We start from the raw sequence: 57671 nt of genomic DNA on the forward strand, positions 1-57671 counted from the left end.
TGCTCGGGGCTCGAGCGCTCGGGAACGTAGCGCGATCGCACCTGGACACGAACGCCGCGGGTACTCGAGTCGGAGGTCGACACGAGGCGCAGGGTACCCTGGAATGCGGCGACGCGCCGCCCTCCGCGAGGGAGGGACGGCGCGCCGGTCGGGGCGTCGCCTGACGGCGCCGCAGCGGTTCGTTACCGGATGCGTCGCGGCGGAGGCGGCTCGGCGTAGCGGTTCGGGAAGGGGTCGGCGTTGTCGCGGCGATGCAGCTCCTGCCAGGGGACGCCGCCGCGCTCGTGGAAGAACGCAAAGCCGACCACGCCGATGTTGCGACCCTGACCCTTGCGGTCGGCGTAGCTGTCCTCCATGGCGCTGAAGCGGAACGCGGCGACGGAGTCGTCGCCGGTGCGCCAGCCGTCGATGGTGATGGTGGCCCACGGATCGACGATGTAGCCGCGCTTGGCGAAGCTGGCGGTGTCGCCGTCGATCACGTCGAGCCCGTCGACCGAGGCCACCACCTCGTAGCGGTAGGCGCTGTTGTTCTGCACGCGCAGCTTGTAGCGCTGGCCGGGCTGGCCGGCGACGTAGCGCTTGTCGCCGACCTGCGCGGCCGACATCGCGTAGCCGTACTCGTCGACCACGGAGACCACGAACACCCCATCGGAGGTGGAGGACTGGGACACCTGGTCGAAGCCGTTGCCGAAGGTGCCCTGCGCCTGCCGGATGCCGTCGACGTCGTTGTACCAGAGCGACAGGAGCACGTCGGGCTGCGACGAGCCGCGCACGAACGGGGCGGTGGTGACCTGGCTGAAGTGCTGCTCGCCGTAGGAAGTACCGAGGCCTGGTCGCATCGAGGGCGTGCTGGCCACGGTCGAGTCTTCGTAGTCGTAGTCGTGGGGCTCGTAGGCGCCGTGACCTCCGTCGCCGCCGTAGGCCTCGGAGGCGGCCTGGTCGGCGGCGGGCGGTGCTTGCCGGGCCGAGTGCCGCCCGCCGAAGTCCCCTCGGGTGGCCATGGGCCCCGGCGCGCTCTCGGCTCCGTCGGCAGGCGAGGCGAACCCACCGCCGCCGGGCGAGGAATGAGGGGCGTTCTTGGCCATGCAGCCAGGGAGGGCGAGCACGGCGGGCAGGGCGAGGGAAGCAAACAGGGCGAGCGGTGAGGCGAAGCGCATGGCGGGTCTCCCGAAGTCGACGCCCGAACGCCGACCGGGGCGGGGGGCCTTACACCTGCGATCGACTCGCGTCGATCGCCTGCGCCATGTGCGCTGCACGCAGGAGGCCCGCGCCCACGAGGGCCGCTCACGCGTCGGACAGCAGCAGCGCGAGCGTGGAGTCGCCCACGTTGGTGACCACCAGATCGGCGATCCCATCCTCGTTGAGATCGCCGGCCGCCACGGCCCAGGGCTGGTCGCCCACGCCGAACACCTGCGCGGGGGCGAACAGCCCGCCCCCCGAGCCCAGGAGCACGGTCGCGGTGTCGGCCCCGGTGTTGGCCACGACGGCGTCGAGGTTGCCGTCGCCATCGAAGTCGAGCGAGAGCAGCGAGCGGGGGCTGGCGCCCATCGGGAACGGGATCTCCGCGCCGAAGTCACCGTTGCCGTCGCCGTAGCGCAGGCGCAGGTCGTTGCTGCCGAGGTTGGAGGTCAGCACGTCGAGCTCGCCGTCGCCGTTCCAATCGGCGACCACCAGCGCGCACGGCTGCGAGCCGGTGGGCACGGGGCTGTGGGGCCCGAGCATGGTGGGCCCGGTGCCGAGCAGCACGCCGAAGGAGTTGGCGCCCCGGTTGGCGATGACCGCGTCGATGTTGGCGTCGCCGGACAGCTCGCCGAGGAACACGCCGTTGGGCTGCACGCCCACCGCGAAGCTCACGGGGGCCTGGAAGCCGAAGCCGGTGCCCCGCAGGTACGAGATCGTGTCGGCCCCGCCGTCGCTGGTGAGCACGTCGGGCATGCCGTCGCCGTCGAAGTCGAAGATGAACAGGTCGTTGGGTGCAGCCCCGGTGGGGTAGCTGAGCAACGAGCCCAGACCTCCCGCGCCGTCGCCGAGCAACAGCCCGATGGAGTTGGCGTCCTCCTGGGCGATGACCACGTCGAGGGTCTCGTTGGCGTCGAAGCGATCCACGCGCAGCGACACCGGTCGGGCTCCGGTCGTGGTGCTCGTCTCGGGGCCCAGGTCGCCGGTGCCGTCGCCGAGGCGGACCACCACCGCGTTGGTGGCGGCGCTCGTCATCAGCAGGTCGAGGTGCCCGTCGTCGTCGAGGTCGGCCATGGTGGCGAACAGGGCCTCGGCGGGGGCGCCGAAGAAGCTCGGCTGGCCGTAGCAGAGCTCGCCGGGATCGGCCTGGCCGTTGCTGCAGCCGGGGGGCAGGCTCGCGGTCTCGTCGCTGCTGCCACTGCTGCTGCCCGTGGTCGTGGTGTCGTCCGCACCCAGATCGGGAGGCGGCCCCGAGTCCTCGGTGGTGGGTCCCACGCCGGTGGTGCTCGCATCGCCGGTGGTGCTCGCGGTCGTGGTCGACGTGGTGGTGGCGTCGGGGCCATCGTCCTCCGAGCCGCCGCCGGGGCAGGCCGCGAGCGCCAGGGTGGCCGCGACCAGTGCCTGCGTGGGGATCGAGCTACGGGCAGGTGATCTGTGCAGGTGTTGGCTCGAGCGCATCGGTCACCGTCCCGTCGCCGATCTGTCCTTGATCGTTGGCGCCCCAGCACAGCACTTGGCCGGCCGTGCTCAGGGCGCAGGTATGGGTGCTTCCGGTGGCGATCTGGGCCACGTCGAAGCCCACCTCGATGAGGCGCGGGGTGAGGGCGAAGCCGTCTTCGCCCATCTTGTCGGGCTCGAGCAGCAGCTCGCCGTTTTGGTTGCCACCCCAGCAGTAGAGCTCGCCCGCGGCCATCACCGCGCACGTCTGATCGGCTCCGGCCACGAGCTGCGCGACCACGCCCGCGCCGGGGGGGAACATCGCCGCGCTGGGGGTGAAGGCGTCGACGTTGGTGCCGTTGCCGAGCTGACCCATGTTGTTGCGCCCAAAGCACTGCACCTCGGAGCCCACCGTCACGCAGGTGTGCTGGGCTCCGGTGGCCAGCGTGCCGATCGGAGGCACGCCGACGACCTGCGGCACGCTGAGCGAGGGCGTCGTCACGGGGTCGGCTCCGATCTGGCCGTTGCCGTTGTCACCCCAGCAGTAGAGGTCTCCCATCAGGGTGCTCATGCACGTGTGGGCGTCGCCGAGCGCGACCACGAACGGTTCGAAGCCGCCGGGGACGATGGCGGGGCCGGGTGGCACCTCCATGCCGCTGAGCTGACCCGAGCCGTTGTCACCCCAGCAGGTGGGGGCCTGGCCCATGCCCCGACCCACGCAGGTGTGGCTGCCGCCCACGCCGGCCGCGGCCGCCGGCACGGCCCAGGTGGCCTGACCGGGGATCAGCACGACGGGGCTGGGATCGATCACGCTGGCCTTCTGGCTGGCGTTGTCTCCCCAGCACCACAGCGTATCGTCGCCGGTGAGGGCACAGGTGTGGTTGCGGGCGTAGAGGGCGGTGGCCGCCAGGGCTCCGCCGAAGCCGGGGATGTCGACCGGGGTCGGGGACATCGGAGGCTCGGCCGAGGCGAGCTGACCGAGATCGTTGGCTCCCCAGCACTGCACGTTGCCGTCGAGCTTGATCGCGCAGGTGTGGCGGTTGCCGACGGCGATCGCCTGCACGCAGCCGCACAGGCCGTCGTTGCACGACAGGCCCGCATCGCAGCCGTCGCCCGCGCAGCACGCCTGGCCCGCGCCGCCGCACGCATCACCGGTGGTCGGTTCGTCGTCGCTGCCGGTGGTGGGATCGACCATCGTGGTCGAGCCGCTGTCGAGGCTGGTCTCCGGATCGGGGTCGGTCATCGCCGTGGTGGTGGTGCCGTCGGTGTCGGTACCCGCCACCTCGACGCCCACGCATTGACCACCCAGCCCGTCGCCCGCGCCATCCTCGTAGCGGTAGCCGGTGTCGATGCACGCGAGGTCGGGGTAGCTGCAGTAGCCGACGGCCTCGCAGCGACCCATGGCCTGGGCATCGCACTGGGTGTCCTCCTGGCAGCCGAAGGGATCGAAGTTCAGGCACGCCGAACTCGACGCGGCGGCGATCGCGAGCACGGCCGCGAGGGTATGGCTGGTCACCGAGGATGATCGGCTCATGTTGCGTACACCAAGCGTAGGAACGGCAGCCTAACACACCCGGGCCCACGCGCTGAATCCGTGACACGGGGGCGCAGCCCTGGGCCTCGAGCTCCGGGGGAGCTCCGGGAGGACGTTGGGAGAACTGGGGAGCGGCCCGCGGGGAACGATCTCGCGCGTATGACACGGGTCCCCGTCGCGTGGGCGGTACGTACGGACGATTCGGCGGTCGATTCGGCCCGGAGGTGTCTATTCCTTGAAGCCGTGCTCACCCGCGAGCTACGATCCCCCAACGATGTCCGAGGCAGAAGTCGTTCCGGTCGCCCCCGACATGGTGGTGTCCGAGACCTTCGGAGGCTACGACCTGGTGCGCCGGCTGGGCTCGGGCGGCATGGCCGAGGTGCACCTGGCGCGGGCCAGCGGCATCCAGGGCTTTCAGAAGCTCGTCGTCCTCAAGCAGATCCTCCCGCATCTGTCGCGGGACAAGCACTTCGTGCGCATGTTCCTCGAGGAGGCGCGCGTCGCTGCGCTGCTCGATCACCCCAACGTGGTGCAGGTGTTCGACCTCGGCAAGGAGGAGGGCGAGTACTACTTCACGATGGAGTTCGTCTACGGCGAGAACCTGTCGGGGCTCATCAAGGGCCTGGCCAAGGTCACCCAGCCGCTGGCGATCGAGCATGCGGTCACCATCGGCATGGGGGTGGCGGCCGGCCTGCACTACGCCCACGAGCGCGTGGGCTTCGACGGGCGTCCGCTGGGCATCGTGCACCGCGACGTCTCGCCCACCAACGTGATGATCACCTACGAGGGCGGGGTGAAGGTGGCCGACTTCGGCATCGCCAAGGTCATCACGCGCACCGACGTGACCCGGGCCGGCACCCGCAAGGGCAAGGTGCCGTACATGTCGCCCGAGCAGTGCAAGGCCGAGAAGATCGACCGTCGCAGCGACGTGTTCTCGCTGGGCATCGTGCTGTGGGAGTGCGTGACCGGGCAGCGGTTGTTCGAGGGCGACAACGAGTTCGGGGTGATGAACCTGATCGTCCACGGGCAGATGAAGCCGCCCTCGGCGGTGCGGGCCGACACGCCAGCGGAGCTCGAGCGCATCATCATGAAGGCGCTCACGGTCGATCGCGACAAGCGCTACCAGACCGCGCGCGAGCTGCAGATGGACCTCGAGGCGTTTGCTCGCGAGACCAAGCTGCGCGCGACCCCCAGCGCCCTGGGCGAGCTGATGCACTACCTGTTTCGCCCGCAGCCGTTCCCCTGGGGGGCGCTGCGGGGCAGCAGCGGCAAGGGGCAGATGTCGCCCGCCACCATCGCCGAGATCAGCGCGATGGTGGGCTCGCAGGTGATGGTCCCGGGCACCGGGGTGGGGAGCTACGGCTTCGAGTCCACCAGCGGCGCGGGCAGCTACGCCAGCCGAGTCCACGGCACGAACGGCTCGGTCGGGCTCTCCGGCTCGGGCACGTCGTTGGGGACCAAGGCCAAGGCCGTGGACCCGCGCAGCCGCACGCTTCGCAACGTGGCGATCGGGCTGGGCTCCACCGCCGCGCTCGCGTTGGTGATGGTGATGGGCCTGTGGCTGGGCGGGCGCGGGGCGGCGGAGGAGACGGCCGAGGCCAAGAAGGCGGCGGCCGACGCCAACGACCGGCTCGAGCAGGCCGAGGCCGCCGCGGCCAAGGCAGCGTCCTTGGCGGGCGGCCCCGCGGCGGGCGAGCCGGCGCCGACCGAGCCGGCACCGACCGAGCCCGCAGCGGTCGAGCCGGCGGCAGCCGAGCCCACGGCGGGCGAGCCGGCACCGACCGAGCCCGCGCCGACCGACCCTGCGGCGGTCGAGCCCGCGGCGGTCGAGCCCGACCCCGAGGTTGCCGTCGCCGAGCCCGAGCCGGAGCCCGACGATCTGATGATCGTCGAGGACGATGACCCCGTGCCCACCAAGTCCGGCAAGTCGTCGACTGGCAAGTCGAGCGGCAAGTCGTCGACCGGCAAGTCGTCGACCGGCAAGTCGTCCACCAAGTCGAACAAGAAGAAGCCCGATCTCGAGGCGTTCATGCCGGGCTTCGGCGGCTGATCCCATGACATTCCTGGCCCTGTCGACCCTTCGCATGGCTTCCGTGGTGCTGGCCCTCGCGGCGCCCGGCCAGCTGTTGTCCAATCCCGAGGCGCAGGCCAAGTTCCAGGAAGCGCAGCAGGCGTTTCGGAACGAGGACTACGACGCGGCGGCGGCGGCCGTGGAGGCGGCGTTCATCATCGAGCCGCAGCCCATGCTGCTCTATCCGTGGGCGCAGGCCGAGCGCAGTCGTGGCAATTGTGCGGCGGCGGTCGAGCTCTACCAGCGCTTCCTCGACAGCGATCCGCCCGAGGCCGCGGCGACCCCGGCCCGCGAGAACATGGAGCGCTGCCAGGAGCAGCTCGCCGCCGAAGGGGGCGGCGAGGACGAGGAGATCATCGAGGACGACGAGGACGACGAGCTCGTCGAGGAGCCCGAGCCCGAGCCCGAGCCGGTCGCGGCTCCGGTGACCGACGACCAGCCCAAGGCCAAGGCCTGGTACAAGGACCCGCTGGGGGGAGTGCTCGTGGGCGTGGGCGTGGCTGGGGTGGGCGCTGGCGCGGCGCTCATGGGGCTTGCGTCGTCCAAGGCCGGCAAGGCCGTGGATCAAGACACGCACCAGGGGTACATCGACGAGCAGGACGGTGCCACCAAGCTCCGCAACGGGGGAGCGATCGCGCTGTCGATCGGCGGAGCGCTGGTGCTGGGCGGGGTGGTCCGCTACGTGCTGGTGGCGAAGAAGAACGAGCAGGGCAAGACGGCATGGCAGATGACGCCGCAGCTCGGGCCGCGATGGGCAGGGGTGACGGTGGGGCGGCGGTTCTGAAGCGGAGCCGGCATTGGATCATGATGATCGCGGAGCGGCTCGTCGCTTCGATTGGTGGCCCCGGCGGCGGAACGATGGTTGACCGCCCTTTTGCTGGTAGCCCCGGCAACGGAAGGACGGGTGGACCGCCTTCTCGAGGGGTTTGCTCGTCTTTATGCCTTGGCCGTATGGCACGACCTGGACGAAACGACGTACGTGGAGTTCCCAGACCTGAACAACGCCGGAGTCAACGATCCGCACGTGGATATGTACGACTTTCCTGAGACGCTGCGGTGTGATGGGATGGACTGCCCCGCAGGCGTTGGGAACGAGACCGACTGGGCCAGTGCGCTACGTGAGCTTGTAGATGATGCGGTAAGCCCGCAACCGATGCTGGCGACCGTGCTGCAGATGCTCTACGCGCTGTACGACTTCAACTGGGTCGTCTCGGGTCAGAATACCGACTTCGCCGACCGTCTCGACGAGCTCCTCGATCCTGCGCAGCAAGACTACTTCGACACGGCAGGCGAACCGGACCCGGGCGATCTCTACGACAAGTGGACCAACATCGCAGGGAACTACCTGCTCGACGACTGAACGATGCGCGCTCGATTTCCTCACACCACCCTGTTCCCGCTGCTCCTCTTGGGGTTGGGCTGCGGTCGTCGCACGATGGGACCCGCGGGCGGCTCCGGCGAGGGCGGCTCCGGCGTGAGCGCCGCGGCGACCGACACTGCCACATCGACAGCTTCCGAGAGCGAGGACACCGCTGGGAGCTCGGCGGGTGGAGCCATCCCACCTCCACCGGATTGCGGCGAGGGATTCACCGCGTGCCTGGTGGAGCTTCCCAAGACCTACGATGAGGACTATGCGTGGGAGTGCACCTGGCTCAACAGCAGCCCGACGCACTGTGGCGAGTGCGGACATCGCTGCGAGGGCCTGGATATCAACCATTGCACCGGAGGTCAGTGCGACCCAGGGCTTCAGCCATGCATCGAAGTCGATCCCTCCCTGGCCAACTGCACGGAGGCATGCGCGAGCGTCGGCGAGACCTGCCGCGATGACGCCACCTGCAGCGGCACCGTCGTGGGCTACATGGGGGGAGGAGGCTACGATCCCGTCGAGGTTCTCGATAAGTGTACTCGCCTCGCAGAAGCGAGTTTCAGCGCAGGCTTCGACCTTGCGTGCGACGATCCAATTCCCTGGGGCCACGAGGACATAGACGGTCGCACCCTGGTCGGGATCCTGTGCTGCTGCACGCAGGACTGACCGACGACGAGCACGATCACAATCGATGATCTGGTCATTTCCCTCGGGCAGCCGGCTTTCGGCATCGACGCCCAGAACAACACCAACAAAGGGTTCCCGCCCGGCGCGCTCGTCCTGCAGGGTGACTTCGACGTGGGCTCGGACCACTACGTGATCCGCGGTGTAAACACTGAGGCCGTCCATCTCAATGCCGATGGGAGCTCCTTCTCGGCGACGAACCTCGAGGTGATGGGTCCTGCGCCATGCGGCGAGGGCACATCGGAGGCAACCGGCGTACTGAGACTGGTCGCGGAGGTCGCGGCTGGCCCCACGCGCGAGCCCCCATCGATCACGATCAACGTGCCGAGCGAGGTCTCGTGCCCGAGCGATGTGGAGCTCGATGCAACCGCGACCGATCCAGACGGAGATCTGGACAGCGTGCGGTGGTTCGTCGACGACGTGTTGATCTCGGCCTCGACGACAGATCTCGAGTTCACGACTTCCCACGAGTTGCGCGCAGTGGCCCGCGATTCGCGGGGAGCAGCCACGACAGCAGTGAAGTCCGTGAATTGTCTTTGAGGGCCAGCCACCACGACCCAGGAACTTCGCAACCGTACGGCTACGCCTGAGTCTCAGCACTCGCCACGACGGGCGTAGCGCTGACCGGGACAGCTCCCGGACCCGCGAAACACCTGCCCGTCGCAGCCGCAGTAGGCCCGGAAGTCGCGCGTGCAGGCCCGGGTCGCGGGCTTGCACTCGCCGAGCTGGTCGTCGCCGCAGCCCTCGCCCTCGCACACTCCGCTCTGGCAATCGCTCCCGGTGCGGCACGGGGAGCCGTCGGCGACCGCTCCCGTCCCGGCCCCGTCGCTCGCGGCCGCGCACTCGCCCCTGGACGCGTAGCGCTGGCCGGGGCAGCCGCCCGAGGCACGGAAGGTCTGCCCGTCGCAGCCGCAGTAGGCTTGCGAGTCGCGGGTGCAGATCCGATCGGCAGGAGCACAAGTGCCGGGTTGGTCGGGACCGCATCCTTGGCCCTCGCACACACCACCGCCATCGTGGCAGTCGGCATCGCTCAGGCAGCCTTGCCGCACGGAGGGCGTGACACCGCCGTCGTCACCGGGCGCGGACCCGGGATCGACCATGCCATCGGGCGGGTGGCTGCCGTCGTCGGCGCCACCCGAGGGGCTGGGCTTGGGGCACGCGAACAGGACGGCCGTGGTGACGAGGATGAAGCCGAGGAGGGAACGATGCATGGAGGTCTTCCTTCGCGTGCAGGGGATGAGAGCGCAGCGGGCCTAGGCGTCGGTGAGGATCACGCTCACGCCCCCCGAGCCCACGTTGGCGGTGACGAGGTCGAGCAAGCCGTCCTCGTCGAGATCGACGGCGATGATGTCGTCGGGTGCCATGCCCACGGGGATCGCGAGCACGGGGCTGAGCATGCCGGCTCCGTTGCCCAGGTGGATGTGGATCATGTTGTCGCTGCCCACCGTGGCCACGTCGGTGTTTCCGTCCATGTCGAGATCGATGGAGACGAGGGCCACGGGGCCCCCTTCGACGGGGACGGGGATCTGGCCGCCGAAGCTGCCGAGGCCGTTGCCCAGGCGGATGGTGGCGGCGCCGCTGGGGTTGGCCACGATCGCGTCGGTGAGACCATCGCCGTTGAAGTCGCCCGAGCCCACCTCGGCGGGGCTCGTGCCCGCGCTCGAGCTGCTCGCGCCGCCGAACTGGCCGAAGCCGTTGCCGAGCAGCAGGCTCACCGTGCCTCCGGCGGCGTCGGAGGTCACCAGATCGGGAACGCCGTTGCCGGAGAAGTCGGCGGTGTGCAGGCCGGAAGGACCGGTGCCCACCGCGTAGGTGGCTGCGGGCAGGAACGCGCCCGCGTCGGTGCGCAGCACGTACACGACCGACGAGGTGCTCTCGGTCACGAGCACGTCGGGGTCGCCGTCGCCCTCGAGATCGACCACGACCAGATCGGTGGGAACGAGCATCACGCCGAGGCTGGTGGCGATGGGCGCTCCGAAGTCACCGGTCCCGGTGCCGGGCAGCATGGTCACGTCGACTGAGCCGCTGTTGGCGGTGACCACGTCGAGATCGCCGTCGCCGTCGAAGTCGCCCACCCCGATGCCGATGGGGCCGGTGCCGGTCGGGAACGGCGACTGGACCCCGAAGTCGCCCTCGCCGGCGCCGAGGCGAATGCTGACCGTGTTGGCGTCGCGGTTGGCCGCGACCAGATCGAGCGCGGGATCGCCATCGAAATTGGCCGCCGCGATCGCGATCGTGCCCGCGCCCATCGCAAACGGGGTGGCCGTGCCGAGGCACAGCTCTCCCGCCTCGGCCATGCCGTTGCCGCACACGCCGGGGCCACCGGTGGTGGTGGTGTCGTCGCCGGTGGTGGTGTCCGTGCCGCTCGGCTCCTGGCAGGTGCCGCCCTCGCAGACCAGCGCGCCATTGCAGGTGTCGTCGGGCAAGCAGGTGCACCCGGAGCTTCCGGGCGTGCAGCCGGTGGTGTCGGGCCCTTGCGTGGACGAGGTGGCGTCCTCCGAGTCGGGGCCCTGCGTGGTGCCGATGGTGGAGGTGGCGGTGGTGGTGGGCAGCAGCGTGGTGGTGCCGTCCTGCCCATTGTCGTCGCCGGGGCAGCCCGCGAGCAGCAGGCCGAGGCTGGCTGCGGATCCCGATCGCAGGGCCAGGCGGCGGCGCTCCGGCGGGGCCGCGCGTCGGGCACGGAGTGGGGCCAAATTCAGGGCAAGGCGCATGATGGCTACGTTAGGCCAGGGATCGCGCGGGGGGAAGCGGGGCGGGGGGAAGCAGGGCGGGTACCGCAGCAGCGGGCCGAGGTCGCGCGGGCCCGCACCTCGCGCGGCGGCGGTTGCTTGTTGGTGGCCCGCCGCGCTAGCGTGGGGAGCCCTCGTCGGCCGATCACCCATGTGTCGGATATTCGGCTTTCGCTCGGTCATCCAGAGCCAGGTCCACCGCAGCCTCGTGAGCGCAGACAATGCGCTCATGCAGCAGAGCGATCGTCACCCCGATGGCTGGGGGGTCGCCTACTACAACGCGGGGGCGCCCCACGTGATCAAGAGCGTGGCCACGGCGATGGACGACCACCTGTTCCAGCGGGTCTCGGGCATCGTGGCGTCGGAGACGGTGCTGGCCCATCTGCGCAAGGCCACCCAGGGCAGCCTGTCCATCATCAATACCCATCCGTTCCAGTACGGCCAGTGGGTGTTCGTGCACAACGGCAACCTCGCCAACTTCGGGGCGATCCGCGAGCAGCTCGTGGGCATGGTTCCGCCCGTGCTGCGGCGCTTCATCCTGGGCGACAGCGACTCCGAGGTGCTGTTCTACCTGCTGCTCGGTCACATGGCGCGGCGTCACGAGCTGCACCGCGTGGGCTATCCGCTCGACGACGTGATCGCGTCGGTGCGCGAGCTGATGACCCAGGTGGTCGCGCTCACGGGCGAGCCATGCCTGGACGATCGGGGGCCGTCCGATGCGACCTACCTGACCTTCGTGCTCACCAACGGCCGCACCATGGTGGCCCACCAGGGGGGCAAGCAGCTCTACTGGACCACCCACAAGACGCGCTGCCCCGACCGCGACCACTGCCCCAGCTTTGGTCCCGAGTGCGAGGCGTCCGCACGCCCGGGCGCATTCGTCAAGCACCTGGTGGTGGCCAGCGAGCCCCTGCACGGCGACAACGTGTGGACCCCCATGGCGCCGTTCGAGGTGGTGGGGGTGGACTGGTCGATGAAGCTGCAGCAGAGCCTCCAGGCGTGAGGATGGCCGGCACGGGAACCCGGTGAGGGGGCCGTGCGTCTCAAGGGCGGTGGTGATGGCCGCACCAAGCCGGGGACTGTGGGTGATGGTGCCGATGGGTCTGACCCTGGGGGCGCTGGCGTGGGCGCTCGGGGTAGGGAGCCCATCGGCGGCCGAGCCGGAGGCTCGAGCGCAGTCCCAGTCTCCGCGGGTGATCGAGCCTCGGGTCGATGTTGCGGGCGCGGGGGTCGAGGGGGCGCCGGTCGGGTCGGAGCCCGAGGGAGGGTCGGAGCCCGAGGACGGGTCGGCGCCCGAGCCCGATCCTCGCTTCGAGCCCGCCACCAAGCCGGCGCGCAAGGTGCTCAAGCTGCAGGCGTCGATCCGCGCCTCGCTCACCTACACCGCCTACGAGCACCAGACCAAGGTACGGCCGAGCGAGGGCATCTACGTGTGGGATTGCTCGGCGATGATGGGCTGGTTCCTGCGCAAGGTGGCCCCGGTTGCGCGCAAGTCGATGGACAAGGGGCGGCCGGTCGCGCGGGACTACTATCGCAAGATCGCTCGCTCCTCCACCAAGCGGCCCAAGGGAGGCTGGCAGCGGCTGCGGCACATCGAGGACGTGCGCCCGGGCGACGTGTTCGCATGGATCCGCCCGCCGGGCTTTCCCAGCCGCAACACCGGGCACACCGGGTTTGCGCTCGCACCGGCCGAGCCGGTGCCGGAGCTCCCCGGGGCCTACACGCTGCGGATCCTCGATGCCACGTCGCTTCCACACCAGGACGACACGCGCACATACGACGGCGGTGGGGGGATCGGCGAGGGCACGATCCTCTTCATGGTCGACGAGAACGGCCGCGGAATCGCGTACGGCTGGCACGGGCGCCGCAGCCGGGGCGTGATCATGACCGACATCGTGTTCGGTCGGCTGAGCCGCTGAGCGACCTCGAAACGGCGCCGAGGACTGGCGCTCGCCAGCCGCCGGGTCGCCGCGGTACCGTGGCAGTGTGATGCGGCCCGAGATCGCCCCTCGCTCGCTGGTGTTCGGCTCGCTGGTGTTCGGCTCGCTGGTGTTCGGCTTGGCGTGCGGCCCCGTGGTCGTCCTCGAGGAGGGCAGCGAGAGCGACGACGAGAGCGCGGGAGAGACCGGCGCGTCGTCCAGCACCACGACGGGCACCACGACGAGCACCACGACGAGCACCACCAGCGCCTCGACGACGACCCCCGCGACCACGACCGTCGCGACCACGACGCCACCCGATCCCACCGGTGATCGCGAGCCGGGCTACTGCGGCCAGGTCTGCCTCGCCGTGGAGGATTGCGTCCCCGGGGGATCGACCCCGCCGACTACGCCTGCATCGATGGCTTTTGTGAGTACGTCGGCGAGATCCCGCCGTGCGACCCGGCGACGTGCGACGACCTCATGATCGGCCAGTGCACGTTCGTCGATGGCTTCAGCGTCTGCGCCACCCCGTGCGTGGACGACATGGCATGCATCGTGGGCTTCACCGAGTGCGCCGGGGTCGACGACCTGGGCAACTCGATCTGCTCCGCGCTCCCCTGCTACGGCGCGGTCGAGGGCCAGCCCTGCGAGATCGCCGGCTTCGGCCAGATCGGCGTGTGCACCGATGGCGAGTGCGTGTGTACCGACGACTCCCAGTGCACGGCCATGGGCTTCGGCTGCGACCATTGAGGCGTGGCTCGGCTCCGCACGCGTGGGAAGTGGTAGCATGCCCGGGCGTGCGGACCGCGGTCATTGCCACTGCTGGCAGCGTCGTCGTCGTCGCCGCCCTGGTCGTCGGCGCCGATCGGCTCGGACCACCACCCGGTGATGCCGCGCATGTCGTCGCCGCCGTCGAGGTGCTGGCGCCCACCGCCGCGAGCTCGCCTCCCAAGGAAGAGGAGGCGCCCGCGCCGGTGCCTCGCGCCCCTCCGCTGCAACGCTCCTTCGAACTCGAAGCTCGTGGTGACCTCGAAGGCGCGGCCAAGGCCGCGCAGGAGGCGGTGATCGCCGCCGATGGTCGAGATCCCCGTCTGCAGGCCGCCAAGATCGCGATCCTCCGCGGCCGCCTCGAAGAGGCCGAGGTGTGGCTGCAACCGCTGCTCCTGGCCGATCCCGACGACACGACCGTTCGCTACGATCTCGCCCTCGTCGACCACCATCGCCGAAATCACGCCGAGGCGAGGGCCGGCTACGAGGCGGTGCTCGAGCGCGAGCCCAGCCATGCCGATGCGCGCTTCAACCTCGCGCTGATCCTGCGCGACTCCGCCGAGCTCGACGACGCCCGGTGGCAAGCCGAGGAGCTACGCCGCCTCCACCCCGCCGACCCGCGCGTCGAGCCCTTGCTGCAATCCCTCGCCGATGTCCGCCCCTGAGCCCGATCCAGGCCCCGCGACGAGCTCCACGGCTCGCCCGTGGATCGACGTCGTCGCGATCGTGCTGGTGTGCGCGGTGGTCTACGCCAACGCGCTGACCAACGGGTATCACCTCGACGATCAGTACCGCATCGTCGAGAACCCGGAGCTCGGGCGGGTCTGGCCGATCTGGCGGCACTTCTTCGATCCCGCCACCAGCTCCTCGCTTCCCACCATCGTGCAGTTCCGGCCGATGCTGCCGCTGAGCCTCTCGATCACCGCGTGGCTGAGCGAGCTGGTGGGGCTCGATCCCCTGGTCGGGCATCGTCTGGGCAACCTCGGCTTGCACGTCGCGGCGGCGCTGCTGGTGGCGCGGTTGATGACCCGTCTGGCCGCACGGGCCGACCCGCACGGGCCCTCGCGAGCGCTGGGGCTCGCGGCCGGGCTGCTCTACGCGGTGCACCCGGTGGCGGGCGTTCCGGTCAACTATCTCTGCGCGCGCGATCTGTTGATGATGCAGGTGCTGCTCCTGGGGTGCCTGCTGGTGTTCGTGCGCCTTCGTGCCGAAGGCTCCTCGCCCTGGCGCTGGGGCCTGGCGCTGGGCCTCTTGGGGCTTTCGCTGACCAGCAAGACCGACGCCGTGGTCGCGCCTGCGTTGGTCGGAGCGATCGACGTGGCGATCTTCGGCGCGTCGCTTCGCGATCCGCGAACCTGGGCCCGGGCCGCGGCCTTCACCGTGCCGGTGCTCGCCTTCTTCGGCTGGACCGAGCTCGTCCTCGAGTTCTCGGACGCCGGACAGCTGCTCGTGGACCGCGGACCGCTCGACTACCCGCTCACGCAGGCGAGGCTCCACGTGTTCTACTACCTGCGCAACGCGATCTGGCCGTTCGAGATGCGGGTGCTGCCGCGGGTGGACACGGTCACCAGCCCGCTCGATTCCGGCGCCCTGGTGGGCGTGGCGGTGGTGGTGGGCAGCAGCGTGCTCGCGTGGCGGATCCGCATGCGCGCACCCCTGCTCGCGCTGTGCATCGCGGCGTACTGGATCGCCTTCGCACCGACCTCGTGGGTGCTGCCGTTTCGCTACCTCGCCACCGACTACCGGCAGGTACCCTCGCTGCCGTGGCTGTGCGCCGCGGTGGCCTGGGGCACGCTGCGGCTGCGTCCTCGTCGCGACGCCCTGGTGGTGTTGGGGCTCTTGGTGATCTATCTCGGTGGCGCGTCGGTGCTGACCAATCGGGTCTGGAGGGACGAGCGCATGCTGTGGGGGCAGAGCATCCGTCATGGTGGCGAGACGCAGGCCCACCTCAATTATGGCCGCGCCGTGGCCAACGATGATCCCGCGCTGGCCGAGGCGCACTATCGCGAGGCTCTGCGTCAGGCGCCCGGCAACGTGTTCGTGCTCATCAACCTCGGGATGCTCGAGATCCACCAGCGTCGGCTCGAAGAAGGGATCTCCCGACTCGAACAGGCGGCAAGCCTCACCCCGAGCTGGCCTCTCACCCAGGAGTGGCTCGCGCGTGGTTGCGTGGCGGCGCGGCAGCTGGCGGGTCCAGGTGCGAGGCCGCGCCCGGGCTCTGCACTCGCGCGTTGCATGCAACGCGGTGGCCTCTGACGGGACGCCGCCGAGGGGGCTGTCGACGCGAAATTCGGCGCCACCGCCCTGTACATCCGGTGGGCGGGCCGGTATTGTACTGCCCTCTGGGTGGAGGCTTGGGCGTGTTGTCTCGAAGCGCGACTCGATCGATCGTGACGGCAGCAGCGCTCGCCTCTGCGCCGTTCCTCTTGACGGCGTGCCCGGGCGACGACGTGGTCGTCGGGAGCGGGACCATGTCCGGCGGCTCCACGTCCACGACGACCACGGGCGAGGACACGCTCCCCTCGGACACGACGGGACCCATGACCGGTGTGGTCGATACCACCGGCACCTCGTCCACCGGCCTCGATACCACCGCCACCGAAGGCGACACCTCGACGGGCGAGCCTCCGCTGCTCCCCGGCCAGACGCAGAGCCAGCTCGTCTCCAGCGGTCGAGTGATGAGCAGCCGCGGCTACTCCATGGTCTACACGCTGGGGCAGCCCACTGCGCTCCAATCCACGCACGTTTCCTCCAACTACACCCTCCAGGGGGGCCTTGTCGGCGCCAACGGGAGCCCGCCATGAAGTCGATTCATATTGGGGTATTCGCGTCCCTGCTCACCGCTGCGGTTTGGCTCGCACCTGCGAGCGAGGCCCATGCGATCGTGCCCGGCACCCTGACCCATCAGGGAAGGCTGTTCGATACGGCGGGCGATCCCGTCACCGACACGCTCGCGGTCACGTTCACGATCTACTCCGAGGCCGACGAGGTGTTGTGGACCGAGACGCTCGACGTGGACTTCGACGAGGGCTACTTCTCGGCGGAGCTCGGCGAGATCGAGCCCATCGACGTCCCCGTGGTATTCGACGGAAGCACGCGGTACCTGGGGGTGACGATCGAGGGCGACTCCGAGATGACCCCGCGCGGCATCATCGGCAGCGTGCCGTACGCAATGGTCGCCAACGATGCCAACGGCGACATCAACCCGCTGACCGTCAACATCTCGGGCTACGGCCCGGTGATCAATGAATTCGGCGAGTGGGTGGGCGAGCCGACGGGATTGGTCGGCCCAACCGGACCCACGGGCCCCGTGGGAGCCACCGGCGCGACCGGCCCAGTCGGTGCCACCGGCCCGGTCGGTGCCACTGGTCCAGTCGGTGCCACTGGTCCAGTCGGTGCTACTGGCCCAGTCGGTGCTACTGGCCCAGTCGGTGCTACCGGCCCAGTAGGACCCACTGGCGCCACCGGCCTCCAAGGGCCTGAGGGTCCGACCGGGCCGGCAGGTCCGATTGGACCCGTCGGTCCCACGGGCGCGGCCGGCATTCAAGGACCTCAGGGTCCGACCGGGCCGATCGGTCCAATGGGCCCCATCGGTCCCACGGGTGCGGCCGGCATTCAAGGACCTCAGGGTCCGACCGGGCCAATCGGTCCAGTGGGCCCAGTCGGACCGATCGGTCCAGTCGGTCCCACGGGCGCGGTCGGCCTTCAAGGGCCTCAGGGTCCGGCCGGTCCCGTAGGACCAATAGGACCGGTAGGACCCACGGGCGCGGCCGGCCTTCAAGGGCCTCAGGGTCCGACCGGATCGGTAGGTCCAGTAGGGCCGGTTGGTCCAGCGGGTGCGGTAGGCCCCGTCGGTCCCATTGGTCCAGCAGGCCCCACCGGCGCTGCGGGTGCGGTAGGCCCCGCCGGTCCCATTGGTCCAGCAGGCCCGGCCGGCGCTGCGGGTGCGGTAGGCCCCGCCGGTCCCATCGGTCCAGCAGGCCCGGCCGGCGCTGCGGGTGCGGTAGGCCCCGCCGGTCCCATCGGTCCAGCAGGCCCCGCCGGTCCTGCGGGTGCGGTAGGTCCAGCCGGTCCCATTGGTCCAGCGGGCCCTGCAGGCGCGGTAGGCCCCGCGGGTGCGGTAGGTCCAGCGGGTCCCGCAGGTCCTGCAGGCGCGGTAGGTCCCGCCGGTCCTCAGGGGCCAGCCGGACCCGCAGGTGCAGTGGGCCCTCAGGGCATCCAGGGCCCCTCGGGGGTGATTGCCTCCGCCTTCGGCAGTGGCGGTGGCACCAATCCCAATGGCCTTGCCGCGAACACCTGGGGTTTCGTGGGGCAGACCGTGAACGTCACCGTGGCGGTGGGTCAGCGGATCCACGTCACTTCGCACAAGTACATGGGATCGTCGGTGGACGCCACCGGGCTGGGCACCGGCATCTGCTACCAGGTCCAAGGCGGCGGTGGTGCGCCCATCCTTCAAGGTGGTGCGATGCTGGGCGGTCAGGTCTCGGCGAACACTCGGATTGCATGGGGCGCCTCGGCTGTCATCCAGCCCGCGGCGGGGACCTATACGGTCGGGCTGTGTGCGAGCAGCGGCGTTCCGGCGAATTGGAACCTCAACGAGTGGGGCTACACCAGCGCGCTGGTGTTCCAGCCGTAGGCCGTAGAGGAACGAGCCGAGCGTCGTCGTGATGACCCGTCATTGGCACACGCCGGCGGCCATCGTCGTGGCGGGCGCCATGGTGGCCGTGGCGGTGTACCTGGCGCTCCGCAGGCCCGAGCCCGAGAGGGAGCCAGGCGATGACCGGTCGGCCGATCTCGCTGGGCCGCGCGTCGCGTCGCATGGCTCCGAGCGGCCGATGAGCGTCGAGCGCGACGAGCGTCGACGTCGCGACGAACTCGACCGGCTCGATGCTCGAGGCACGAGCACCGAGCCGGCCCCACCGTCGACGCCCGCCGATCGAGCGGGTGCGATCGCGGGGGATCCGTCGATGGCGGTGGCCGGCCCGCTGGGCATGACGCCCGTATCCGCCGCGCTCGAGCGGCAGGTGATCGAGGACGCCCGCAAGTCCTTCGACGACGTGCGCGATCGCGTGCGCAGCGAGTGCTGGGACGCGACCCAGACCCCCGATGCCCCCGACGAAGTGACGGTCGGCTTGTCGCTGTCGTTCGATGCTGCGGGCAAGGTGATCTCCAGTGGGGTGGTCGAGAACCGCGAGGCGACCCGCGAGGGGCTGGCCACGTGCCTCGGTCCGATCATCCACACCCTCGAGATCCCCGCGCCCGGGGCCAATCTCTCGATCGTGGTCGACGTCGCCATTCCCTGACGAGCCGATTCGAATCAGAGGCCGATCCGCTCTCCGTTCTGTCGGCAGTCGCGACGCACCGCCCCGCGGTCGAGCAAGGGGATCTCCTTGAGTGCGTGCTTGGCCTTCTCCGAGTCGCCGTTGCGGCAGGCGGCGCGGGCCATGATGATCGCGGCCTCGGTGCTCCGCCGGCTCTGATTGCTGCGCGAGGCCAGGCGGTAGGCCTCACCGGCATCGCCTCGCCGCAGCGCGGACTTGGCCTGCTGGAGCAGCTCGGTGGCCGAGGGTGGTCGGGGCTTGGGCGGCGGGGTGGGCTCGGGCTCGGGCTCGGGCTCGGGCTCCGCCTCGATCGCTTCGGGCTTCGAGCGCGAGCGGTGCCGCTTGGAGCGTCGCCGACGAGGAGCGGGCTCGGGGTCGGCCTCGGAGGAAGGCTCCTCTTCGTCGACCGAGGTCCGCTCGGGGTCGGCCTCGAGCTCGGGTGCAGTGGCGGCGGCGGTGGGCTCGGCCGGGGCGGGCTCGACGGCGGGAGTCGGCGGGGGAGGGGCCTGCTGCTGCAGGGCCGTTGCGGATGGAGACGGACTCGATGGTGCTGGTTCGTCGCTGTCAGCCGTGGCCAGCAGACCAACGACTCCCACCCCGAGCAGGAGCACGGCGACGAGGCCGAGCACGATGGGAAGGCGTCGCGACGATGAACCCACGTCGTCCGGAATCTCGGCGGGATCGAAGCTCGCCAACGGTGGGCTCGGAGGAGGCATCGCCGTGGGAGCGGCGACCGAAGGACTCGGCGCAGGGATGAAAGGCGTGGGCGATGCAAGCGGTGGGCTGGGCGCAGGAATGAAAGGCGTGGGCGAAGCAGGCGGTGGGCTGGGCGCAGGGATGAAAGGCGTGGGCGATGCAGGCGGTGGGCTGGGCGAAGGCATCGCGATGGGAGCGGCGACGACCGGAGCCGGGGTGGGGATGCTCGTTCGAGGAGGAGCGAGCGGGGCCGGCATGGACGGGAGCGTCTGACCGGCGAGCGGAGCCGGCATGGACGGGAGCGTCTGACCGGCGAGCGGGGCCGGCATGGACGGGAGCGTCTGGCCGGCGAGCGGCTCTGCGGAGAGTTGCGTCGATGGTGATGGCGTGATGGTCCGAGCGCGTACGTGCTCCGGCTTGGGAGGCGGGGTGATGGTCCGAGCGCGTACGTGCTCCGGCTTGGGAGGCGGGGTGATGGCTCGAGCGCGTACGTGCTCCGGCTTGGGAGGCGGGGTGATGGTCCGAGCGCGCGCGTGCTCCGGCTTGGGAGGAGGCGTGATGGCTCGAGCGCGCACGTGCTCCGGCCCGGGAGGCGGGGTGATGGTTCGAGCGCGCGCACCCGCCGGGATCACAGGCACGGACGGTACGCTCGAGCCCTTGACCGGCTTCGAGCCAACCGCAGGTGGTGGTGGCAATCGCCTCGATGCGAGACCCGCGGGAGCCGGCGTGGTCGTCCGTGGGCGAGGCTCGTTCGGCGGTGCGGTGGGCAGTGCGCCCACCCGCGAGGCCTCCTCGACCACGCTGAGGAAGTCATCGTCGTCCCAACCCGAACCTGGCGCTGCTGGCTTGGAGACGGACGGCGGCGCTCCGAGCTTTGGCGGCGACGCCATGCGATCAGAGTACCTCACCTCGGTGATACGGGCTCGCCGCCGCGGCCACCTCCGTGCTCCGCTTCGCCGCCGCTCACTCCACTCGCTTGCGGTACGCCACGTAGCCTTCCATCAGCGCCAGATACACCATCTGTCCGATCACCTTCTGCCCCGCGAACGTCAGGTGGGCCAGATCGCCGCTGAGCAGCGGAGGGTCGGAACGGCGCCAGCGCGCAGCCGAGCCCTCGCCGCCCATCGCGGCCACGGTGTCGAAGAACGCACAGCCCTCGCGCAGCGCCACCTTGCGCTGCACCTCCACGATCTTGGGCACCATGGGGCGGCTGACCACGCGCTGCCCCTCGCGCTGCCCGTGGTCGACCGGCGCCATCACCAGGCACGCCGGCGGACGCTCGCCGCCGCGAAAGCGACGGATCACCGCGGCGAAGTCCTGCTCGTACTTGTCCATCGCGCTCGCCTGCAGCAGCAGGTCGTTGCCGCCGAACATGAACACGAGCAGCGCCGGGTCTCGATGCTCGACCTGCTGCCGCAGGTGCTCGGCATCGAAGTAGAGCATGCGATTGGCAAAGGCACCGAGCTGCTCCATGCCGTCGACGACCACGCCGGGCACGTCGCGCTCGAGCACCACGCCGTAGAGCCGCACCTGCCCGGCCCCGGCCGCGCGCAACGAGATGTCGTGGGCATCGTCGGTCAGCTCGAACGTCTGCCAGGCGTCGGTGCCCACCTCGGCGGCGGTGGCGATGAGCTGGGGCTCGCCGCCGTCGACCTTGACGCGGATGTTGCCGCCCTTGGGCTGGGCTCGATACCACACCTCGAAGCGCGAGATCTTGCGACCGAACGCCAGCTCGGCCTCGGTGCGGAAGCGCGACTCGGCCCCGCCGGCCGACCACACGGTGGTGCCCCCCAGGCCGTAGAAGCCGTCGGGTCGACACTTGTTGATGATGTAGCAGCGTGACCAGGTCTCCCCGTCGGTGAACCGCACGCCGCGGTGACGGTAGCTGGCGTTGGGCTTGGCGACGAGGTGGAAGCCGTGGCCCGCGTCGCCGAAGCGCCGCTGCATGGCGAAGCGCAGCGCGGAGCTGACGTTGTCGTTGGCCACCACCGAGTCGCCCCACATCGACATGCGGGTGATGGCCCCCGCGTAGCGAGCGTCGGTGCGAGCGAGGCGCTCGTAGAACGAGTCGAGCGCGGCGGGGTCGGTCAGCTCGAGCGAGCGAGGCACGGGCTCGGCATCGTCGGCATGGGGCTCGTAGGGGGGCAGCCCGCTGCCCTTGGGCGGCGGCTCGATCACGGGCTCTTCCACCAGCGGCACCGCCTGGTCGTCCTGCTCGATCACGGCCACGGCCAGGCGCTCGGCTTCCTCGAGCTTCTCGGCGGCGGCCTCGGCCTGCGCGCCCTCGCCCAGGAGCTCGCGACCCACCAGGTTCCAGAACAGCATGGGGTCCTGCCCCGGGACCCACGGGCGCGCCCACTCGAGCCCGGGCACGAGATAGGTGCCGGCGATGAGCAGCAGCATCGTGACCATGCCGGAGACGATCTTGCGAAACGTCCCGGGCGGGTAGTGTCCCGAGTCCTCGCCGTGGCCCCTGCGGAGCACCACCAGATCGACCTCCTCGGGGACGTCGAGCAGGCCGACGTCGGCGGGGAGCTCCGGTGGTGTGGTGGCGGAGGTGGTCATGGCGGTGCGACGGGGCAAGCGGCTAGAAGTTGAAGTAGATGAAGGCGCGAGGCGCCCCGGCCATGAGCTTCATCAGGGCCAGGCCCAGCAGCGAGAACAGCACGCCGAGCACGGGACCGGGCAGGCGGCGGAATGCGGCGTAGAGCGTCTCGTCGACCCAGCGCTTGGGGGTGAAGTGGTAGAAGGTGCCGAAGATCAGCGCCGCCCACAGCCAGGGCGTGAGCAGGCCCGGGCGCACGAGCGAGTCGTCGAAGCGGAGCATCCCCGCGATCATGGACTTGGCGGTCTCGAAGTCGGGTGCCCGGAAGAACACCCGCGACAGCACCGTGAAGTGGTAGGTGAGCACCACGTGGAGGATGGTGTTGAGCGGTCCGCCCCGCAGCGGCAGCCACGTGACCAGCACGAACATCACCGCCGCGAAGCCGGCGCAGAACCACGCGGCCTGCTGCGGCAGCCCGAGCGCCCACTGGGCGAAGCCTCCGCAGGCCACGCCGAGCGCCACGGCGGCCGTCAGCGTCGTGACCACCGCGCGCCCACGGCGGGAACGGTCGCGTTTGCGCACGCGGTTCCAGCGGTTGTAGAGCATCGCCAGCCCGTGGAGGTTGCTGTAGATGACGAAGTTCCAGCTCGTGCCGGGCGAGTAGTGCCACATGCCCACCAGGAACATGGTGAGCCACAGGTTGAAGTAGGTGCGGGCCGGCGAGCCCTTGCTGCCCCCGAGCGGGAAGAACAGGTAGTCGCGTAGCCAGGTCGACAGCGTCATGTGCCAGCGCCGCCAGAACTCGCCCAGGTTCTTGGCCTGGTAGGGGCGGTCGAAGTTCTCGGGGATCTCGTAGCCCAGAAGGCGCGCCGCTCCGATCGCGATGTCGGAGTAGCCCGAGAAGTCGGCGTAGAGCTGAACGGTGAAGGCGTAGAGCGCCAGCAGGATCTCGGCCGAGGTATAGGCCTCGGGAGTGGCGAACACCGCGTCGGTGAACTGGGCCGCGATCCAGTCGCCGAGCAGGACCTTCTTGACCAGGCCCTTGAAGATGCGAAACAGGCCCTCCTCCATCACGAGGGGGGACAGCCGCGGACGCTTGTGGAGCTGGGGCAGCAGCTCGTTGGCGCGCACGATCGGCCCGGCCACCAGCTGCGGGAAGAAGGTGACGAACAGCGCGAACTTGCGAAACGAGGGCTCGGGAGTGAGCCGGCCTCGCCACACGTCGATGGTGTAGCTGAGGCTCTGGAACGTGTAGAACGAGATCCCGACCGGAAGGATGGTCTGGAGGTGGGGCGCCACGAACTCGATGCCGGCCGCGTGGCAGAGGTCGGCGAACACGTCGACGAAGAAGTCGGTGTACTTGAAGTACCCGAGCATCCCGAGGTTTCCCACCAGGCTCAGCAGCAGGAACGAGGTACGGCCGCGGCGGGCCCACGTGGCCACGGCCGGGTCGGGGCTCTGCGCCTTCGCAGCGAGCCGGTGGATCTGCAGCCCGCACCCGTAGTCGAGGATGGTCGAGAACACGAGCAGCCCGGCGAAGTACCAGGGCGTGGGCGGCGGGTCGGTCTTGGGCCCCGCCATGTAGAAGAAGTACGAGGCACCGAGCAGCAAGAGCACGCGCGCGACCGGTCGATGCCCCAGTGCCCACGAGGCCACCAGGACGGGGACCAGGAACACGAGGAAGTCGAAGGTCGGAAACAGCACGGCGGACCGTCGGGCTCGAAAGCTACCCCTGGGCAGGGATCGGTGCGAGTTCCTGACGCGCACGGCACCGTGCGCTGTTCCCGCAGCGGCGGATCGCTTGCGTGAGGGGGCAGCCGTGCGGGACGATGGTCGTCATGAAGAGCCAGGGTGGTCGGGGGCGGGTGCTGCGGTTTGCCGTGACCGGCGCGTTGCTCGGCGGGGCCGCCGGAGGCTGTACCGGGGCCCAGGATCAGCCGCGGACGAACACGGCGCACGTGCCGGAGCCCGATCACGTCAACATGGCCAGGGAGGCCGAACCGGCGCCGGAGCCCGATCACGTGAACGTGGCGCCGGTCGAGCCGCCGCCCGACGCCGAGCCTTCACCGGACGCGCCGCCGAAGGTGATGGTCAACCCGGCGCCACAGCCCGATCCCGAGCAGATCGAGCCGGTCCACCCCAACGAGGCGATGGAGCCCGATCCGCCGGCGCCGAAGCCCGATCACGTCAACGTGCGCAAGGAGCCCGATCCGCCCACGACCAAAAAGGCGCCCGAGCCCAAGCACGTCAACGTGCGCAAGGAGCCGGACCCCAAGCTCCCGTGAGCCCGCGTGGCGGCCTTGTCGGGGTGGAGCGTCGTAGGGGATCATGGCGACCATGAAGCGGCGAGGAACGGAGCGGGTGTTGACCTTTGCGGTCACGGGTGCGTTGCTCGGAGGCGTGGGCGTGGGGTGCAGTCGCAGCCATGGCCCCACCGTCAACCCGGGTCCCGAGCCGGTGGGCGAGCCAGTCGGTGAGCCGGCGGGCGAGCCGGTCGGAGAGCCGGACGGCGACGAGGGCGAGACGCCCACGGACGACGTGGAGGGGACGGAGACCGTCAACGAGGGTCCGGTGGAGCAGCCGGAGGGCCCCATCGTCAATACGCGGCCCACGAAGTAGCCTCGCGGACCAGGCCCGAGTCGAGTCGTGGCCGACGAACGACCAGCGATGAGCGAGCCCACCGGTGCCGAGCGGATGCTGGCTCCCGCGACGGAGCGGCTGGGGCGGATGCATCACGCACAGGTGCACCGCGATCCCTGGCCCGACTTCGGGGCGTTCGAGGTCGATCGCTATGACGCCGCGCTGCGCCGGGCGGCCGCGGTGCAGTGGGGCGGCCGCGCGCGCGCCGAGCATGGCTCGGTGCAGCAGTTCTCGATCCTGACCCACGTGCTGTGCAATGCGCGGGTGGAGCTGCACGTGCTGGGGGCGCTGGCCCGGCTGCAGACCGACGAGGTGCGGCACGCCGAGCTGTGCGCTGCGATGGCGCTTGCGTGCTGGCCCGAGGGCACCGAGCTCGAGCCGGCGGTGTTTCGCTGGGAGCGCCCGCGGCTGCCGTGGGTGGGCCCGCCCGCACCGGGCGACGACCCCCAGCCGATGCTGGCCTGGGCGGCGGAGGCGATCCTGGTGTCGTGCTGCATCGGCGAGACCCTGTCGCGGCCCATGCTCGAGGCGATCGCGGTGGTGGCCACCGATCCGGTGGCCGAGGCGGTGGCGCGGCAGATCCTCCGCGACGAGCACCTGCACGCGAGCTTCGGCTGGGAGACCCTGGGGCTGCTCTTGCCGCGGATGTCCAACGCCCAGCGCGCCTCGCTGGAGCAGCGCATGACTCGATCGTTCGGTGCGGTCGAGTCGACCACCGCGTGCGGGATCCCGGTGGAGGCGGTGGCGGGCAAGAGCCTCGAGATCGGGCCCAGCGACGACCTCGACGGCGAACGCCACGACCAGCACAATTTGGGCACGTTGACCGACGAGCAGTACGCGATGATCTTCTTCGCGACCATGGAGACCGAGGTGCTACCCCGGCTCGAAGCGCTGGGCTTGCCCGCGATGGAGTCCTGGCGCCGAAGGCCGCGGCCGGTGCCCGGTGAGTGAGCAGGTCACCCTGCCGGTGGGGAAGGTCCACCTGCTGCATGGCGACAACCTCCCGATCTTGCAAGGCCTGGCGTCGGGTCGGTTTCGGCTGATCTACGTCGACCCCCCGTTCAACACGGGCAAGCGCCAGGCCCGGCGACGCATGAGCACGGTGCGCGACGACGAGCACGGCGATCGCACCGGGTTCGGGGGGCAGCGCTACCGCACCCTCGTGCACGGCACCCGGGCCTATGCCGATGCCTTCGAGGACTACCTGGGATTCCTCGCGCCGAGGCTGGAGCAGGCCCACCGCGTGCTCGCCTCCGACGGCAGCCTGTTCGTGCACCTCGACTATCGCGAGGTGCACTACGCCAAGGTGCTGCTCGACGAGATCTTCGGACGCGAGTGCTTCATGAACGAGATCATCTGGGCCTACGACTACGGCGCTCGCTCCACCAAGAAGTGGTCGGCCAAGCACGACAACCTCCTGTGGTACGTCAAGGATCCGAAGCGCTACGTGTTCGAGCACGACGAGGTCGATCGGATCCCCTACATGGCGCCGGGGTTGGTGGGGCCCGAGAAGGCCGCGCGGGGCAAGACGCCCACCGATGTCTGGTGGCACACCATCGTCAGCCCCACCGGGCGCGAGAAGACGGGCTACCCCACGCAGAAGCCGCTGGGGGTGCTGCGGAGGATCGTCAAGGTGCACTCACGGCCGGGCGACGAGCTGCTCGACTTCTTTGCCGGCAGCGGCACCCTGGGAGAGGCCGGGGCGGAGCTGTCGCGGGTGGTGACGCTCATCGACCACGGCGACGAGGCGCAGGCGGTGATGCGCGCTCGACTGGCCCAGTGGCTGTGATGGCTCGACCCGCCGCCTACTCGCCCGGCCGGCGCTCGGCGTACAGCTCCGGCCGGCGGTCGCGGAAGAAGCCCCAGTCGGCGCGGTAGCGCTCGATTTCGTCGAGATCGAAGCGCTGGAGCAGCACGCCTTCCTCGCTCGACCCCAGGTGCTGGACCAGCTCGCCGCGGTGATCGGCGATGAACGAGTGACCATAGTACGCCTGGGTCACGCCATCGTTGTCCTCCAGGCCGATCCGGTTGGCGGCGACGATGGGCACCGCATTCGCGACCGCGTGCCCCTGCATCACCCGCTGCCACTGGGCGTGGGTGTCGAGGCTGGCGTCGTACGGCTCCGTGCCGATGGCCGTGGGGTACATCAGCACCTCGGCCCCGGCCAGCATCATGGCGCGCGCCGCTTCCGGGTACCACTGGTCCCAGCAGATGCCGACCCCCAGCACGCCCGCGCGCGTCTTCCAGGCCTTGAATCCGGTGTCACCGGGACGGAAGTAGTACTTCTCCTGGTAGCCGGGGCCGTCGGGGATGTGGCTCTTGCGGTAGACCCCGAGCACGGTGCCGTCGGCATCGACGAGCGCCATGCTGTTGTAGTAGCGCGGGCCGTCCTTCTCGAAGAACGAGACCGGAATCACCACCTCGAGCCGTCGGGCGAGCGCCTGCATGGCGAGCACGCACGGGTGCTGGTCGACCGGGTGCGCGGTCGCAAACCACCTGGGGTCCTGCCGGGTGCAGAAGTAGATGCCCTGGAACAGCTCGGGCGGCAGCACCACGTCGGCTCCCTGGCGCGCCGCCTCGTGCACCAAGGCCTCGGTCTTGGCGAGGTTGGCCGCGAGCTCCGGACCGAAGGCGGCCTGGAGGGCCGCGACCGTGATCGTGCGTGGGTTCGTCATCTAGCGTGGCTGCTGCTGGGTGATGCAGTGGAAGGATCCGCCGCCCGCCTCACCGCCGCCCAAGAGCCCCCGAGAGGATACGCCGACGACCTGGCGATCGGGAAACACGGCCTGGAGGGCCTCGAGCGCGCGCTCGCCCGAGGGAGTGCCGTAGACGGGCACCACCACCACACCGTTGGCGATGACGAAGTTCATGTGGGAAGCCGGCGACGACCCGCCGCCGGCGTTGCGGTAGAGGCCGACGCCCGGAATTCGCACGACCTCCAGCCGGCGACCCTCGGCGTCGACGGCGGCCTCGAGCACCTCGGCGATCGCCTCGAGCGTGGCGGCGTTGGGATCGTCAGCGCCCGCGGGGCTCTGGCACACGACCCGCCCGGGGGCAACGAAGCGCACGAGGTTGTCGATGTGGCCGTCGGTGTGATCCTGGTGCAGGCCCTCGTCGATCCACACCACGCGCCGAGCCCCCAGTGACTGGCGCAGCGCCGCCTCGGCGGCCTCCTCCGTCCAGCCGTTGCGGTTGGCGTTGAGCAGCGTCTGCCGCGTGGTCAGGACCGTGCCCGCGCCATCGTGCTCCACGGCGCCCCCCTCGAGCACGAAGCCGAAGCGCCGGATCGGCGCGCCCGCGAGGCGAGCGACCTCGTCGCCGACGGTCGCGTCGTCGGGGAGGTCGAACTTGCCGCCCCAGCCGTTGACCTCGAAGCGCAGCGCGAGCGACCCGTTGGGGCCGCGCGCGAAGATCGGGCCCGTGTCGCGCAGCCAGATGTCGCCATAGCGCGCGGGGACGAGCTCGGCGACGTCGCCGACGGCCTCGCGCGCCGAGGTCTCGGCCTCGGCCCCGTGGACCAGCAGGCGGACGCGGTTGGTCGGCGCCAACGCTCGCACCAGCGCCGCGACATCGCGGCGCGGAGGCTCGAGGTCGTCGTTCCACTCGCGCGGATCGGCCGGCCACGCGGTCCAGATGGCCTGCTGCGGCGCCCACTCCGGCGGCACGGTGATCGTGATCTCCCTGGTCGAAGGCTCCATGCGGCTCGCGATGCCCGTCATAGCGCCGATTGGCCGGGGAGGAAACCTGGGCATTCGAAGCACGGAGTCGAGCCCGGTGGCGCGCGCTCGGCTTTCTCGGCGGCTGTGGTAGGAAACCCGTCCCATGACCGATGCCCGCTCGCTCTCGATCGTCCGCGGCCGAGTCCTCACGCCCGCGCCCTACGAGCGGAAGCTGGTCGAGTGGCCCGATGCCCTGGTGGAGGTCGATGCCGACGGCCGTATCACCGCGGTGTCCGAGGCACCCGCCGACTGCCCGGTGCCGCCGACGTGGCCCGGCGCGGTCATCGTGCCCGGCCTGGTCGACACCCACCTGCACTTTCCCCAGACCCGCATCCTCGGCAGCGCGAGCGGACCGCTATTGCCGTGGCTCGAGACCTCGGTGTTCCCCGAGGAGGCGAGGTTCGACGATCCCGACCACGCGGCCGCGGTCGCGCGAGAGATGTGCCGCGCGCTCATCGAGCAGGGGACCACGCTCGCGGGGATCTACAGCACCGCGCACCCACAGGCGACGGAGATCCTGCTCACCGCGCTCGAGGACGGCGGCCTGCGGGCCGTGACCGGGCTGACGCTCATGGATCGCAATGCGCCGCCCGCCAACCGCCTGGAGGCCGTCGAAGCCATGGCGGCCAGCGACGCGCTGATCGAGCGCTGGCACGGACGCGACGGTGGTCGGATCCGAATCTCGATGATCCCCCGCTTTGCGCTGAGCTGCACCCCCGAGCTGCTGCGCGAGGCCGGCCGGCGAAGCCGCGAGCACGACCTCTTGCTTCAGACGCACATCTCCGAGAACCGCGACGAGATCGCGCAGACCCTGGCGGCGTTCCCGGGCCACCGCGACTACCTGAGCGTGTACGAGGACCACGATTGCGCGGGCCCTCGCACGTTGTTGGCGCACTGCATCCACTTCAGCGACGACGAGTGGGCCCGCATGCAGGCCCAGGACATCGCGGTCGCCCACTGCCCCGACTCCAACTTCTTCCTCGGCAGCGGCTGCATGCCCCTGCGCGTGGCCCTGGACCGCGGGCTGCGCGTGGGCCTGGGCACCGACGTCGGCGCGGGCCGTACCTTCTCCGTGCGGCGGGTCGCGGCGGCGGCCTACGACGCATCCCTGCTGTGCCAGGCGATGGTGAGCCCCGAGGAGCTCTTGTGGCTGGCGACCCGCGGCGGCGCCCAGGCGATGCGCCAGGACGATCGCCTCGGCTGCATCGCGCCCGGCTTCGATGCCGACCTGGTGGCCATCGACGTGCCGCCGCTCCATCCCTCACCCTCTCGGGCCGCCTTGATCGATGCGCTGGTGTTTCGTCACGACGCCGGCCCGGTCCGCGCCACGGTGGTCCGTGGGCGCGTGCTACGGGGCGCGTAGCTCGAGGTCCACCCGCAGCATGCGGTGGTCCGAGCCGAATGCCGGCTCGATGCGGCGATCGATGGGCACCAGCTCCTCGGAGCTCAGCGCGTGATCGATGGGCAGGCCCAGCGGGCCGAGGAAGTCGGGCCACGTGGGCTGGATGCCAAAGCGCTGCGTCGAGCGCAGGCGGCCGTCGTCGAGCAGCGCGCGCAGGGGGGCCGACCACGGGGTGGCATTGAGATCGCCGACCACCACGACGGGCCCGGGCTCGCGAGCGGCCCACTCGCCCACGGCCGCCAGCATTGCATCGCGGGTGCCGGCCAGCTCGCGGCCGACCGGAGGCGGCGGGTGGGTGGCGAGCAAGGCGATGCTCCGGTCGCCGAGCGGCAGCTCGAGCTCGATGCTCGGCGCCCAGTCGGGACCGAAGGTGTGGACCGTGGTCGCGGTGGGGACGATGCGTGTGAGCACCACGATGCCGAATGCATCGTTGCGCGGCCAGTCCACCACGCGGTGCTCGGGGAGCGCGGCCGCGAACGCTGCGATCTCCTCCCGCGAGACCTCGAGCACGGCGACCACGTCGGGCTCGAGGCTGGCCACGTGAGCCGCGGCCTCGGCCACGCGCGGATTGCCGTGGTGGAGGTTGAACGCGATCACCCGCAGGCGCGGAGCATCGGTGGCGACGGGGCTGCCCATGGCGAGCGAGTAGAGCGGGAGCACCAGCGCGAGATGGAGCAGCACGAGCGCCAGTGCCCAGGCCGCGAGCTTCCACCAGCGCCGCACGGCCAGGGCCGCCGCGGCCAGCATGGCGCAGAGCAGCGCGAGCACGCGAAAGTGCGCGAGCAGATCGAGGAGCCACCACCAGCCGCCGAAGAACGCCAGCAGCGAGACCACGGTGAGGGCCCCGAGCCCCAGGATCGCGAGCCGACGCACGGGAGACACCGGGGCGGGGTCGGTCGCGGCCATCGACCGAGCCACCGTAGCACCGATCGCCCCGCGGCTCGGCTGCGCTATCGTGGTGCCGATGGTGAAGGCGAGCGGGGAACGAGGGGTGCTGCTGACGTGCGTGCTGCTGGTGGGCGCCTGCGGTGGCTCGGGCGGTGGCGACGGCGATGCCGGCGAGACGGGGAGCACCTCGCAGGGGCCGGGGTCCGCCGACGCGACGAGCACGGTCGATGACACCGGCACCGGCTCGGCCACGGTCGGCACGGCCGACTCCACCGAGTCCGGTACCAGCGATGACACCGGAGATCCTCCGTCCCCGGACGAGGAACCCACCCCCGAGCACTTCCGCGAGTGCGACGGGGACCCTCCGGGGCAGGTGATCGACGCGACTCCGGCCGACTATCGCGAGCTCCTGCCCACGATGCAGCCCGGCGACGTGCTGCGGCTGGCCGCGGGAACCTACGATCAGGGCCTGCCCATCACGGACATGAACGGCTCGGCGGGGGCCTGCTTCGTCATCGAAGGGCCGGCCGATGGCGCCGCGGCCGTTTTCACCGGCAGCTCCTCGCGCAACACGGTGAGCATTCGCGACTCGAGCTACGTGGTGGTGCGCAACCTCGAGCTCGATGGCATCGGTGAGGTCGGGGATGCCGTCAAGGCCGAGGGGACCTCGACCCATGCGCACCACATCGTGCTCGAGGGCCTCTACATCCACGATCACGCCGCCAACCAGCAGGTGGTGGGCATCAGCACCAAGTGCCCCGCGTGGGACTGGGTGATCCGCGACAACTGGATCGAGACCGCCGGCACCGGGCTCTATCTCGGCGACTCCACCGGAGATGCTCCGTTCGTGTCCGGGCTCATCGAGCACAACGTGGTGCTCGACACCACCGGCTACGGCATGCAGATCAAGCACCAGAACCCGCGCCCGGAGCTCCCGGGGCTGTCGGACCACGACGCCACGATCATCCGGCACAACGTGTTCAGCAAGCAGAGCGGCGCCAGCGTGGCCGATGCGCGCCCCAACGTGCTGCTCGGTCACTGGCCGCTCTCGGGCGCGGGCGTGGAGGACCAGTACCTGGTCTACGGCAACTTCTTCCACGACAACCCCACCGAGGCGCTGCTGCAGGCCGAGGGCAACGTGGCGATCTACGCCAACGTGTTCTTCAACCCCAACGGCCCGGGCCTCAACGTGCAGCCACACAACGACGTACCGCGCAGGATCGAGGTGTTTCGCAACACGTTCGTGACCAGCGGTCGTGCGGCCAGGATCACGGGGGGCGACCCCGCGTTCGCCCAGCGCTTCGTGGGCAATGCGGCGTTCGGCGAGCCGGCGCTCGAGGGCGGCGAGCAGCTCGACGATCACACCGGCACCCAGGCGGACGCCGCGACGGTGCTGGTGGATCCGACCGGAGCGCTCGGCGAAGGGCTCGACCTCCACCCGCAGGCGGGCCAGCTCGAGGGCGGAGTGGACGAGACCGGCCTCGACGCCTTCGTGTGGTGGGACCACGACTTCGATGGCCGGTTGCACGATGGAGGCCACCGCGGGGCCCATGCCGGACCCGCCGACGCGGGCGCCTGGGCGCTGGACCGCGCACGCAAGCCCTGAGCGGCCGGCTTCTGGCCCGGGGCTGGCTCAGCCGCCGGCGTGGCTCACTTCGAACTCCACGCCGGGGACCGGTCGCAGGTAGCGTAGGTCCTGCGCCGCTCCGTCGACCCATAGTGGTGCCTCGCTGCCATCGCCGAGCGCGGCGAGGGCACGCGCATCGAACTCGGCCGGGTCGGGCTGGAACGGGATCGGCTCGATCGGCTGGTCCTGGGTGACGAAGAAGTTCTCCCAGTGCACCGCGAGCACGTAGCGGGGATCGAGCGCTGCGATCGCAGCCTCGGGGTGCTCCATCACGGCCTCGAAGGTGCCCACGGTGAGGATCGCCAGATCCACCCGATGCTCGTCGAGCAGCTCGGGGACGGGCAGCCCCAGGGGAGGATCGGCCGGGGCATCCTGATAATAGATGCGGTAGAGCGGCACGCCGCGCGGATCGAGGAAGTCGACGAGGTAGGACAGCGTCGCGCCCTCGCGCCACTGCGCGGCGGTGGCCAGCGGCTCGGTCTGCTCCTGCTCCATGCAGCCCTCGCCGAAGTGGATGACGCCGAGGAACTGCGGCGGGTGCGACGAGCACAGGGCTCGCAGGCGGATCGGCGCCCCCGGGACCGGAACCCACGCCCCCTCGATCCCCGCGGGCACACCCGTGCAGGGATCGGCCTCCGTGCAGCTGCGGCGATCGACCAGTGGGGCGCGGGGATCGTTGAGCACTGCGACCCGAGCGGGCGGCACCTCGTCGAAGCCAGCCAGCAGCCGGGCCGCCGAGAGGTTGCCGTAGATCATCGCGTCGGCCGTCTTGGTCCACACGTAGGGCACGTCCATCAGGTGGTCGTAGTGGCCGTGGCCCACCAGGATTGCCGCGACGTCCTGAACCCGATCGAGCGGGAGGTAGGCATCGATCACGTCGATGCGCGGCTCGATCGAGCCGAACGTGGTCTCGAGCAGGCTGGGGTTGGAGTAGAGCGGGGCGGTGAGCGTGGAGACCTCGCCCACGCGCAGGGCCACGCCGCCGACCCCGAGGAACTCCACCTCGAGCGGAGGGATCGGCACCGGCGGGGGCTCTCCGGTCGACGTGGAGCCGCCGTCGCTCGTTCCTGGCTCGCCGGAAGCCGCCGTGGTGTCGGCCGCCAGGGTCGTCGCCGTACTCGCGGCGCTGGTCGTGCTCGAGTCGGTCTCGCCCCGGGTCGTGCCCGCGGGCGAAGGGCCCTGTCCGGTGCAAGCCACCACGCAGCCCGAGCCCACGATGCACGCCCATCCCTTCATGACTCGCAAGCAGGCCCGGATCTCGAGGGCTCCGTGCATGGCGTCAGACCCCGAGGTGCGCGCGGACCAAGCTCACCACGGCCGCGTCGTCGTCGAGTCCCTCGGGTGATGCGAGATCGTCATCGCCGTCTCGGCACAGCAGGAAGTACTCCACCGCGGCCCGGGCGAGCCGCTGCCCCGCTTCGTCGAAGCCGTCCCAAGCGTCGAGCAGCGCCTCGCAGTCGCGGGCGATCGCTCGTCCCAGCTCCGCGGGCGGCCCCCCCTGGGTGGAGGCGCGCTCGATGGCCTGCAGGTAGAGCGGCAGCTGCTCGCGCAACCCGATGGGCGAGCGCACGGCATTGGCGAGGATGCGGGAGAAGCTCGCACGAGCCTCCGCGGGGAGCTGGGCCAGCAGGCCGGTCTCGGAGGGGTCATCGCTCGACATGCCGGCCGATCATACGTCAACCGCGGCACGCCAGAGCGCTCGGTGAACTAGCTCGCGCGGCCGAGGGCCTGCTCGATCCGCGTGAGCAGCTGCTGTGCCGTGAACGGCTTGTTCAGCAGCTTGCGCTGGTCGTCCTCGCCAAGACCGGTCTGGTCGTGGTCCGTGTAGCCCGACATGAACAGCACCGGGAGGGCGGGGCGGCGCGCCCGAAGGGCCTGCGCCATGCCCAGGCCGTCGAGCTCCGGCATCGCGATGTCGCTGAGCACCAAGTCGATGCCCGCGTGCGTGTCGAAGCGCTCGAGCCCATCGTGCCCGTTCTCGGCCTCGAGAACCATGTAGCCCCTGCGACTGAGGATCGCGTTGATGAGCTTGCGAATCAGTGGCTCGTCGTCGACGACGAGAATGGTGGTCTTGGGCATACCCGCACCAGTCGTGTCCCCGTGGGCAGAGACAGGCACGAAGACCCGTTGAGTACCACGATTCTCGGCGGGATTCCGGCGAGGTCGCCGCCATCGACGTCCGAGTCGGTAGAACCGCCAACGAGGCCACCACCGGGCATCGGGCGAGGTCGCCGCCACGCTGGCCGCTGCCCGCGGGCTCGTCCGCTCGCGAGCGGGTCGGCGGGCTCGTCCTCGGCCGGGGCGACCTCGGGCCAGGCGAGTCGACTCGGTGAATCACCCATGGCTCCGCACTCGATCGCGCCACGCATTGGCGAGCATTTCCGACCAATCAGCACACCAGAGGAGATCTCGTTGGTATCCCCACTTCGTCGTACATCAGCTCGAAATCATGATATTCATTTGATTTCAATGATTTGGTCGATATCGCACAGTGTGCATAGGCCTTACGATTGTTCTGGATCGAGGGGGCCGACTGTGTATTATGTGTCCACGCCAACGCTCGTTACAAAGCGATGGCATCGAATGGCGACTCGGGACTGGTGCTGGTCCCGATTCAAGGGGTCGGGGGACTCGAACAATGGACATCAAAGAGATCGTATTTGCTCGTCAGGCTGGGGTTCAGGGCTCGATGAAGGGGGTCGCGCTGCTCGTGGGCGGCATGCTGTCACTGCTGGGCAGCGGCTGCGGCTCCGACGAGCTCGAGGACACCACGGACTTCGGTCATCAGCGGTTGGTCGAGATCGCCGATGAGGTGACCTGTGTGCCGCTGGTGGCCGGAAAGGAGATCGACGCGGGCACCGTGTGCGCGTCCATCGACAACACCGTCGACACCTCGAACACGTGCGGGACCGGGGCCACGGGGGTGATGAACGTGACCTACGCGACCACCGGGGGGTGGGAGCTCGAGCGCGCTCGCATGGCCGTGGGCGTGGGTCTCGAGGACATCCCCACCAACCGCCGCGGCAAGGCCAAGCTCCATCTGTTCCCGTACGACAGCGGCGACGTCACCGGGGCCACCGAGCACACGTTCGCGGTGCCGCTGTGCCAGCTCGGGCTCGACGGAGCCTACGATGCCTGCGACCCGGTGCTGGCGCACATCTCGAACGAGGCCGAGCTGCGCAAGCCCAAGAAGAAGCCCGGCAAGTACCAGCAAAAGCTGGCGTGGGGCGATGGCGAGCTGCTGGGCCGTCGCTGGCGGCAGGGCAAGTACTACACCATGGAGCTCCAGTGCGTCGCCGACGAGCCGCCGCCGCCTCCGCTGGCCGGCTGTGAGACCGCCTATGCCCATGGTCCCGGGGCCATCTGCTTCCTGGGAGCCGATCTCGACGGTGACGGCGAGGACGACGGCTTCGCCAACTGGGGCTGGACCAACGGTCCGATCGCACCGGGCACCTCGACCTCGTGGCCGGTCTACGCTGCGGTCGGCGGCTGTGATCCGAGCGCCGGGGAGCTGGTCGGCAACCTCGCGGTGTCGTACTCCGGCAGCGTCGCCACCGTGACGTTCGAGCGCGTGGGCGACGTGCTGCTCGACGAGGAGCAGATCCACGTGGGCACCGAGCCCCTCCCGCGCGACGAAGACGGCGCCCTGTCGATCAACCCGGCCGATGCCGCGGTGGTGGTCGACCTCGATGGCGTCACGACCAGCTCTCACACGATCACGGGGCTCTCGGGCGACATCTACCTGTCCTATCACGCCATCGCCTGTGGTGACGGCATCGAGCCGCCCAGCGATCCGCTGGCCTCGCTCACCGACGAGTTCCAGACCGACAGCCTGGCGAGCTGGAACATCCACAACCCGCAGACGGCCACGGTGGCGATCGACGATGGCGCGCTGGTGATGGTGCCCAACCCCAACACGTGGTGGTACATGTCCGACGAGGCGCTGCACGTCAGCAAGCTGGTCACGGGCAACTTCGCGGTCACCACCCGGATGGAGGTCACCAACCTCGCGGGCGGGCCGACGGCCCCGGGCGCGCCGTATCGCATCGGCGGGATCATGGTCCGCGATCCGGGCTCGGCCGATCCCAACACCTACCACATGGGCATCGGGAACATGAACCAGCCCGAGGTCGTCACCGTGTCCAAGAGCACCGACGACGGCTACAGCCAGATCGGCACCACCCCGTGGACGGGGATCGAGGCCGAGATGCGGATCTGTCGGTTCGGCAGCACGGTGCAGTCATTCGTCCGCCTGCCCGAGCAGCCGTGGGCCTGGGTCGACGACATCCAGCGCGGCGACTTGCCGTCGACGGTGGCGGTGGGGCCCATTGCCTACGCGGGTACGGCCGAGCCCGACCTCGTGGCGGAAGCCGACTACGTGCACTTCCAGACGGTGGACAAGATCGAGGACTGCTGGCGCGACTAGATCGAGTCCCTCGGCTGGACCCGCAAGAAGGCATCGAGCCACGGAGGCTCGGTGCCTTCTTTGTTTCACGGCCATGGAATCGGAGGTGATGCAAGTAAATTCTCTGCGCATGGACGCCGTATTTGGGACGGCTTGCATGAATTTGCTGTGTTCCAAAATACCGTATTGACACGTCCGCCCATTTGGAGATAGACAAGGAACTGGGAGGGATTCGATACGGACGCGTGGGCGGGGGCCCACGGCAACCGTGGCGTTGCAGACCCTCGAGAGCTGGCGATTTGGGGTGCCAGCCCTCGATGGCCGTACGGATCTGCTCCCAGGGCCCGAATGATTCGGTGCCCTCAGCAACCAAGGATGGGGGGAGCTATGTACGAAAATCGATCCAAGTGGATTGGGGTGATGGCGATGATCGCCATGGCAATGGGCGCCGCGTGTGATGAGGGGCCCCACGCGGATGCGGAGCTCGAGCTCGACGACGTCAGGGGCGAGCGTCCGCAGGCACCGTCGGACTCACTCACGACGCATGGGTACGCCGAGGTCGTGCCCGGCTTCGAACTGGAGATCGCGCTGGGAGGGCAGACCGGAGAAGACGTGGTGCTCGAGTGGCCCACGGACGATGGGGTGGTGACGGTATACCGTTCCACGAACCCGCACGCCTTGCTCGACCTCGACCTCGGCCAGCCGCTGCCCGAGGACGTCGACGCGTTCTCGCCGGAGGAGCCGATCAGCTACATCGACTTCGGTGCGGCCAGCCAGCAGACCGAGACTCCGAGCTACTACTACCGTGTGGGGCGGAGCGTCGGGGGCAACCAGAACCAGGGCGAGGAGGTGTCGCTGTCCACGATGGTGATGAAGACCACCACCGCCATGTACACGGGCTACACCAAGCTCGGCCTGTGCATGCTCGATGGACCGCAGAGCGCCTCGGATCTCCACGCCACCCTCGGCGATCCCTCCATCACGGCCGTGTGGGGGTGGAATGCATACGATCAGTCGTACATGGGGTGGTTTGCCGGGGGCGGGGGCGTGGACTTCCCGCTCGACTACGGCAACGCCGTGGTCGTGCAGCGAAGCGGTACGGGCGCACAATTCCACTCGCTGGTGGGCACCGTGCCCACCAACGAGCCGCTGATGGTCTCGGGCCAGCCGGGCCTGAATTGGACCACGGTGCCCGTGTTCTACAAGGGACCCAAGGACGCGTCCTACTGGGTCGACGACGTCGGCTACTGGGGCGTGGGTCGCTGGGATTCCGCCACGCAGGGCGCCAATTGGTACTGGGGTCCCGGCTATGCCGACATGGAGCTCGAGGCCTGCGGAACGTACTACGTGCAGCTGCCCGACAACGCATGTACGAGCAACGACGATTGCGACCCGGACAAGTTCTGCCACTTCGTGGAGGCGGCTGCATGTGGTGATGTGGCAGCCGGCCTGTGCCTTCCGCTTCCGCTGGACTGCAACAACCCCAAGCCCGGCGAGGTGTGTGGTTGTGATGGCAACACCTACGAGACCGAGCACGCGGCTCACCTCGCGCGCGTGAGCGTGGCCCACGGCGGCGAGTGCCCGCCGCCACCGCCGCCGCCGCCGGAGGATCCGCCGCCGCCGGAGGAGCCGCCGCCGCCCGAGGCACCCCCGGCCAATGCCTGCCCCGACGCCTGCCTCGGGCTTCCGGCCTTCCAGGCGCTGGTGGTGGATCCGATGCCGATCTCGGTCCCCGACTGGTGCTGGCTGGACGACTGGGACACCGATGGCAGCGCCCAGCTCAACGCGGGCTGGGACTACGTGTCCGTGTGGTGGGACGGCGACGCGGAGATTGGCGAGTGCTCCGGCAGCGTCGGGTGGGTCGAGGTCTCGGTGGAGGTCACCGATGTGGAGGCCAAGGCGTGCGCCGACCTCGTCAAGGATCGGACCGAGCTGCTCGGGCTGGCCTGCAACATCGACTGGTAGGCCCCATGGGGGTCCGGCCGGCCGAAGCGACGAGCCCGGCTCGAGCGCTAGGCCGGCGTCGGGCCCCCGCGGTAGTACCACTCCATCGCCACCGGATCGTCGAGGATCTCCGCGCCTCGCGTGCGCACCCGGGCGGCGATCGCTTCGGTCATCCCGTCGTCACGGGCGGTACCGACTTGGCCCTTGCGAATCATCGCCCCGGGATCGAGCACCGGGACGTCGGTCACCACGGGCAGCTCGAACTTGCGCTGGTTGGCCTTCATCCAGGAAAACGAGCAGTGCTCGAGGATGGCGGGCCACTGCGTCTCGCTCGGGTGCTCACCCAGGAAGTCGGCGATGCGGCGGATCGAGCCCTCGTGGTCTCGCTTGAGCTCGGTGAAGTGGATCATGAGCACGTTGGGGCGGTTGCGTAGCGGCCACCAGGCGGCGAGGAAGCCGAACAGCGCGTCCACGATGCGGGCCCCCCCGAGCACCTCGTCGAAGAACGTGGCGAAGTCGTCGCGCAGGAACACCTCCTTGGGGGCCCCCCACAGCTCGAAGAACGCCGGGGAGTGCTGCTCGATGAACGGCTTGAGCGAGACCAGGGCCTCCTCGGGGTTGCGCAGCACCACCACGTAGCGCACGTCGGTCTGGCCGGGCTCCACGTAGGGAAGCATCGGGGGGGCGGCGTGGCTCTTGAACGCGCGGCGTCGAGTGGTCGGCATGGCCTCCCACTGGTGGAGGCGCTCGTTGGGGGTCTGTCCCGGGCGTTCCACGAATTCGAGCCACGGGACCTCCACGTAGACGTCCTCGAAGTCGGCGTCGCCACCCGTGCGCAGCTGGTGGACGATGTTCATCGTCCAGGTCGTTCCGCTCTTGGCGGGAACGGAGACGACGACGTCGCCGTCCCTCCACTGCATGCGGCCTTGGGTCTCGAGATCGATCCACGGAGCACCACCTTCCTCCCCTCGAGGAGCATCGGTTGCCTCGCTCGCGTCGGGCTCGTTCATTTCCGCACTCATGATCACCTCGGCCAATGGCCCCGCGGTAGACTATCGGATGATGTGGGGACGCACTACCACGACCATGCTCTGCATGCTGCTGAGCGCGTGCCCGGGAGGCACGAGCTCGGACGGCTCCACCACCGACGGCACTCACGGAACCGCGGACGGAACCGCGGATGGATCGGGGAACGAGACCGGTGATGGCACCATGTCCGGCCCGGGCACGGAGGGCACCACCGCCATGGCCGACTCGAGCGGAGGCTCGGACGACACCGGCGAGCCGCCCGTGGGCTGCGGGGTGTTTCCGACCTTCGAGGACGGTGCCGTCCCGACGAGCGAGCTGCACGTGGCCACCGATGGAGCCGACACGGCCGGCTGTGGTGCGCCCGATGCTCCGTGCGCCAGCGTGGGCATGGCCGCCGGGCAAGCCGGCCCGGGCACGGCCATCCGCATCCACGAGGGCATCTACGCGGGCGATGAATTCATCGGGAACCTCGCGGGGCAGACCGATGCACCGATATGGATCGGGGGGGCGCCCGGCGAGGCTCCGCCGCGGTTCGAGGGTGGCTCGGTCGCCTTCCAGCTCAGCGGTGCGCGCTACGTCGTCATCCATGATCTCGAGGTCTGGCTCGCCACCGCCAACGGGATCAACGTGGACGACAACGGGCAGTACGACGATCCCGAGGTCACGCGGCACCTGGTGTTTCGCAACCTCTCGATCCACGACATCGGGCAGGGCGGCAACAACGATTGCCTCAAGCTCTCCGGGGTCGACGACTTCTGGGTGACGGGCAGCAGCTTCTCGCGCTGCGGCGGCGGCACGGCGGGCAGCGGGATCGACATGGTGGGGTGTCACCACGGCCTCATCGCGGGCAACACGTTCTTCGACATGCCCGACAGCGGCAACGCCATCCAGGCCAAGGGGGGCAGCGACGACGTGGAGATCCGCGCCAATCGCTTCGACGACGCCGGCAATCGCACGATCAACATGGGGGGCTCCACCGGGTTCGAGTTCTTCCGCCCGTCGCTGACGGCCGGGGAGAACTACGAGGCACGCGACATTCGGGTGGTGGCCAACCTCATGAGGGGCAGCGACGCCCCGCTCGCGTTCGTGGGCTGCGTGGAGTGCTCGGCCGTGCACAACACGATCGTCGATCCCGGCAACTGGGTGATGCGGATCCTGCAGGAGACCACCTCGACTCCCGAGTATGCGTTCGCGCCCGCCCGCGACGGTCGCTTCGTGAACAACCTGGTCTACTACGCGCGCGGGAACCTCTCCACCACCGTCAACGTGGGGGCCGACACCGCGCCCGAGACGTTCGAGTTCGCCAACAACCTGTGGTACGCCCACGATGCGCCGGGAAGCTCGGATCCCGGCGCCGAGCTGCCCGTGCCCGAGACGGGCGGGGTGTATGGCGAGGATCCGATGTTCGCCGAGCTGGCCGCGGACGACCTCGACGTCCCGCTGAGCTCGCCTGCCGCAGGTGCGGGCCGTGACGAGGCCGCATCGGCCGGGGGCGACATCGAGGGCGAGTGCTACCCGATGCCGCCCACGATCGGCGCGTGGGCGGAGGGTGAGTGAGCGCTAGCGCTTCCCCTGGCGTCGCGCCACGGCCATCGAGAGGTACTGATAGGCGCTGGGGAGCGTGCGCTGCACCCAGTCGATCACCCGTGCGTCGGGACCCACGAGCACGCGCCGACGATTGCGGCGAACCGCATCGAGGATGACCTTGGCCGCGGTCTCGGGCTTGGTGATGAAGCTCTTCTCGAAGTTGACCTTGTTCGCCTCGATGTCGCCGCCGACCAGCGCGGCCGTGCTCTCGTGGTAGCGCGCGGCCTTGACGATGTTGGTCTTGATCCCACCCGGGTGCACGCACGTGGCGCTGACGGGCGCACCGGTGATCTCCAGCTCCTGGCGCAGGGCCTCGGTGAAGCCCCGCACCGCGAACTTGGTGGCGTTGTAGGTGCCGTTGCCGGCGACGGCGATGAGGCCGAACACGCTCGAGGTGTTGATCACGTGCCCGTCACCCGAGGCGCGCAGGTGGGGGAGGAACGCCTTGGTGCCGTACACCACGCCCCAGAAGTTGATGTTCATGATCCACTCGAAGTCGTCGTAGTCGACGCCCTCGAGGGTGCAGCCGAGCGCGACCCCGGCGTTGTTGAAGATGAGGTTGACCCGGCCGTGGTCGGCCACCACCCGGTCGGCCCAGGCATACACGGCCTCGCGATCGGCCACGTCGACCCGCGCGTGGGTGACCTTGGCCCCGAGCTCGCGGCAGCGCGCAACGGTCTGCTCGAGGCCGTCCTCGTTCACGTCACAGAGCGCGACCTCGGCCCCGGCGGCGCACAGCTCGTAGGCGAGCGCGCGGCCGATGCCCGAGCCGGCTCCGGTGATGGCGGCGACCTTGTTGGCGAAGCTCTTCATGGGGGTAGACCCTACCTCCGCGCTACGTTCGTAGCGACTCGCCCGACTGCCGGTCGAACAGGTGCAGGTCGGTCACCGCCAGCGTCACCCGTTCTCCGCGCGCCACGGGGCGAGAGCCGGCGAGGCACACGATGAAGCCCTGACCGGCCAGTTGGCCGTGCACGTGCGCGTCGGGCCCGAGGGTCTCGACCAGCTCGACCGCGAGCTCCAGGTCACCGTCGGCCCGCATCCGTACGTCGTGGGGCCGGATCCCCAGCACGACCTCGCGCCCGTCGTCGAGGCCGTCGAACCCACCGCTCTCGGGCACGGGCAGCCGTATCGCGCCCTCTGCCGCGCTGGCGCCCTCGCCCACCGTAACCGTGGCCCGGCCATCGTTGCGCCCCACCTTCGCGGGCAGGAAGTTCATGGCGGGGCTGCCCACGAACCCGGCCACGAAGCGATTGGACGGCCGCTGGTAGATCTCGAGCGGGGCCCCGGCCTGCTGCACCAGCCCGCCCTCGAGCACGAACAGGCGATCGGCCAGCGTCATCGCCTCGACCTGATCGTGGGTCACGTAGACGCTGGTCGCCTCGAGCTGATCGTGCAGCCGCCGGATGTCCACGCGGACCTGATTGCGGAGCGCGGGGTCGAGGTTGGACAGCGGCTCGTCGAACAGGAACAGCTTGGAGCGCCGCACGATCGCCCGCCCCATCGCCACGCGCTGGCGCTGTCCGCCCGAGAGCGCCCGCGGGTGCCGGTCGAGCAGCTTGTCGAGCCCGAGCATCCTGGCCGCCTCGTCCACGCGGGCCGCTATCGTCGCGGGGTCTTCCTTGCGCAGCCTCAGTCCGAACGCGAGGTTGTCGCGCACGGTCATGTGGGGATAGAGCGCGTACGACTGGAACACCATGGCGATGTCCCGGTCGCGCGGGGGCAGGGCGGTCACGTCGCGCTCGCCAAAGCGGATCGTCCCCGTGGTCACCTCCTCGAGCCCGGCGATGAGGCGCAGCAGCGTGGACTTGCCGCAGCCGCTGGGGCCCACCAGCACCGCAAAGGCTCCCGAGGGGATCTCCGCGTCGATCTCGTGCAAGACCTTGGTCTCGCCGAAGCTCTTGCTCACGCCGCGTAGGCTGACACCGACCATGGCTCGTCCTTCCGAGGGGGGTCGGTCAGATGCCGGGCTCGAACTCGGTGTCGGGGACGAGCATGGCGGCCTTCATCGGCTCGACCACGAGGTCGACGGTGCCGTCGCTGGCCACCATGTAGCTGGCCTGCTCGGGCGAGAGCGCGTCGATGAGCACGGTGCCCGGCGGGGCGCTCACCGCCATGCCCGTGCCCTCGAACGAGGTGGAGCTGGCGTGGACCTGGTTGGTGTTGAACACCATGATCACGTAGGAGCCGCCCGAGTCGCTGCCGAAGCGCTCGAACGCGAAGATGCCCGCGTCGCTCTCGTCGCCGGTGTGCGTGGTGGACCACGCCACGTTGGTGCCGCCGCGCCGCAGCGCGGGGTAGGCCGCCCGCAGGGCCAGCACGCGCTTGGTCCACTGGAACGTGGGCCCGGTGGTGTCGAACCCGGTGTCCCACAGCCGCTCGCGGTTGGCGGGGTCGTTGCCGCCCTCGAACGCCTGCTCGGTCCCGTAGTAGAGGCAGGGGACGCCCTGCGCGGTGTTCACGAACAGCAGCGCGTTGTGCAGCAGCGCCTGCCGCACCTCGGCAGGGCGGTCGCGCAGGTTGAACAGGAAGCGCGAGACGTCGTGGTTGTCGATGAAATTGATCGGCATGTCGGCCGGAGCGACCCCGATGCCCATCGCGTTCGGCTCGGTGCCCCAGTTGGTGTAGCGGCTCTGCCACAGCGCCTGGATCCGGTCGGTGCTCTGCGCGCTCGCGAACACGTCGCGCACCGCCTGGAAGTGCTGCGAGAAGTAGAACACGCTGTCGATCTGGTCGCCCGTGAGCGGCTCGCCGTCGGGCACGCACTCCTGCTCGACCGCGATCTGCTCCTCGTCGGTGGGGCCGTCGTCGATCGTGCGCCCCAGCAGCCGGATGAGGTCGTTGTCGCCGAGGATCTCGTGCTTGGTGAACGAGCCCAGCAGGTCGTCGCGGCCGTCGAACACCTCGCCGAACATCAGGAAGTTGGTCTTGCCCTGCTCGGCCAGGCGCTGCCGCAGGCGCTGGGTGAAGAAGCGCCAGAACTCGTACTCGACGTGCTTGATGGTGTCGATGCGATAGCCGTCGGCGTTGGTGCTCTCGATCCACTTGGCGTAGACGTCGACGAACTCCTGCTTGACGTCGCAGCGCTTGGTGTCGAGGTCCTTGAGCCCGCCGGGGAAGTCGCCGTGCAGCAGCTGGTCGGGGTCGTCGAAGTCGTAGGTACGACCCTTGCGGTTGTAGACGGCCGGGTCCTCGAACAGCGCCGGTCGAGGCGGCACGTGGTTGGTGGCGGGGTCGTACTGGAAGATGATCGGCGCGGGCCCGGCCTCGCCCAGCGACGTGAACGCCTGGATCCGTCGCGGGTCGAAGTCGGGGTCGTACTCGGTGTAGTGGCGCACCGGCATCGCACCTCCGTTGTTCTGGAGGTTGATGTCGGGCACTCCGTTGAGGTTCATGTCGTAGAAGAACGCCTGCCCCACGTGGTTGGTGACGATGTCGATGATCACCTTCATGTCGCGGCGGTGTGCCTCGCGGACCAGCTCCTGCAGGGTGGCGAGGCTGCCGAAGTGCGGGTTGACGTCGCCGAAGTCCTGGGCCCAGTAGCCGTGGTAGCCGTCGACGTTGGCGTCGGTCTCGACGTTGCGGACGACCGGGGAGATCCACAGGGTGGTGACCCCCAGCTCCTCGAGGTAGCCCATGCGGTCGATGATCCCCTGCCAGTCGCCGCCCTGGTAGCGCGCGAGGTCGTCGTGGTTGACCAGGTAGTCGTTGCCGCGGTCGCCGTTCGCGAAGCGGTCCACGAGGATCTGGTAGATGACCTCGTCACGCCAGTCGTCGACGTGGACCGAGAGCTCGACCTCGGTACTCTGGTCGAGCTCACGAAAGTCGGCGCACCCCGGCGCCAGCACGGCCAGCGGGGCGAGCGAGACCGCGGCTCGAAGGGCGCGGTGGAGGGCGTGGTTGATGCGCGTACGTGCCATCGTGGAACTCATGGCAAATGGCCCCCCTTGGGGGGCACCTGGGTGTCGGCTTGCCATCGGATGGTTGCGGGGGGCATGGCAAATGGCCCCCCTTGGGGGGCACCTGGGTGTCGGCTTGCCATCGGATGGTTGCGGGGGGGCATGGCTAATCGCGGAAGTAGCTGGTCGATCCGAACCACCACTCGGCACCCAGGGCGATGAAGTGGTCGACCTTGCGCAGGCCGAACACGTCGTGCTCGGGGTAGAGCGACCGCGCTGCGGCGTCGCGCATGGTGAGCAGATAGGTGAAGGTGATGTGCGGGCGGGTGAAGTTGCCGCGGCCACCCGGAGTGACGAAGGGGATGATGCCCACCCGGCCGACCTGGGCGAACAGCGGCTTGGTGCCGCCGCTGCCGTCGTCGACCAGCACCCCGCGGCGCTGGGCCTGGTACGAGCCCTCCACCGAGATGCCCGCGATCTCGCCCAGCCACACCGTGGGTCGCAGGATCAGCGCGCCCTCGTTGAGATCCCAGAAGTCGAGGCTGGGGCTGGCGTTGCGGAAGCTCCGCCAGTAGCTGCCCAGCAGCAGGCCGAACGGTCCCACCTCGTAGTTGCCGCCGGCGGCCAGCAGGTACTCGCGAGCCCCGCGGCTGCTGTTGTCCGGCGCGAGCTGGTGGGGCGCGTTGAACTCCCCGTAGGCGGCCAGGCCACCCGCGGCGCGGAACACCAGGTTGAGATGGGTGCTGCGCTTGCCGGTGAACATGCCCAGCTGCGTGCCCACCACCCAGCCCGACTCGCGGGGCAGGGTCTCGAACCGGCGCGGCTCGACCTCGCGCTGGCCCTCGTTGGCGTAGTGGGTCTCGCCGTAGACCACGGGCTTGATGCCCGCGCCCGAGTCGCCGAGCCAGAAGATGTGGCTGAAGCGGGCGCTGCTCACCACCTTCTGCCGGTCGAGCACGGGCACCTGCGCCGCGCCGGGCTGGGCGTACGGCAGCGGGCGGGCGGCCTGCTGGTAGAACAGGGGGCTGCGGGGCTGGTTGGCGCCCGCGTGGAGCCGCAGCTCGGTGTGGTCGGTGAACCCGTAGATCGCACCGCCGCCCATCGTGTTGAGGTTGTCGAGCGGCCAGAAGTTGAGCAGGTAGATGTCGTCGCCGCGGTACATCCGCGAGCCGGCCCACAGGCGCAGCTTCTTCAGGCCCAGGCCCGATTCCTCGATGTAGAGGTTGCGCATGCCGAGGGTGGTGTCGAAGCTGCCCGTTTGATGGAACAGCGGGGCCGCCACGGCCATGGTGGCCACGATGCGGGTGAAGGAGTCGGTCGCCTCCCAGTAGTCCTCGCGGCGCAGCTCGAGCTCGGCGTAGGTCGACTCGTCGAGGCGCGAGCCGTAGGCCACGATGTCGCCGTTGCGGAAGGCACGGCCGCGATGGTCGCCGCCGATCACCACCCGGCCGTAGGAGCCGAAGTGGAACCCGTCGGCGTAGTCGGGCGCGCGGTTGTAGGGCAGATCGGCGGGGGCGCTGGGGGCGGTCGCGGGCTCGTCGCTCGGCTGCACGATCACCGGCGGTGGCTTGCCGAGCTCCTCGGCCACCTCGGCCTGGGACTGGCGCAGCACCTCCACCTGCCGCTCGAGGGTGTCGATGCGCCTCTGGAGCGCTTGCACCTCCTCGACCGAGGGGCCGGACGGTGGCGGAGGCTCGGGCTCGGGTTCCGGCTCCGGCACCGGCTCGTCGGCGGGCTCGGAATCGGCTGCGGGCCCGGGCGCCATCGCGTGCACGAGGGAAGGGACGGCGAGCGAGCCAGCGGCGGCGAGCAGCGGGATCAAGCCCCACGCAAGACTCGAGCGATGAAGGGAGAGCACGTGGCCAGACACGGAATCGGTGGGACTCTAGACCAAGTCGGGTAGGGGGCGGCTAGCTGCGTGAAACCATTGGGTAATGACGGTGACGGTGGTGGCGCTACGCCACCACCGTCGCTCGGGTTGGATGCCAGGAGCGCCGCATGATGGGACTGGGGATGGGCCCATGCGCATCGACTCTCGATTCGCGACAATTCGCGATCGATCGAGGCGCTTCGCTCATCGCGTTGTAGCCTGGTGATGTTGGGGGCCGGCTGATGCGCCGGCTCGTGGGATCAATGGATGGATCGAGATCGAGGATCGCCGCGGCACGCGGTGGCATACGGTGTGTTGCCTTGCTCCTGGGCGTGGTGGGGGCGGTGGGCGGGGGCTCGTCGGTCATGGCCATGGCGATGCCGCCCCAAGACCCCGGTCCTCGCGAGGCGGGGAGCCGCTCCCTGGGGCAGTCGCTCGATGGAGCGCTTCGGATCGAGGTCGACGGCGAGCGACGCGAGCACCACGTTGGCGCGGGGCAATTGCCGGAGCGCATCCGTGCCCAGCACCCCGACGTGGCCGATGGGCTGCGTCGGACCGATGGGCACGAGCAGTGGATCTACGTGTGGATCGGTGGCGAGCCCGACGACTACTTCGTGAGCGTGATCCCGGTGCGCGACGGTGCTGCCTTCGGAGCCCCGGTCGAGAGCTTTCGGTGCGCGTGCGACGACGAGACGCTGATCGAGGCGCTGCACGAGCGCATCGACGCGGCCGTGGCGTCGCTACGAGGGGACGGGATGTCCGGCTCGGCAGGGACCGAGCAGGGCGAGCCGGTCCGGCAGGAGGAGGAGGCCGAGCGCCCGAGCCCCGGTCGCGTGCCGGTCGACGACCGAGGAGGCCATCGTCGCATGGGTCCGCGCGGCTACGTGGGGCTCGGCGTGGGCACGCTGGGCGCCGGAGCGCTGGTGGCCGGGATCGTGCTCACGCGGCAGCCCGAGCAGACGCGCGGGCAGGAAGGGACCTTCGAGCATCGGTCGTTGCGCAACGCCGGCATCGGCGTCGCGGTGGCGGGCGGCGTTGCGCTCGCCACCGGCGTCACCTTGCTCGTGGCCGACCTCGTGGGTGCTCGCCGGCGCTCGCTGGCCATTGCGCCGGTGCTCGACGGCCGGCAGGTGGGGTTGTCCGTGGCGCGAGGGTTCTGAGGAGGTTGACGTTTCTCATCGACGGTGAAGAAGGAATTCATGATGCGAAGATCGGTATTCGTACAATCGCTCGGCTTGCTCGCGGGGGTCTTCATTGGCCTGGCCTGTTGGCGCGAGGACGCGGAGCACTGTAGCTACAACGACGGCGATTCCTCGTGCCAGGCACGAGGGCTCGGGCAGTTCTGTAGCGCCTGCGAGTCCAGCAACCATGGCTGCGTGGATGCGAGGCCCTCCGAGGACTGCGCGGCGACGCCGGAGGAGGACCCTGCCTCGGGTCCCGGGCCGATCGGCGGCGATGGTGACGAGGAGAGCACGGGGGGCGGGGGCCCGGTGGCGAGCGAGTGTGCGGCGAACGCCGAGTGCTCGGGAGCGACGCCCTTTTGTGACACGGGGAGCGGGCAGTGCGTCTCGTGTGAAGCCATGGCGCAGCCCGATGACGCATGTGCCGGCCTGAGCGCGGCGGCATCGGTCTGTGGCAGTACTGGCGCCTGTGTGCAGTGCGAGGGCGAGAAGGCGAGCGCCTGCGGTGGTACGACCCCGGTGTGCGATGGTGCGGCCAACGTGTGCGTGGGATGTTCGGCCCATGACCAGTGCGGGCCGGCTGCATGCAACTTCTTCACGGGAGCCTGCCTGCCCGAGGATGCCGTGGTGGAGGTGGGGTCGGGCCTCGAGTTCGCCCAGCTGTCGGCGGCGCTCGACGCCCTGGGAGCGGAGGGGACCATCATCGTGCATGCCGGCAACTACGACGAGTCGATCGCGATCGATGGCGAGCGAACCATCGCGTTCGTCGCACCGGCCAGCGAGCTGCCGGTCTGGTGGGCTTCGGTGGGCGCGGCTCCGCAGCTCACGGTCGGGGCCGGGGCCGCGGTGCTCATGGATCACATCCAGCTGTCCGGCAATGTATCGCTGGCCCACCCCGGTCTGTTGGTGCAGAGCGGACGGGTCTGGCTCGACCGCACGCGGGTCGTGAACAACCCGGGAGGAGGCATCGAGCTCGTGGATGGAGCCGAGCTCACCTTGCGCAATGGCTTCGTCGGCGGCGACGACAACGACGCGGTCGCCTTGTCGGTGGAGGGTTCGGATGCTCGGGTGATCTACTCGACCCTCGCGGCGGGCTTTGGCGACGCCGCAGCGCTCCGGTGTGGGCTTGGTGTGTTCGTGCAGGCGCGCAACTCGCTGTTCGTTGGGCGCACGGCTGCCGACGAGATCCAGTGCGCGACCGCGCTGATCGATCACAGCGCGATGGAGATGGACCTCGGGGGCACCAACCAGACCCTCGGCGTCATGCCGGACACCAGCTGGTTCCAGGGCTATGGGGTTGGTGATCTGCACCTGTCGTCGATGGCTCCGTCCACGATCGGAACCACGGCCCAGTGGCAAACGGGGGAGCCGCTCGACGACCCGCCCACGGACATCGACTGGGATCAGCGACCGGCCATGGCGGGGGCCGCGGACTACGCGGGAGCCGACGTTCCGTAGCGCGGCGGCCATCCTCGTGCATCCAGCTCGAGTCGGGTAGGATCTCGAGCCGGATGCACGAGCCCAACCGTGATGACGCCACGCTGATGGCCGGCGAGCCGCGCTTGCTCGCGCCGGGCTCGGTGTTCGCAGATCGCTACGTGGTGGAGGGCCCGCTGGGCGAGGGCGGCATGGGCTCGGTCCACGCGGTCGTCGATCGCGAGCTGGGCGAGCGAGTCGCGCTCAAGGTGCTCGGCGAGGGGATCCAGGGCAGGCCCGAGGCCCTGGAGCGCTTTCGCCGAGAGGTGCGGGTCGCTCGACGCGTGACCCACCGCAATGCGGCGCGCACCTTCGACATCGGCGAGTACGCCGGGCTGCGGTTCCTGACGATGGAGCTGGTGGAGGGCGAGAGCCTGGCCCAGCGCCTCCGACGCGAGCGGAGGCTCGATCCGTCCGATGTGGTCGAGATCGGTCGACAGGTGTGCGACGGGCTCGGGGCGGTGCACGAGGTGGGCATCGTCCATCGCGACCTCAAGCCGGCCAACGTGCTGCTCGAGCGCACGGGCCGGGTGGTGCTCACCGACTTCGGCATCGCTCGCCCCGAGGCCGACGACGATCGCGTGACCCAGGAGTCGAGTCAGATGGTGGGCACGCCCCACTACATGGCGCCCGAGCAGGTCGCGGGCGAGCCGCTGACCTCGCGCACCGACATCTACTCGCTGGGGTTGTTGCTGTACGAGATGGCGACGGGGCGGCTGCCGTTCATGCGCGGCACCACCATCGCCACCGCGGTCGCCCGTCTGCACGATCCACCCGAGCCGCCCCAGCAGCACGTGAGCCTGCCCGAGCCGCTGGTGGCCGCGATCATGGCGTGTCTACGGCGCGAGCCGGCGCAGCGACCGGCCGATGCCGCGGCCGTGCGGGCGATGCTCGAGGCGGCACCCGCCGAGTCGCGGACCTCGGGCGGGTCCACCGACCCCGACCCGAAGGCCACCGACGTGACCCTGCTGGGGGCCTCGTCGTCCGCGAGCTGCTTTTGCCCCGTCGACGTGGGCGAGAAGGGGCTGGCCGTGCTCCCGCTGCGCCATCGCGGTCCGGCCGACGACGCCTACGTGGCCGAGGCCATCACCGAGCAGCTCATCGATCTGCTGTCGATGACGCGAGGCCTGCGGGTGCCGGCCGCCGGCGCCACCGAGCCGTTCGCCGAGCGCCGGGATCCCCGAGCCGTGCGCGAGGCCCTGGGGGTCGACGTGGTGGTCGACGGCACGGTGCAGCGCAGCGGCTCTCGCCTGAGGGTGGCGATTCGGCTGCTCGATGCGCAGACCGGCTATCAGACCTGGACCGATCGATTCGAGGGCGAGCTGCGAGACGTGTTCGAGCTGCAGGATCGCATCGCCACCAAGGTGGCCGAGGCGCTGCGCCTGCGGGTCGAGTCGAGCCACCTCGAGGTCTCGGTGCCGCCCGAGGCGCTGGAGCTGTACATGCGGGCTCGGGCGATGATGCGCGAGCACCAGCTGGGCGGCCCCGAGGGGGCTCCGGCCCTACTGGCCCGGTGCCTGGAGCTGGCGCCCAAGCTGCCGCCCGCGCTGGCGAGCTACGCCATCGTCTGCTCTCGCATGTGGTTCTTCTTCGGCGAGGACCCGTGGGCGGCGCGGTGCGAGGACGCGGTGGCGCGCGCGCTGGTCTACGGTCCCCACCTTCCCGACACCCACCTGGCGGCGGCGCGGATGCACGGGCAGCGGGGTGAATTCGCCGAGGCCGCACGCGCCCTGCAGCAGACCCTCGAGCTCGCGCCGACGCATGCGGCGGCCCACGCCTACCTGGGCGTGCTGCAGTGCGAGGCGGGGCGCAGCTCCGAGGGTCTTCGCCACATCGAGCTCGCGCGGGATCTGGCGCCCTCCGATCGCATGCCGCTCATCGCGGCGATCCGACACCTCAAGCTGCACGGGCAGGACGAGCGCGCCGATGCCCTGATCGAGCAGCTGATGGCCGAGGACCCCGACGCCCAGACCACGCTGCAGATCTTCCACCTCCGCTTTGCGGTCTGGATGCGCGACCTCGAGTCCATTCGGCGGTGGCGAGCGGCCGCGAGCCCTCAGGCCCGTACGATCCTGCGGTTCCTGGTCGAAGTGGGGGGCTTCGTGCTCGGAGACCTCGACGAGCCGGGCATGATGGCGCGCTTCGACGAGTTCGCCGTGCCCAACACCAGCCGGCGCTACCGGGCGCTGCTCGAGCAGATGCTCGTCGAGGGGCTGCTGGCCACCGGGCGAGTCGAGCCCGCGGTGCCGGTGCTCGAGCGCCTCGCCGACGAGGTGCTGGTCGACGTGGACTGGCTCGAGTACTGCCCCCTGCTGCACCCGCTGCGGGACGAGCCCTGGATGGCGCCCGTGCGCAGCAAGGTGCGGGCACGGGCGCGGGCGATCTGGGCGCTGAATTGAGCGAAGCCGAGGCCTCGATCGCCACGACCCGCTATGCTCCTCGCAGTGGCCGAGCCGCACGAGACCTACGTCGCTCACCTCGCCACGCTGGGCATCGACGCCACCATGCTCGCCCTCGACAAGAAGGGCACCTTGGCCGGCGGCACGGCGAAGGCCGGTGGCACGCCGAAGGCTGGAGACACCGCCCGGGCCGGCGCCACGATGAAGGTGCTCGGTCCGTCGTCTCGACTCCCTCGCCTGCTCGTCGGCAGCGACGACGCTCAGCACTCCGCCGACCTCGAGCTCGGCGATCCGCTGGGCAAGGGCGGCATGGGCGTGGTGTGGTCGGCCACCCAGGTGGCGCTGCGTCGTCACGTGGCGGTCAAGCGGCTCCGCGACGAGCGGGTGGGTCCCGAGGCCGAGGCCCAGCTCATGCGCGAGGCGCTGGTCACCGGCGCGCTCGAGCACCCCAACATCGTGCCCGTGCACACCCTGGGTCTCGACGACGAGGGCCGGCCGCTGCTGGTGATGAAGCGGATCGAGGGCACCCCGTGGAACAAGCTCCTGCGGCCGCTCTACACCGAAGACGGTCCCGCCGACGCGCGGGAGCTCGAGCGACACCTCGGCATCTTCATGCAGGTGTGCCAGGCCCTCGAGTTCGCCCACGCCCAGGGGGTGGTCCACCGCGACATCAAGCCCGAGAACGTGATGGTCGGCTCGTTCGGCGAGGTCTACGTGCTCGACTGGGGGATTGCGGTGAGCACCCGCGACGACGCGATCGGGCTGCCCGCAGTGGAGCCGGGCACGCTGGTCGGCACGCCGGCCTACATGGCGCCCGAGATGGCGGCCGCCGACGAGGCCATCGACGCCCGCACCGACGTGTACCTCCTGGGCGCCACGCTGCACGAGCTGGTGATGGGCGAGCCGCGGCACCAGGCCGACGGCGTGTTCGCGGCGCTGACGCTGGCGTTCGAATCGAAGGCCATCGAATACCCCCCGTGGGTGCCGGCCGAGCTGGCCGAGATCTGCAACCGCGCCACGCATCGCGAGCCGGCCGAGCGCTTCGGGAGCGCCCGGGAGATGCGCGAGGCTCTGCTCGAGTTCCAACGCCACGGGAGCTCGCGCGAGCTGGCCGACGAGGGCTGGCAGCGGCTCGAGCTGCTCGAGGACATCCTGGGGCCCGACCTGCGCACGGTGACCGCCGACGCGATCCAGATCCACGCGCTGGCCAGCGAGGGGCGCTTTGCGTTCGAGCGTGCGCGCGAGCAGTGGTCCGGCAACGCCGGGGCCCGCAAGGGTCTGCAGCGCTTGCTCGAGCTGATGATCCACTACGAGCTCTCCAACGGCAACGTGCGCTCGGCCGCCGGCCTGCTCGGCGCGCTGCCCGAGGCGCGGCCGCAGCTCGAGCGCGAGGTCGATCGCGTGGCCAAGGCCCAGCTCGAGCGTCGACGGGAGATCGCCAAGCTCGAGAAGCTCCGCTACGACGCCGACATCAACGTGTTCACCTCGACCCGCCGGCGGTTCTCGCTGCTGCACGGGGCCGTGCTCGCGCTGCTGGCCGTGGGGCTGTTTGCGCTGCGCAAGCTGGGGCTGCACCAGCCCGGCTATCCCGACGCGATCGTGGTGATCCTGGTGCTGGGCGGGGTGGTGTTCATGGGGCGCCGCCGCGCCACCACGCAGAGCTCGTCCAACGAGGTCAACCGCCGCCTGTTCGACTCGATCCTCGGCTCGCTGCTGTTCGTCGAGCTGGTGTTCCTCCTGGGCTTTTGGGGTGACATTCCGTTCCCGGTGGGCCTGGCGCTCGCCATGCTGGTGGGCGGGGCCACCTGCGGGATGATGGTGATCTACTTCGACCGGCGCATGGTCTGGACCGCGCTCGGGTTCGTGCTCACCGGGGTGGCGATCATGGCCATGCCCGAGCTGCGCGGGCTGTGGATCGCGGTCGGCGGGTTCGCATCGTTCGCCAGCAGCGCCATCCTGTGGCGCGAGGTGGAGCAGGGGCGGCACGTGTCGCAGCGCCCCGTCGCGGGTCGGGCCGAGACGCCGAGGTTCGGCACCCCACTGAAGTGACGACCGTCCATGGCGTCTCGCGTCGGGCTCTGCCTGGCACATTGCACAATGCGATCGTGCCACTTGCCCAACCGCGGGCCTCGATTGCGCAACTTGCCCAAATCGTGCACTTGGACCCCACTACGATGCGTTTTTTGCTACCCGAGGGGTCGTGCATCGGGTACGATGCAGATCGTTGGTGAGGTGCAAAGTGGCACGATCCCCGGTTGCGATCTTCGAGGCGAGGCGCAAGGTGGTGGACGACGAGCTGTCGTCCCTGACCCAGGAGCAGGAGAACATCGAGCAGCTGATGCGGCAGCTGCTACGGCGACGCGAGCTGCTCGAGGGCCGCTGGGAGCTCCTCATCGCCGAGCGCGATCTCCTCGACGAGCGGATCTGGCAGGGCCAGGCGCCGCAGTCGGTGGGACCCCGCCCGCCCGTGATCCCGCGTGGCCGGAGCAGCCAGGGCCCGCGCGACCTCGCGCCCGAGCCCTGGGACTTCGAGGGCATCGAGCTGGCGAGCTGACACCGCGGCGGCCGAAGGCGCGGCCTGCCCACGAGCCCCCGTGGGCGTGCTACCCCTAGGGCGCCCATGAGCGACGTCCAGCACAGCAAACCCACCACCGGCGCCGAGGACGTGCGCTGGGATCTCGGCGACCTCTACACCGACCTCGACGATCCACGCCTCGACACCGATCTCGACGAGCTGGTGGCCGAGGCCGAGGCGTTCGGCCAGGCGCACCGCGGCAAGCTGAAGCAGACGCTGGGCCAGTCGCTGGTCGACCGCGCCAGGATGGAAGAGCGGGCGCTCAAGCTCATGCTCTACCTGCACCTGCGGCGCAGCACCGACGCGGCCAATCCCCGCATCCAGCAGCGGATGGGGGTGCTGTTCGAGCGCTGGAGCGCGGCCGAGGCCGATCACCTCAACTTCTTCGATCACGAGCTGGTCGCCATCGACGACGAGACCTACGCGGCGATCCTCGAGCGCGACGAGGTGGCCCGCCGCCATCGCAGCATGCTCGACCACCTCCGCGCCAACCGCCAGTACCTGCTCGAGGAGAACGTGGAGCGGGCGCTCACGCTGCGCTCGCCGTTCGGCGCCTCGGAGTGGGGCGACTACGTCGAGGAGCTCGAGTCGCTGCTGCGGTTCCGCTTCGACGATCGCGAGCTCACGCTGCCCGAGATCCTGCACGTGATCACCAACGATCTCGACGGCGATCGCCGGGCCGCCGCCCTGGCCTCGCTGTCGGGCGGCATGACCGAGCAGCGCTTCGACCAGGTCATGGCGCGCACGCTCAACGTGGTGCTGGGCGCCAAGGGGGTCGAGGACAAGGAGCGCGGCTACGGCAGCCCCATGTCCTCGCGCAACATCGGCAACCGGGTCGACGACGCGACGGTCGAGGCCCTGCACGAGGCGGTGGCCGAGCTCGGCGCGGTGCAAGGGCGTCGCTACTATCGCCTGCTGGCCGCCCACCTGGGGCGCAGGCCGCTGCGTTGGTCCGACCGAAACGCCCCGCTGCCGTTCGCCGACAATCGGCTGATCCCGTGGCAGGAGTGCGTCGACACCGTGCTCGCGGCCTACGGCTCGTTCTCGCCGACCCTGCGCGACCTGGTGCAGAGCATGATCGATCGCCGCTGGATCGACGCGCCGCCCTACCTGGGCAAGACCGGAGGGGCGTTCAACTTCTCGGTGCTGCTGCCTGGCGGCGAGGCGCGCTCCTACAACTTCCTGAACTACCTCGGCTCCACCCGCGACGTGATGACGGTGGCCCACGAGGTGGGGCACGGCGTGCACGGCATGCTGGCGGCTCGGGCCCAGGGCGTGCTGATGTACCAGGCGCCCATGGCCTACGCCGAGACCGCGTCGATCTTCGGCGAGATGACCACCTTTCGCTATCTGCTCGAGCGCACCGCGAGCGACGAGCAGCGGCTCGCCCTGCTCATGGACAAGTGCTCGGACCACATCAACACGGTGGTTCGGCAGATCTCGTTCTCCAACTTCGAGCGCACGATCCACGCCCAGCGTCGCCAGGGCAAGCTCACCAACGAGGATTTCGACGCGGCCTGGATGGACGTCACGCGGGCGTTCTATGGCCCCGAGGGCGAGCTGTTCACCTACGAGAGCACCCACAACCTGTGGGCCTACGTCACGCACTTCTTGCGGCCGTTCTACGTGTATGCCTATGCGTTCGGCGAGCTGTTCACCCAGTCGCTGTACGCGGTGCAGGGTGACCTCGGCGCGCGCTTCGAGGGCATGTACCTCGATCTGCTGCGCGCGGGCGGCAGCAAGAGCGCGGTGGAGCTGATGGAGCCGTTCGGGCTCGATCCGCGCGACCCCGAGTTCTGGCGGCGCGGAATCACGGGCAGCGTGGCGACCTGGCTCGACGAGGCCGAGGCCATCTCGGCGCGGATGGGGGTCGTGATCGAGTGAGCGACGCGGAGCGCCGCTTCGCTCGCGGCGTTCCGTGGCGGCCGGGCCATCGTGGGGCCGACGATTCGAGAGAGCCGACGAGGTCCGGCATGCGCTCGATCGTGGTAGATACATCTGCGGTGCGTTCGACCAAGTCAGAGCTGCTCGACGCGCTCCACGAGCTGGTCGACGTGTGCGAGGTGCTCGGTGTGCACGCGCCCTCGCCGTCCGAGCAGCAGCGGGTGCGTGATTGCGCCGCGCGGGTGCACGAGGCCCTGGCCGGGCTCGACGACGGTGATGCCATGACCGCGACGCGGGCCGACGTGGTCGCGCGCGTCGACGCCTTGCTGGCCGGGCTCGGCGACGACGAGCACGAGCCCTCGCGCTGGCGGTCGATTCGAACGCCGCTGCTCGAGCGATACGAGCGGCTGCATCGCGCGTGGGGGGACGGCGACGATCGACGCGTGCGTCAAAAGCCCCACAACCTCGCACGCACGGGGTTTCACGTGCTGTCCGGCGTGATGTGGGCGCTGCTCTACGAGTACGTGCTCGCTCGCGAGGTGCTCTTGTGGGTGCTGGGCGCCTGCCTGGTGTTCTTCTTGACCGACGACGCCATGCGGCGATGGTTCCCCGAGCGTCGCAGCGGGTTTGCGGTGGTGGTGTTCCGCATGCTGTCGCGCAGCAGCGAGTCCTCGGGCATCGCTTCGTCCACGTGGTATGCGCTGGGGTTGATGGTGGGGGTCGCGTTCCTGCCCAAGCCCGCGTGCATGATCGGCCTGTTGATCCTCGCGTTCGGCGACCCGGCGGCGGGCGTGGTGGGACGGCGGTTCGGCGTGCGGAAGATCTACCGCGACAAGAGCGTGGCGGGGACGCTGGCCTTCGTGGGCGTGGCGGTGGTGGTTGCGGCGGTGGGGC

Annotated in this window: 50 protein-coding genes (2 of these 50 running past the window's edge); 30 read left to right on the forward strand and 20 right to left on the reverse strand. The window is 70.0% G+C overall.

From position 1 onward, the window contains the following. From apaG to OEB96_RS39150, 4 genes are all read right to left on the reverse strand, one after another. Nucleotides 1-83, reverse strand: partial view of a Co2+/Mg2+ efflux protein ApaG gene (apaG, locus tag OEB96_RS39135; protein ID WP_266222011.1) — the 5' portion only. The gene continues 307 nt to the left of window position 1, outside the view; only the first 83 of its 390 coding nucleotides appear in the window; it begins with the start codon at nucleotides 81-83; the stop codon falls past the left edge of the window. A gap of 99 nt (nucleotides 84-182) precedes the next feature. Further along, entirely contained in the window at nucleotides 183-1157 is a 975-nt protein-coding gene (locus tag OEB96_RS39140) for a hypothetical protein (protein WP_266222012.1), read from the reverse strand. Nucleotides 1158-1284: 127 nt separating this feature from the next. After that, a complete protein-coding gene (locus OEB96_RS39145; protein WP_266222013.1) occupies nucleotides 1285-2637 on the reverse strand; it encodes an FG-GAP repeat domain-containing protein in 1353 nt (450 codons plus the stop codon). Next, nucleotides 2597-4150, reverse strand: a complete 1554-nt coding sequence (locus OEB96_RS39150; protein WP_266222014.1) for an RCC1 domain-containing protein — start codon at nucleotides 4148-4150, stop codon at nucleotides 2597-2599. The genes OEB96_RS39145 and OEB96_RS39150 overlap by 41 nt, the downstream gene beginning before the upstream one ends. A gap of 274 nt (nucleotides 4151-4424) precedes the next feature. On the opposite strand from OEB96_RS39150, the gene OEB96_RS39155 reads away from it, so the two are divergent. The 5 genes from OEB96_RS39155 to OEB96_RS39175 all read left to right on the forward strand — a co-directional run bounded on the left by OEB96_RS39155 (nucleotide 4425) and on the right by OEB96_RS39175 (nucleotide 8811). Then, nucleotides 4425-6200 carry a serine/threonine protein kinase gene (locus tag OEB96_RS39155; RefSeq protein ID WP_266222015.1) on the forward strand — a complete coding sequence of 592 codons (1776 nt, stop codon included), beginning with the start codon at nucleotides 4425-4427 and terminating at the stop codon, nucleotides 6198-6200. Between the two features lie 4 nt (nucleotides 6201-6204). Further along, nucleotides 6205-7005 (forward strand): hypothetical protein, encoded by an 801-nt coding sequence (locus OEB96_RS39160; RefSeq protein WP_266222016.1) that lies wholly within the window; start codon nucleotides 6205-6207, stop codon nucleotides 7003-7005. A 120-nt stretch (nucleotides 7006-7125) separates the two neighbouring features. Beyond that, complete coding sequence (locus OEB96_RS39165) at nucleotides 7126-7581, forward strand: hypothetical protein (protein WP_266222017.1); 456 nt, start codon at nucleotides 7126-7128, stop codon at nucleotides 7579-7581. Nucleotides 7582-7584: 3 nt separating this feature from the next. Then, complete coding sequence (locus OEB96_RS39170) at nucleotides 7585-8253, forward strand: hypothetical protein (RefSeq protein WP_266222018.1); 669 nt, start codon at nucleotides 7585-7587, stop codon at nucleotides 8251-8253. A gap of 132 nt (nucleotides 8254-8385) precedes the next feature. Further along, nucleotides 8386-8811: an Ig-like domain-containing protein gene (locus OEB96_RS39175; protein WP_266222019.1), complete on the forward strand. Its 426-nt coding sequence runs from the start codon at nucleotides 8386-8388 to the stop codon at nucleotides 8809-8811. 53 nt (nucleotides 8812-8864) lie between these two features. On the opposite strand, the gene OEB96_RS39180 is transcribed toward OEB96_RS39175, so the two are convergent. Both OEB96_RS39180 and OEB96_RS39185 read right to left on the reverse strand, forming a co-directional pair. Beyond that, on the reverse strand, nucleotides 8865-9482 hold the full coding sequence (locus OEB96_RS39180) for a hypothetical protein (protein WP_266222020.1): 618 nt from the start codon (nucleotides 9480-9482) through the stop codon (nucleotides 8865-8867). 42 nt (nucleotides 9483-9524) lie between these two features. Then, complete coding sequence (locus tag OEB96_RS39185; RefSeq protein ID WP_266222021.1) at nucleotides 9525-10982, reverse strand: FG-GAP repeat domain-containing protein; 1458 nt, start codon at nucleotides 10980-10982, stop codon at nucleotides 9525-9527. Between the two features lie 169 nt (nucleotides 10983-11151). Between OEB96_RS39185 and OEB96_RS39190 the strand changes: the two genes are divergently transcribed. From OEB96_RS39190 to OEB96_RS39235, 9 genes are all read left to right on the forward strand, one after another. Beyond that, the gene (locus OEB96_RS39190; RefSeq protein WP_266222022.1) at nucleotides 11152-12003 is read left to right on the forward strand and encodes a class II glutamine amidotransferase; all 852 of its coding nucleotides are present in this window, start codon (nucleotides 11152-11154) and stop codon (nucleotides 12001-12003) included. Nucleotides 12004-12058: 55 nt separating this feature from the next. Further along, on the forward strand, nucleotides 12059-12919 hold the full coding sequence (locus OEB96_RS39195; protein WP_266222023.1) for a hypothetical protein: 861 nt from the start codon (nucleotides 12059-12061) through the stop codon (nucleotides 12917-12919). A 70-nt stretch (nucleotides 12920-12989) separates the two neighbouring features. Beyond that, entirely contained in the window at nucleotides 12990-13406 is a 417-nt protein-coding gene (locus OEB96_RS39200) for a hypothetical protein (RefSeq protein WP_266222024.1), read from the forward strand. Further along, complete coding sequence (locus tag OEB96_RS39205; RefSeq protein WP_266222025.1) at nucleotides 13403-13672, forward strand: hypothetical protein; 270 nt, start codon at nucleotides 13403-13405, stop codon at nucleotides 13670-13672. Before OEB96_RS39200 ends, OEB96_RS39205 begins: the two co-directional genes overlap by 4 nt. A 47-nt stretch (nucleotides 13673-13719) precedes the next feature. Beyond that, complete coding sequence (locus tag OEB96_RS39210) at nucleotides 13720-14355, forward strand: tetratricopeptide repeat protein (RefSeq protein ID WP_266222026.1); 636 nt, start codon at nucleotides 13720-13722, stop codon at nucleotides 14353-14355. Then, nucleotides 14342-15946, forward strand: coding sequence for a hypothetical protein (locus OEB96_RS39215; RefSeq protein WP_266222027.1), 1605 nt, complete (start codon nucleotides 14342-14344; stop codon nucleotides 15944-15946). The genes OEB96_RS39210 and OEB96_RS39215 overlap by 14 nt, the downstream gene beginning before the upstream one ends. 134 nt (nucleotides 15947-16080) lie before the next feature. Next, complete coding sequence (locus tag OEB96_RS39220) at nucleotides 16081-16494, forward strand: hypothetical protein (protein ID WP_266222028.1); 414 nt, start codon at nucleotides 16081-16083, stop codon at nucleotides 16492-16494. Nucleotides 16495-17924: 1430 nt separating this feature from the next. Further along, on the forward strand, nucleotides 17925-18326 hold the full coding sequence (locus OEB96_RS39230) for a hypothetical protein (protein WP_266222029.1): 402 nt from the start codon (nucleotides 17925-17927) through the stop codon (nucleotides 18324-18326). Between the two features lie 31 nt (nucleotides 18327-18357). Continuing rightward, nucleotides 18358-18993: a hypothetical protein gene (locus OEB96_RS39235; RefSeq protein ID WP_266222030.1), complete on the forward strand. Its 636-nt coding sequence runs from the start codon at nucleotides 18358-18360 to the stop codon at nucleotides 18991-18993. A 14-nt stretch (nucleotides 18994-19007) separates the two neighbouring features. Here the strand turns inward: OEB96_RS39235 and OEB96_RS39240 are convergent, their stop codons facing one another. From OEB96_RS39240 to OEB96_RS39250, 3 genes are all read right to left on the reverse strand, one after another. Continuing rightward, entirely contained in the window at nucleotides 19008-19727 is a 720-nt protein-coding gene (locus tag OEB96_RS39240) for a hypothetical protein (protein WP_266222031.1), read from the reverse strand. 943 nt (nucleotides 19728-20670) lie between these two features. Continuing rightward, nucleotides 20671-22272: a GDSL-type esterase/lipase family protein gene (locus OEB96_RS39245; RefSeq protein ID WP_266222032.1), complete on the reverse strand. Its 1602-nt coding sequence runs from the start codon at nucleotides 22270-22272 to the stop codon at nucleotides 20671-20673. Between the two features lie 22 nt (nucleotides 22273-22294). Next, complete coding sequence (locus OEB96_RS39250) at nucleotides 22295-23956, reverse strand: MBOAT family O-acyltransferase (protein WP_266222033.1); 1662 nt, start codon at nucleotides 23954-23956, stop codon at nucleotides 22295-22297. Nucleotides 23957-24090: 134 nt separating this feature from the next. On the opposite strand from OEB96_RS39250, the gene OEB96_RS39255 reads away from it, so the two are divergent. From OEB96_RS39255 to OEB96_RS39270, 4 genes are read left to right on the forward strand one after another with little or no spacing between them, the layout of a single operon-like run. Next, on the forward strand, nucleotides 24091-24537 hold the full coding sequence (locus OEB96_RS39255) for a hypothetical protein (protein WP_266222034.1): 447 nt from the start codon (nucleotides 24091-24093) through the stop codon (nucleotides 24535-24537). Nucleotides 24538-24589: 52 nt separating this feature from the next. Beyond that, nucleotides 24590-24871 (forward strand): hypothetical protein, encoded by a 282-nt coding sequence (locus OEB96_RS39260; protein WP_266222035.1) that lies wholly within the window; start codon nucleotides 24590-24592, stop codon nucleotides 24869-24871. A gap of 48 nt (nucleotides 24872-24919) precedes the next feature. After that, nucleotides 24920-25843 carry a hypothetical protein gene (locus OEB96_RS39265; protein WP_266222036.1) on the forward strand — a complete coding sequence of 308 codons (924 nt, stop codon included), beginning with the start codon at nucleotides 24920-24922 and terminating at the stop codon, nucleotides 25841-25843. After that, nucleotides 25836-26681: a DNA-methyltransferase gene (locus tag OEB96_RS39270; protein WP_266222037.1), complete on the forward strand. Its 846-nt coding sequence runs from the start codon at nucleotides 25836-25838 to the stop codon at nucleotides 26679-26681. The genes OEB96_RS39265 and OEB96_RS39270 overlap by 8 nt, the downstream gene beginning before the upstream one ends. A 16-nt stretch (nucleotides 26682-26697) precedes the next feature. Here OEB96_RS39270 and aguB read toward each other — a convergent pair whose 3' ends face one another. Then, nucleotides 26698-27567, reverse strand: a complete 870-nt coding sequence (gene aguB, locus OEB96_RS39275; RefSeq protein WP_266222038.1) for an N-carbamoylputrescine amidase — start codon at nucleotides 27565-27567, stop codon at nucleotides 26698-26700. After that, nucleotides 27568-28590, reverse strand: a complete 1023-nt coding sequence (locus tag OEB96_RS39280) for an agmatine deiminase family protein (RefSeq protein WP_266222039.1) — start codon at nucleotides 28588-28590, stop codon at nucleotides 27568-27570. A gap of 124 nt (nucleotides 28591-28714) precedes the next feature. Here OEB96_RS39280 and OEB96_RS39285 point away from each other — a divergent pair, with 124 nt between their 5' ends. Next, the gene (locus OEB96_RS39285) at nucleotides 28715-29974 is read left to right on the forward strand and encodes a guanine deaminase (protein WP_266222040.1); all 1260 of its coding nucleotides are present in this window, start codon (nucleotides 28715-28717) and stop codon (nucleotides 29972-29974) included. Here the strand turns inward: OEB96_RS39285 and OEB96_RS39290 are convergent. Further along, nucleotides 29960-30919: an endonuclease/exonuclease/phosphatase family protein gene (locus OEB96_RS39290; protein ID WP_266222041.1), complete on the reverse strand. Its 960-nt coding sequence runs from the start codon at nucleotides 30917-30919 to the stop codon at nucleotides 29960-29962. The two genes, OEB96_RS39285 and OEB96_RS39290, sit on opposite strands and share 15 nt — an antisense overlap. A 58-nt stretch (nucleotides 30920-30977) precedes the next feature. On the opposite strand from OEB96_RS39290, the gene OEB96_RS39295 reads away from it, so the two are divergent. Further along, entirely contained in the window at nucleotides 30978-32507 is a 1530-nt protein-coding gene (locus tag OEB96_RS39295; protein WP_266222042.1) for a right-handed parallel beta-helix repeat-containing protein, read from the forward strand. A 27-nt stretch (nucleotides 32508-32534) separates the two neighbouring features. Here OEB96_RS39295 and OEB96_RS39300 read toward each other — a convergent pair whose 3' ends face one another. The 3 genes from OEB96_RS39300 to OEB96_RS39310 are packed head-to-tail and all read right to left on the reverse strand — an operon-like array spanning nucleotide 32535 to nucleotide 34607. Then, entirely contained in the window at nucleotides 32535-33803 is a 1269-nt protein-coding gene (locus tag OEB96_RS39300) for an MBL fold metallo-hydrolase (protein ID WP_266222043.1), read from the reverse strand. 4 nt (nucleotides 33804-33807) lie between these two features. Then, nucleotides 33808-34188, reverse strand: a complete 381-nt coding sequence (locus tag OEB96_RS39305) for a hypothetical protein (RefSeq protein WP_266222044.1) — start codon at nucleotides 34186-34188, stop codon at nucleotides 33808-33810. Nucleotides 34189-34235: 47 nt separating this feature from the next. After that, entirely contained in the window at nucleotides 34236-34607 is a 372-nt protein-coding gene (locus tag OEB96_RS39310; protein WP_266222045.1) for a response regulator, read from the reverse strand. A 610-nt stretch (nucleotides 34608-35217) separates the two neighbouring features. Here OEB96_RS39310 and OEB96_RS39315 point away from each other — a divergent pair. Both OEB96_RS39315 and OEB96_RS39320 read left to right on the forward strand, forming a co-directional pair. Continuing rightward, the gene (locus tag OEB96_RS39315; RefSeq protein ID WP_266222046.1) at nucleotides 35218-36954 is read left to right on the forward strand and encodes a hypothetical protein; all 1737 of its coding nucleotides are present in this window, start codon (nucleotides 35218-35220) and stop codon (nucleotides 36952-36954) included. Between the two features lie 399 nt (nucleotides 36955-37353). Then, nucleotides 37354-38898 (forward strand): hypothetical protein, encoded by a 1545-nt coding sequence (locus OEB96_RS39320; protein WP_266222047.1) that lies wholly within the window; start codon nucleotides 37354-37356, stop codon nucleotides 38896-38898. 47 nt (nucleotides 38899-38945) lie between these two features. On the opposite strand, the gene OEB96_RS39325 is transcribed toward OEB96_RS39320, so the two are convergent. After that, complete coding sequence (locus OEB96_RS39325) at nucleotides 38946-39887, reverse strand: sulfotransferase domain-containing protein (RefSeq protein WP_266222048.1); 942 nt, start codon at nucleotides 39885-39887, stop codon at nucleotides 38946-38948. A gap of 85 nt (nucleotides 39888-39972) precedes the next feature. Between OEB96_RS39325 and OEB96_RS39330 the strand changes: the two genes are divergently transcribed. Then, nucleotides 39973-41463 (forward strand): right-handed parallel beta-helix repeat-containing protein, encoded by a 1491-nt coding sequence (locus OEB96_RS39330; protein WP_266222049.1) that lies wholly within the window; start codon nucleotides 39973-39975, stop codon nucleotides 41461-41463. A 3-nt stretch (nucleotides 41464-41466) separates the two neighbouring features. On the opposite strand, the gene OEB96_RS39335 is transcribed toward OEB96_RS39330, so the two are convergent. The 4 genes from OEB96_RS39335 to OEB96_RS39350 form a co-directional block, all read right to left on the reverse strand. Continuing rightward, complete coding sequence (locus OEB96_RS39335) at nucleotides 41467-42306, reverse strand: SDR family NAD(P)-dependent oxidoreductase (RefSeq protein WP_266222050.1); 840 nt, start codon at nucleotides 42304-42306, stop codon at nucleotides 41467-41469. Nucleotides 42307-42328: 22 nt separating this feature from the next. Continuing rightward, nucleotides 42329-43426: an ABC transporter ATP-binding protein gene (locus OEB96_RS39340; RefSeq protein WP_266222051.1), complete on the reverse strand. Its 1098-nt coding sequence runs from the start codon at nucleotides 43424-43426 to the stop codon at nucleotides 42329-42331. A 25-nt stretch (nucleotides 43427-43451) separates the two neighbouring features. Next, nucleotides 43452-45413, reverse strand: coding sequence for an alpha-amylase family glycosyl hydrolase (locus OEB96_RS39345; RefSeq protein ID WP_266222052.1), 1962 nt, complete (start codon nucleotides 45411-45413; stop codon nucleotides 43452-43454). A gap of 145 nt (nucleotides 45414-45558) precedes the next feature. Next, the gene (locus OEB96_RS39350) at nucleotides 45559-47214 is read right to left on the reverse strand and encodes a carbohydrate porin (RefSeq protein WP_266222053.1); all 1656 of its coding nucleotides are present in this window, start codon (nucleotides 47212-47214) and stop codon (nucleotides 45559-45561) included. Between the two features lie 368 nt (nucleotides 47215-47582). Between OEB96_RS39350 and OEB96_RS39355 the strand changes: the two genes are divergently transcribed. The 7 genes from OEB96_RS39355 to OEB96_RS39385 all read left to right on the forward strand — a co-directional run. Next, complete coding sequence (locus OEB96_RS39355) at nucleotides 47583-48422, forward strand: hypothetical protein (protein ID WP_266222054.1); 840 nt, start codon at nucleotides 47583-47585, stop codon at nucleotides 48420-48422. A 75-nt stretch (nucleotides 48423-48497) separates the two neighbouring features. Then, entirely contained in the window at nucleotides 48498-49901 is a 1404-nt protein-coding gene (locus OEB96_RS39360; protein WP_266222055.1) for a hypothetical protein, read from the forward strand. A gap of 53 nt (nucleotides 49902-49954) precedes the next feature. Further along, a complete protein-coding gene (locus tag OEB96_RS39365) occupies nucleotides 49955-52318 on the forward strand; it encodes a serine/threonine-protein kinase (protein ID WP_266222056.1) in 2364 nt (787 codons plus the stop codon). 45 nt (nucleotides 52319-52363) lie between these two features. Further along, the gene (locus OEB96_RS39370) at nucleotides 52364-54367 is read left to right on the forward strand and encodes a serine/threonine-protein kinase (protein WP_266222057.1); all 2004 of its coding nucleotides are present in this window, start codon (nucleotides 52364-52366) and stop codon (nucleotides 54365-54367) included. Between the two features lie 190 nt (nucleotides 54368-54557). Beyond that, complete coding sequence (locus tag OEB96_RS39375) at nucleotides 54558-54872, forward strand: hypothetical protein (RefSeq protein ID WP_266222058.1); 315 nt, start codon at nucleotides 54558-54560, stop codon at nucleotides 54870-54872. Between the two features lie 66 nt (nucleotides 54873-54938). Further along, on the forward strand, nucleotides 54939-56777 hold the full coding sequence (locus OEB96_RS39380) for a M3 family oligoendopeptidase (protein ID WP_266222059.1): 1839 nt from the start codon (nucleotides 54939-54941) through the stop codon (nucleotides 56775-56777). 119 nt (nucleotides 56778-56896) lie between these two features. Next, nucleotides 56897-57671 carry the 5' portion of a diacylglycerol/polyprenol kinase family protein gene (locus tag OEB96_RS39385; protein ID WP_266222060.1) on the forward strand. Its footprint extends 158 nt past the window's final position, so 775 of the gene's 933 nt are visible here — the first part of the coding sequence; the start codon lies at nucleotides 56897-56899; its stop codon lies off the right edge, out of view.

The sequence above is a fragment of the Paraliomyxa miuraensis genome (assembly GCF_026337845.1).
Taxonomy (GTDB): Bacteria; Myxococcota_A; Polyangia; order Nannocystales; family Nannocystaceae; genus Paraliomyxa; species Paraliomyxa miuraensis.

Bases quoted from the DNA above. Each gene is read 5' to 3' on its own strand.
- OEB96_RS39140 (WP_266222012.1), bottom strand. From the start codon at position 1,157: ATGCGCTTCGCCTCACCGCTCGCCCTGTTTGCTTCCCTCGCCCTGCCC.
- aguB (WP_266222038.1), bottom strand. From the start codon at position 27,567: ATGACGAACCCACGCACGATCACGGTCGCGGCCCTCCAGGCCGCCTTC.
- OEB96_RS39150 (WP_266222014.1), bottom strand. From the start codon at position 4,150: ATGAGCCGATCATCCTCGGTGACCAGCCATACCCTCGCGGCCGTGCTC.
- OEB96_RS39260 (WP_266222035.1), top strand. From the start codon at position 24,590: ATGAAGCGGCGAGGAACGGAGCGGGTGTTGACCTTTGCGGTCACGGGT.
- OEB96_RS39310 (WP_266222045.1), bottom strand. From the start codon at position 34,607: ATGCCCAAGACCACCATTCTCGTCGTCGACGACGAGCCACTGATTCGC.
- OEB96_RS39285 (WP_266222040.1), top strand. From the start codon at position 28,715: ATGACCGATGCCCGCTCGCTCTCGATCGTCCGCGGCCGAGTCCTCACG.
- OEB96_RS39215 (WP_266222027.1), top strand. From the start codon at position 14,342: ATGTCCGCCCCTGAGCCCGATCCAGGCCCCGCGACGAGCTCCACGGCT.
- OEB96_RS39325 (WP_266222048.1), bottom strand. From the start codon at position 39,887: ATGAACGAGCCCGACGCGAGCGAGGCAACCGATGCTCCTCGAGGGGAG.
- OEB96_RS39235 (WP_266222030.1), top strand. From the start codon at position 18,358: ATGACCCGTCATTGGCACACGCCGGCGGCCATCGTCGTGGCGGGCGCC.
- OEB96_RS39145 (WP_266222013.1), bottom strand. From the start codon at position 2,637: ATGCGCTCGAGCCAACACCTGCACAGATCACCTGCCCGTAGCTCGATC.
- OEB96_RS39155 (WP_266222015.1), top strand. From the start codon at position 4,425: ATGTCCGAGGCAGAAGTCGTTCCGGTCGCCCCCGACATGGTGGTGTCC.
- OEB96_RS39180 (WP_266222020.1), bottom strand. From the start codon at position 9,482: ATGCATCGTTCCCTCCTCGGCTTCATCCTCGTCACCACGGCCGTCCTG.
- OEB96_RS39205 (WP_266222025.1), top strand. From the start codon at position 13,403: ATGATCGGCCAGTGCACGTTCGTCGATGGCTTCAGCGTCTGCGCCACC.
- OEB96_RS39185 (WP_266222021.1), bottom strand. From the start codon at position 10,982: ATGCGCCTTGCCCTGAATTTGGCCCCACTCCGTGCCCGACGCGCGGCC.
- OEB96_RS39190 (WP_266222022.1), top strand. From the start codon at position 11,152: ATGTGTCGGATATTCGGCTTTCGCTCGGTCATCCAGAGCCAGGTCCAC.
- OEB96_RS39280 (WP_266222039.1), bottom strand. From the start codon at position 28,590: ATGGAGCCTTCGACCAGGGAGATCACGATCACCGTGCCGCCGGAGTGG.
- OEB96_RS39170 (WP_266222018.1), top strand. From the start codon at position 7,585: ATGCGCGCTCGATTTCCTCACACCACCCTGTTCCCGCTGCTCCTCTTG.
- OEB96_RS39380 (WP_266222059.1), top strand. From the start codon at position 54,939: ATGAGCGACGTCCAGCACAGCAAACCCACCACCGGCGCCGAGGACGTG.
- OEB96_RS39195 (WP_266222023.1), top strand. From the start codon at position 12,059: ATGGCCGCACCAAGCCGGGGACTGTGGGTGATGGTGCCGATGGGTCTG.
- OEB96_RS39365 (WP_266222056.1), top strand. From the start codon at position 49,955: ATGCACGAGCCCAACCGTGATGACGCCACGCTGATGGCCGGCGAGCCG.
- OEB96_RS39245 (WP_266222032.1), bottom strand. From the start codon at position 22,272: ATGACCACCTCCGCCACCACACCACCGGAGCTCCCCGCCGACGTCGGC.
- OEB96_RS39290 (WP_266222041.1), bottom strand. From the start codon at position 30,919: ATGGCCGCGACCGACCCCGCCCCGGTGTCTCCCGTGCGTCGGCTCGCG.
- OEB96_RS39295 (WP_266222042.1), top strand. From the start codon at position 30,978: ATGGTGAAGGCGAGCGGGGAACGAGGGGTGCTGCTGACGTGCGTGCTG.
- OEB96_RS39340 (WP_266222051.1), bottom strand. From the start codon at position 43,426: ATGGTCGGTGTCAGCCTACGCGGCGTGAGCAAGAGCTTCGGCGAGACC.
- OEB96_RS39305 (WP_266222044.1), bottom strand. From the start codon at position 34,188: ATGTCGAGCGATGACCCCTCCGAGACCGGCCTGCTGGCCCAGCTCCCC.
- OEB96_RS39240 (WP_266222031.1), bottom strand. From the start codon at position 19,727: ATGCCTCCTCCGAGCCCACCGTTGGCGAGCTTCGATCCCGCCGAGATT.
- OEB96_RS39335 (WP_266222050.1), bottom strand. From the start codon at position 42,306: ATGAAGAGCTTCGCCAACAAGGTCGCCGCCATCACCGGAGCCGGCTCG.
- OEB96_RS39330 (WP_266222049.1), top strand. From the start codon at position 39,973: ATGCTGCTGAGCGCGTGCCCGGGAGGCACGAGCTCGGACGGCTCCACC.
- OEB96_RS39300 (WP_266222043.1), bottom strand. From the start codon at position 33,803: ATGCACGGAGCCCTCGAGATCCGGGCCTGCTTGCGAGTCATGAAGGGA.
- OEB96_RS39265 (WP_266222036.1), top strand. From the start codon at position 24,920: ATGAGCGAGCCCACCGGTGCCGAGCGGATGCTGGCTCCCGCGACGGAG.
- OEB96_RS39160 (WP_266222016.1), top strand. From the start codon at position 6,205: ATGACATTCCTGGCCCTGTCGACCCTTCGCATGGCTTCCGTGGTGCTG.
- OEB96_RS39200 (WP_266222024.1), top strand. From the start codon at position 12,990: ATGCGGCCCGAGATCGCCCCTCGCTCGCTGGTGTTCGGCTCGCTGGTG.
- OEB96_RS39345 (WP_266222052.1), bottom strand. From the start codon at position 45,413: ATGGCACGTACGCGCATCAACCACGCCCTCCACCGCGCCCTTCGAGCC.
- OEB96_RS39255 (WP_266222034.1), top strand. From the start codon at position 24,091: ATGAAGAGCCAGGGTGGTCGGGGGCGGGTGCTGCGGTTTGCCGTGACC.
- OEB96_RS39320 (WP_266222047.1), top strand. From the start codon at position 37,354: ATGGCGATGATCGCCATGGCAATGGGCGCCGCGTGTGATGAGGGGCCC.
- OEB96_RS39315 (WP_266222046.1), top strand. From the start codon at position 35,218: ATGAAGGGGGTCGCGCTGCTCGTGGGCGGCATGCTGTCACTGCTGGGC.